Origin of the sequence: Arthrobacter globiformis (assembly GCF_030817195.1) — a bacterium.
In the GTDB taxonomy this organism is placed as follows: Bacteria; Actinomycetota; Actinomycetes; order Actinomycetales; family Micrococcaceae; genus Arthrobacter; species Arthrobacter globiformis_D.
In genome coordinates, this window is record NZ_JAUSYZ010000001.1 from 1,484,200 (window position 1) to 1,541,870 (window position 57,671).

Here is a 57,671-nt window from a genome sequence, read left to right on the forward strand (position 1 = left end):
CGCACTGGTGAATTACCACAAGCTGGACCGGGCGACGCTGGAGAAGCTGACGTACCGGACCCTTGGTTGGTGGATTGACAGGCAGAAGGCCGACGCTGCAGCCGGCGCGGCGGGGGCCGAAGCCCGGTTGGCTGCGGCGACCACTCTGCAGGAGAAGTTGAAGCTGATCCTTGCGGGTGAGCCCCCATATGACATCTATGTGCGGTGGAAGGCAGTGGCGGAGCAGCCGATCGGCTGGGAACCGGATCTGGATGACGGGGTGCGGTTGAACATCCGCCCGTTCGTTGAGGCCGGTGTGCTGCGTTCGAGGTTCACGATTCACTGGAAAAAGGACCGTGGCACGAATCCCGACGGTACCGAACGCCACAACGACCTCCACTACACAACGGTCCAGAAGAACGATGCACAAAGGACCCACAACTCATGACCGTGTCCGGTAAGTCCGTTTTGGACGCCATCGCAACTTCGCTCCTGGATGCAGGCCGGTACAACAGCGACGATAAAACCGGCCCTGTAGCGGTCCTATGGCCGGACCCGGAGCGTCATTGGGAACCGATCGTTACGAAACTTGGTGGAATTCTCCGTATTGCAGCGCTGGGCGACTTCGACGAATCCAAGTCCACCGGACCAGCAATCTGGATTCGCTTACTGCTGGCCAATTCTAATCAGTCCTCGGAGGTGCCCCTCGTGGTTTATCTTCCAGGTGTTTCCCGTGGCGACCTCCGGGCGGTTGAAAGCAGTTCAGCCGCTCTTCGACCGTTGGCAGAACTGCAGTTCCGCTCTGCCTGGTGGCTCCAGTCGAATCAATCGCCCTGGACTCCAGGTGCTTTTCTCCGAAGCCCCGACGGTCTCAAACTTGATGTTGCGAGGGACGACGAGACCACAAAAAACCTCGCCTTGGTGCTATCCGAACTCAGCGACTCGGCAGTTGACGATCTCCGCAACGTCGGTCGCTTGGACGCGTCGTTCTTCTCCTCACTGTTGGTGGCCGACGAGACGAAGGCATTGCTTTCCTGGCTTAACGAGCCCGAGGCCACAAAGTTGGCGCTGAGCGGCAACGAGTGGGCAGCATTTGTGTCCCGATCCAAGTCAACATTCGGCGTGGATCCGGGTGCTGTGGGCGCACTGACCATTGCAGCGAAGCTGGGGCAGAGGCAAGGTCCATGGAAGAAGGCCTGGGACAGGTTCGCTGAGGCTCCTCACAGCTACCCAAAGATACCGGACCAACTACGCAGGGCGAAACCTTCTGACCGACTCTTTTCCGATCTCCCCGACTCGTGGCCGCAGGACAATGAGGAGGCTGAACGGGAGGTCGAGGCCGCACTCGTTGCGACGGGCGGGGGTACGCCGGCAGAGGCACGGTCACGGGTCTTGGCACTCGAGCGAGAGCACGCCAAGCGAAGGCTGACTGTGTGGGCGGTACTCGGGGCTGCCCCGCTGGCCGTTGCGCTCCAGCATCTAAGCATTGTGGCCGGTAAGACCCGGAGCCATCCGAACGCAGACAACCCCGCGGGATATGCGAGTTGGTATGCGGATGAGGGATGGCAGGTGGATGCGGCCGCGGTGGCCGCCTTGGCTTCAGTCACAGACCAGTATTCCCGAGGTGCCGTGGGAGATGCTCTTAGGGCAATCTACCTGCCATGGCTTGACGAGGTCGCTCGAAAGTTCCAGCATGCCGTGACGCAGCACGGTCAGTTGGCCGACGTCGGGCTGGATCTCGAGAAGGGCGACTGTGTCGTTTTCGTCGACGGCCTTCGTTACGACGTTGCTGAGTCCGTGCGGCGCGCCCTTGCTGAGCGCGGCGCAAACGCCGACATTCGCACCAGATTCGCTGCTTTCCCCACCATGACAAGCTCGGGTAAACCTGCCGTTGCCCCTTTTGACCAAGGGCTGACTGGAGGGAACGAGCTGGCACCGAGCGCTGACGGACGCCCGGTGGACGCGGGAGTCTTGCGATCCTTGTTAGGCCAAGCGGCTGTGCAGGTCTTGGGGCGTGATGAGCTTGGAAACCCGCAAGGCTTCGGCTGGACGGAAACCGGAGACTTGGACGCGACCGGACACAAGCTTGAACTTAAACTGGTGGACCGCATACCCCAAGAAGTAGCTGACATCGCCAGCAGGGTCCGTCAGCTGCTGGACGGGGGATGGGGACGGGTGCACATCGTGACGGATCACGGATGGTTGCTCATGCCGGGCCAACTCCCCAAGATGGAACTCCCGCAGCATCTGACAGTCGTGCGCAAATCTCGTTGCGCGCGGTTGTCGGACGGGGCCGGGGCCGTGGACCAGCCAACTTTTCCCTGGACTTGGGATTCCGGTGTTCGGATAGCCATTCCGCATGGAATAGCGGCCTTCCAGGCCGGCTGCATCTATGAACACGGGGGCGTGAGCCCTCAGGAAAGTATCACGCCGCACATCATTGTCAGCCGGACTGCAGCAAAGTCTCCCGCACGAATCGAGGGAATTAAGTGGCTGGGCCTTAGATGCCGGGTTGACTACGTTGATGCTCCTATTGGTGCGGTTCTGGACGTGAGAAGAAGCCCGGGGGACTCGTCGTCGTCCGTGACGACAGCCAAGGTAATTTCTGGTTCGGGTGAGGATCGCGTGCTGGTGCCTGATGACTCCATCGAGGGCAGCATGGTTTTTGTCGTCCTGTTGTCCGAACAAGGGGAGATATTGGCCCAGGTATCGACAAGAGTCGGGGAGTAGCCGGTGGCCGAGCTCGACGAACTGGACCGGATCACGGCGGATGCATATGAGGGCTTTGTCGTACGCAAAGACCTGGCACAGAACTTCAAGGGAGCCTATCCAGTTCCAACTTACGTTGGGGAGTTCCTCCTAGGACGTTTCTGCGCAACAACAGACCCGGTCGAGATCCAGGAAGGGTTGGAAGTCGTCGAGCGGTTGCTGCGAGACCGGACGGTACGCGCTGGCGAAGAAGAGTTGTTCAAATCACGGGCTCGTGAACAGGGCACCATAAAGATCATTGATCTCATCCAAGCCAGGCTGGATTCCAAGGCGAATGTCTATCTGGCCACGCTGCCCAGTCTCCAGTTGAGTGATGTCCGGATCGAGGACACGCTGGTCGCCGCGAATGAGCGCATGCTTACCGGCGGCTTCTATGCTGAAATTGACTTGGAATACGACGCCGCAATCGCCGGCGAAAGCTCTGGGCGTCCATTCGGCGTGGCGAGCTTGCGTCCGATCCAACTTTCCACGCGGTCTGCATTGGATGATCTAGCGGAAAAGCGTGACAGTTTCACCACCGAACAGTGGAAGCACATGCTGCTGCGAAGCGTAGGTTTTGAACCCGGCCGATTGACTGAGCGCCAGCAAGATGTGCTTCTACTGCGGATGGTTCCGTTCGTTGTCCGGAATCACAACATGGTGGAGCTAGGTCCGCGAGGTACGGGCAAGTCACACCTATTCCAACAGGTTTCTCCCTATGCCCACCTCATCTCGGGTGGGAAGGCGACTGTGGCACGGATGTTCGTGAATAACGCCACAGGTCAGCGTGGACTCGTAGCGCAACATGACGTGGTTTGCTTCGATGAGGTATCCGGCGTTTCCTTCGATCAGAAGGACGGCGTAAATATCATGAAGGGCTACATGGAGTCGGGGGAATTCAGCCGGGGCCGCGAAAGTATCCGCGCCGACGGCTGCATTGTCCTGGTAGGCAATTTTGACGTTGATGTCCAGCACCAGCAGCGCGTCGGACACCTACTCTCTCCGCTGCCGCCCGAGATGCGAAATGATACCGCCTTTATGGACCGCATCCACGCTTTCCTACCTGGTTGGGACGTCCCAAAGCTCGATCCTTCATACTTCACGTCGCATTTCGGGCTGGTAAGTGACTTCCTGTCGGAGTGCTGGACACGACTGAGAGCCCAGAGCCGATTGGCCAACGTCCAGGGGCGGGTTCTTTATGGAGACGCACTGAGTGGGCGCGATCTGACTGCAGTCAACAAGACGACGGACGGACTGCTCAAGCTCCTCTATCCGGGCCCCGACGCAGATATCCCGGACGCTGATTTGGAATGGGCAGTAAAACTTGCACTAGAGTGCCGGCGACGCGTCAAAGAACAGCAGCGCCGTATCGGCGCAGCCGAATTCCGCAACACGCACTTCAGTTACCGCCTTGGCGAAGACGCTGTCGAACAATTCGTCTCGACTCCGGAACTACAAAGCCCCGACACGATCGGCTTGGACCCGTTGCCGCCAGGACAGATCTGGGCTGTGAGCCCGGGCGGTCCAGACGAGTATCCGGGTCTATACCGGGTTGACGTCACCGAAGCCCCGGGAACTGGCGTAAAGATCGTGAACCGTCCGACGCCCCCTGCACTTCGTGAGAGCGTCCAAGTGGCCGAGCAAAATCTGATTGGACACGCGCGTGAGCTGGTCGGGGACAAAGCGCCACGGGAGCACGAGTTTTCCATACAAGTACGAGCCATGGACAGCGCCAAATCCGGCGCGGCGCTCGGCTTGCCAACCCTGCTGTCCTTGTGCAGTTCGCTATTGCAGAAAAACATTAGGGGAGGCCTCATCGCAGTGGGCAACCTGACACTCGGCGGAGGCGTGGAAGCTGTCCCGAATGCGGTTGCGTTGGCCGAGCTGGCCATGGAAAAGGGAGCGGAAACTTTGTTGCTACCCGTTTCCGCCAGGAAACAGCTCTTCGACGTCAGCGATGACGTGGCGACTAAAATTTCGTTTCTCTTTTACTCTGATGGCAAGGACGCCTTGCTCAAAGCACTGGCCGATTGAGGACGGCAGACCACCGCGCGAGTCGAAAGTTGAAGCCCGGAGGGGTGGCCGACGCCCCTCCTGACTGCACTATTTGTCCGCTTTCACAGCTTTGAGAAAACAGGCGGGGGACTTTCTGGGATTGTCAGGGCGGCACACTAGGATTGTGCAAAATGCGTATAGAACCATTCAGTAGGGGGAACTCTTGACGGCGGAGCTGCAAGATCTTAGGCCGACTTTCGAAGCCGAAAAGGTTGTCGAGCAGGAGTACTTCGACCAAGCCAAAGAAGCACTGGATCAGGCGATTGCTTCCAGTGGGCCCCTTTCCTCTGGTAGCACCGCCTTTGAACGTAGGGCCCTCTCTGCAGCGGCTCAGCGTCGGCAACGTCTTGGTGCCGACGAAGCAGTTGCCTTTGGCCGTATCGATCTTGACGACGCTGAAACTCGTTATATCGGTAAAGTTGCCATCAGAAACGCGGACGGCGACATTTTGGTTTACCAATGGCAGTCCCCGGCGGCGGAGCTCTACAACCTTGCGTCCATCGACGATCCCCAAGGCGTAGCGCGTAAACGCGTCTATCATGCTCCAAAGAACCGCATCGAGTCGTTCCAAGACATACTCTTTCGGCAGCTATCGGAGGACTTGGAGCAGCTAGAACAGTTTTCTTCGTCAACGGATCCGTTGCTGGACGAGCTGAGCCGCCAGCGCGGCACCCACATGCAAGACATCGTGCGCACCATTGAAGCTGCACAAAGCAAGCTGGTGCGGGCTGATAAGGATCAGCTACTCGTAATTCAGGGTGGCCCTGGCACCGGCAAGACGGCGGTAGCGCTCCATCGCGTGTCCTGGCTTTTATTCAACTTCCAATCTGAGCTTGCGCCGCAAGATGTCTTGGTAGTCGGCCCAAACCCTACCTTCACCAAATACATTCAACGCGTTCTTCCGGACTTGGGTGACGAGAACGTGGTTCAGCAATCCCTAGACCAGCTGCTAGCAGGATCTACGGTCGTAAGGGGCTCTGACGACGCTCGGACCGCCCGGCTGAAGGGGTCGCTTACTATGGCGGGCATTGTAGCGAGGGCTCTCAATCAGCGAATCAGAGTACCTCTGGCGGGATTGAAGTTCCGGCTGCGTAATTCAGCAATGACCTCCTCGGTGGACAGCTCTGATATTGAGAGCGCACTCAAAGCATTGCGTTCTGGAACTTTCAGCGAACGCCGGGCTCAACTGCGTTCAGCCCTTTTGCAAGTTGCCCATAGCTCATCTTCATATCTTGGGTCTGTGGATCCGGAGAACTTGTACGATCCTGCGTCGATAGAAGCAGAAATTGAGAAGGTGTGGCCGCAGTTGTCGCCACACCAGTTCGTCAGAGAGCTTTATGGCTCAAAGGAGCGTCTGAAAGCGGCGGGGGCCAATAACTCACAGGCCGAGGCGCTGTATCGGCCCGCCCAGGCTAGGATCGGTGAGGAACTTTGGACGTCTGCAGATCTGGCCGTACTTGATCAAGCCATGCATGCCATCCAGGGCGTGACATCTAGCTACGGACATATCGTTGTGGACGAGGCGCAAGATCTTTCTGTAATGCAGCTGAAAGCGATTCGACGCCGCTCCCGTTCAGGATCCATGACTATAGTCGGCGATATTGCTCAGTCTACTTCGGCCTATGCGCGACAGAACTGGAGCCAGGTACTCAAGGAACTTGAATCCGACCTTCCGGCAAACTTAGAAATTCTCGAAATGGGATATCGAGTGCCGCGACAGGTCTTTGACGTAGCCACGAAGGTTCTTTCAGTCGCTGCTCCAGACATCCCTGCTCCCCGGATTCTGCGTGATGTCCCTGAGTTGCCGAGGTGGATTCTTTCGGCACCGGGAACTCTTAGTGATTCTGTCGTGGATGCCGTACAAGAACACAGCGCCAAGGGTCTATTCGTCGGCGTTATCGCCAACAAACAACTTTGGCCCGCCCTACAGAAGTCATTTCACGGCCGAGGAACAAGATGGAGTGAATCCGCCGACGGCGGCCTTTCTCAAGGCATCAACCTTGTTACGCCGGAAGATTCCAAGGGATTGGAATTTGATGCAGTTGTCGTAGTTGATCCGCTGCGGATCCTGAATGAGACTCAAGGAGCCCGACTGCTCTACGTCGCTTTGACTCGAACCGTGCATTATTTGGACGTCGTCATACCAGAAGGAAAAGTGCCCGACGTCCTTGCTGAGTTTGTGCCATCCCTATCTTCTGAGACCGATATCGAAACCCTGCCGGAAGCCGATCGCGATCTCATCTCAGAGGGCACCCCGGAAGACGAGGTAGTCAGTGATAACACGAAGGACGATAGACTGACGCCTGAAGTTGAGTATCATGCGGAACCGCCTCACACGGTCATTTCGGCGGCCACCAACGGTGTGGCCGTGCTTCGCCAGAGGGATGAAGCCTACGCACAGCTGACGGCTGATGAAATTTTTGCTGAACTTCAACAAACGGCGGGACCAACCGTTCAGCGGCGAGTATTGCAGCTTCTAACAGAGAAAGCCGGCCTCATCGGGCCCTAAACTGGGTCCCAGCAGAGGGACTTCCATGGGCTCAACCACGGAGGTTTCGACAGGCTCAACCAGCGGTCCAAGCCCGGAACGCGAAGTACCGCGCATCCCGCGTCCCACCAGCCGTCCCAGGGCTTTGACTGCCTCACAATCGGCAGCTCCCATATCGGTGAACAGCCAGCGGGTCAGCAGCCCTGCTTCCCGGCTGGACGGCAAGACCCCCCCGACGGCCAGGTCCAGCTGGTCCCGCAGCAGCTGCACCGCCAAAACATCGGACCGGCTGAGCAAGGGAGTCCTTCCTGGGGGAGGAGCGGCACTCCTCGCAGCACCCCGGTGGCGGGGACTGGACCGGAAGGGCGGGGACTGGACCGGAAGAAGGCCGTCGTGATCGGCTCCAACAACTCCGCACACGATATCTGCGCCGACCTGTGGGAGCACGGCGTCGATGTCACCATGGTGCAGCGCTCCTCCACCCACATCGCCTGGAGTGAGTCGCTGATGGATCTGGCGCTGGGGGACCTGTACTCGGAGAAGGCGCTCGCGAACGGCGTCGCCACGGAGAAGGCCGACCTGCTGTTCGCGTCCCTGACGTACCGGATCCTGACGGAGGCGCAGGTGCCGGTGCACCAGGAGTTGGCGAGGCAGGACGCGGAGTTCTACTCCCAGTTGGAGGCCGCCGGGTTCGACCTGGACTTCGGCGTGGACGGCTCCGGCCTGTTCCTAAAGTACCTGCGGCGCGGCTCCGGCTACTCCATCAACGTCGGCGCCTCCGAGCTGATCATCGACGGCCCAGTGAAGCTGAAGTCGGGGCAGGTCGCCAAGATCACCGGCAACGCCGTGGTGATGGACGACGGCACCGAGCTGGAGGCCGACCTGATCGTCCACGCCAGCGGGTACGGGCCGATGAACGGCTGGCTGGCGGACCTGGTCTCGCCCGAAATCGCGGACCGGGTGGGCAAGTGCTGGGGATATGGCTCAGACGGATCTGCGGCAGCGACCGGCACGAGTACCTGGAGGGGCCCATCTTCGTCCCTGCCCCGGGGCACCCGCACCCGCTCTCGCACGAGGAATCCCCGGTGACCCTGGGGCACGAATTCTCCGGGGCTGTCTCCGAGGTCGGGGAAGGGGTGACGGGCCTGGCGAAGGGGGACAACGTCGTCGTCGAACCCTATTTTGTGCACGCCGTCTGCGACATGTGCCAGGCGGGCAGCTACACCTGTGCCGGCAGATGGGCTTCATTGGGCTCTCCGGCGGCGGGGGAGGGCTGAGTGAGAAGATGGTGGTGGACGCGCGGTGGGTGCACCCCATTGGGGACATTCCGCTGGACGAGGCGGCGCTGATCGAGCCGCTGTCCGTGGCGCACCACACGGTGGAGATGTTCCTATAGACAAGAGAGTGTCGAAGATTGTTCTCAGTGGTCTGCAGGGGAAGATGGCTGTATGGAAATTGCCGATCACACCACGACATCGATCTCCTCAAGATTCTCACCCCGTTGAGTCTGAGATGATCTAGGCAGCCGCAGAAGCGGCCCGATCACCATTAATTCCCCGAGCGTCAAGCAAATTCGGGGCAGATCCCTACGAGGGAGGTCCGCGTCTGATGTCAATGGATGACCTGGTCTATCAGGGGATGCAATCTGGGCTTGCTTGGCTGAAAGAGATCGGAGCCGAGCGGGTCCTCGTTCGAGGTGAACTAACGGGGTTGGACCTCGAAGAGTTGGAGGCGCTCGACGCCGACATCCGTCAGCTTCCGCCCGGATATTCCGGCGGCAATCTCTTCAACGGTGTGTACGGGGTCCACCGCAAGGGTCGATGGGAGGCCCTCGTCATCCGTGGAGAGGGCCAAGAAAGGCCAGCTGCAACCGCCCGCCATCGATTCACTACGGACGGAGGGATGCGTCACCTTGGGGAGGCTCGAGAAGATCTGGTTGAGCAGTGGGAGGACGGTCTGCCCTTCATCGGCACTAGTTCGTTTGCGCCCGAGGATGTCGTGAAAGTGCTCGGGTGTGATCGCATTGGTCGGGTGCGGCGGGTTACTCGCATGGCGCGCTGGCTACGTGATTGAAGTGAGTGTCGACGGGGAGCTTCAGCACGTGGCGCCAGAGTCCCTCCAGAAGGTGGATGGAGACCCACGCGATCCAGCCTTCTGGGTAACCTCGGCACCCGCTTCGGCACGAGAGATCGCAATGACTCTGACGTGGACGAAGTTGCGCGAGCCGCTCTCGAACACCCTGTACTCCTACCGGGCGACAAAAACCGTCTTTCGTGCCTACCAGTTCATCCCTGCTCTCAAGATCCTCAACTCTCCCACCGGGCGGCTACTTCTGGCGGACGAGGTGGGTCTCGGAAAGACGATCGAGGCGGGACTGGTGTGGAGCGAGCTGGAGCAGAGGTCACCGCTTCGTCGCACGCTTGTGGTCACGCCTTCCTCCTTGACTCACAAATGGCGCATGGAGATGAGCCGGCGTTTCGACCGTGACCTCGAGGTCATTAAGCCTCGCAAGCTGGCTGACTTCGCCGAAGATCTCCTCGCCGGTCGAGACGCGGAACTCCACGCGATCATCTCGGTGGAGTCCCTCCGCAGTGCGAGCGACGTGCTCGAGCAGCTGACCCAGATCCGACCGCGATTTGATCTGGTCATCGTCGACGAGGCCCATGTGTTGCGCAATACCGGTACGAGGTCGAACCTGCTAGGCGGGTTGCTGTCCGATTGGGCCGATCACTTGTTGTTCCTGTCGGCCACCCCCATCAATCTGCGCTCTGACGACCTGTACAACCTGCTGACTCTGCTCGACGACGGCATGTACCAGGACTCCCAAATCTTCCATATGCAGCTCGAGCCGAATCAACACCTCAACGCGATCGAACGCGGCATCTCTCACGGCTCCTCCGGCTCAGCACTGCGCCACCACCTGCGGTCGATTAAGACACTGCCCTTCGGCCGCGCCGTCTCGAGCCGCCCTGACTACGCGCGCCTAGAGGAGCTTCTTGACACCGCTGCACCCCTGGAAGCTGGCCACCGGGCCGAAGTCAAACGCCTCGTTTCCGAGCTGAACACCTTGAGTGGCGTGCTCTCGAGGACCCGGAAGGTGGATGTACCTGACGCCAAGGCAGTGCGCGAACCGCATCAGGTACTCGTGAACTGGTCGCCGGATGAGAAGCGCTTCTACGACCGCGTCGTTGACCACTTCATGTCCCGGGCTCGCGCGCACGGAACGCCACCCGGCTTCGCCATGCAGATGCCGCTGCGACAGGTTGCGAGCTGCCTGCCGGCCATGCAGGCGCGACTCTCTGCCAACGCAGACCAGTTCGCGCGCTCAGTGGAGGATTACGACGAGGAGTACGACGAAGAGGACCTGGCGGACATGCGCGAGGACCGGACATCCTTCGAGTGGCATGGCGAGGACTCGAAGTTTGAAGCCCTGCTGGAGCAGCTCACGCACTTGCGCGAACAAGGCTTGCGTCAGGCACTGATCTTCTCCACCTTTCGCGGGACCATCGCGTACTTGGCAGAACGCCTGAGTTCAGACTTTCGGGTCCGGCAGCTCCACGGCGGTATCCACATGGTGGATCGCCAGCCCATCATCGATGCCTTTCGCGATGGGAAATTCGACTTCCTCATTGCGAGCGAGGTGGCATCAGAGGGTCTAGACTTCGAGTTCTGCAACGTACTGGTGAACTACGACCTGCCCTGGAACCCCATGCGAGTCGAGCAGCGAATCGGTCGTTTGGACCGATTCGGCCAAAAGCACGAGAAGGTCCTTATCCTCAACATGCATGTGCCGGGGACGATCGAGTCCGACATTTTGGAACGCCTATACACCCGAATCGGCGTCTTTCAGAACTCCATTGGAGACCTCGAGCCCATCCTCAGGGACGACTTCCGTGACCTGGCTAACCAAATCCTTGATCCGCGACTGAACGACTCCCAGCGAAGGCAGCGAGCGGAAGAAATCGCAACGGCCATCGAGACGAGGGCAGCGAACCTTCGGCGATTGAATGAGGAGCGCGCCACTCTGTCCACGATTGACGAGATGCAAGTGGAAGGTCTTTCAGAATCAGGGCCAGCGGACGGGCGGTATGTTGGAACGACAGAAGTGCGCACCCTAATTGAGCACATTCTGCGAGCCACTGGAGGCAAGCTCGAGAAGTCGGAGCATCCCGGAATCCTGCTACTACGGGGAAGCAATGAGCTCTCCGACCTCATCTATCGCTTTCGAGGCACCCAAGGCGCGAACCGTCGGTCAGCGATACTGTTCCAAGGCCGTATCAGCAACGGAGAACCAATCGAAGTGACCTTCGACGCCGACCTGGCAAGCACGCGAGACGTGGAACTCCTATCTCTCCGACATCCCATCGTTGACGTGGCACTGCACCAACTGGAACACGACAGGCTCGGGTTGCATCGTTATGGCATAGGCAGGCTTGCAACGTTGCCGTCCGGCACTCGCTATGCCGTCACGGTGGACTTGGTAGCGTCGACCGGAGTGAGGCCGACCAAGGAACTGTGGTCAACGGCGATCGATATCCAGACCGGGGCCGTTGCGCCAGACATCGGCGTTCAGTTGCTGGAGGCCGTGGCGAACGGATCACTGGAGGAAGCTACTGGAGCCACTCCAACGCCAATGGAGCCCTTCCTGGTATCGCTGAAGGAAGTCAGCTGGGCTCGGCACCGTGAGGAGGAGTCACGCAGACGTCTGGACAACGAGGCGTTGGTAAGGGCCCGCCTCGACGCGCGCAAGGAAAGTCTTCAGGTCAAGATCCATAAGGCGAAAGCCACGTTGGACGTCGTTATGGAGCGAGAACGCGATCCGCGAGTCATCCGGATGGCAGAAGGTCGCATCCGGAACCTCGGTCAAGACCTCGAGCAGCTTGAGGCCGAGCTGGAGAAGCATCGGGCCTTCTCGATGAGCCGCAGGACGGTCGCAGTGATTGAGCTCGTCGGTCCGGCTACTTGACGTCCCAGTCACGGCGTTCCATTGGCTTCCAGTCCGGTTCCTTGACAGGAAGGGCAAGGCGGGCGAAACCCCCTGTGAGCACAGGCCAGCGCGAGACGCGGAATGACTGACTCGTTCCGCGGCCATCGATGATGTTGACGCGCCCCTCCGTGGACAGGTCGAAGCGGACACCACCATAGCCGAAGGCAACCTTCAATCCGGGCACATCGGTCTCCTTATGCCGCAGATCGACCGGCGTTCCGTCCATCGCATAGACAGCCAGGCGGCCGTAGCCGGTTGCTGGCAATGATCGAGCTGAATCCCGATTGACCGCGGTGGCACCGTCTGGCCACTCGTACCTGAGCCGGTCCCGACTCAGTGCTTGCCACCATTCGTAGAGCTTCGTATGTGCTCGGTAGAGCGGCACACGGGTCAGGTCCCCGCCTCCCGCCGCGAACTCGAGCACGAAGTCGAAGGCGGGGCGATGCAGATTCACCTGCTCGTAGGAAGTGTTCTCGGCAAGACCCGCAACGATCGCCTCGCGCGGACCGTTCGTGCCGGGGAAGGTGTGGATCCTGGCGGTGGGTAGCTTTCTGCTAAGGAACTTTTCCACCGCGGAGGCGCGGCTCATGCCCCCGGCAAGGAGAACGTGATGGACGTTTGAGGTGAGGCTCTCTTCCGAAATCTGGCGCAGGGCAGATGTGACCGCACCTTCGGCGCGGGTCAGGTATGATCCGCGCAGGGTCGAGAGGATAAGGGACCAAGCGCGTTCCAGTTGCGGACGCATGGCATCCTCCAGCTGCTCGCGGGTGTAGTGCAGGCTGGGCAGGCTGCCGGCCTGATAGCCGACATGCACCTGCGTCTCCTGGTATGTCGAGAGGTCAACCTTCGCCTCAGCTGCTGCGCGCATCAGATAAGCCCTCGCGAGATCAGCGTCGGGCAACGCCTCGAGCTCGATCCCTTGGTCGCGGAGAACGATCTCCAGGTCAGCGACGATCGCTGCGTCGAGCACGTCACCGGCCTCGTTGAGGCCGTCTGAGGCGAGGACGTAAATTTCCGGGTCCCTGAGCGGGCCCGTCGTGACGTCAAGGACGGCGACGTCGAGCGTGCCTCCGCCCATGTCGAACACGAGCACGCGCTCTTCGTCGAAGTACTCCCTCTGTTGCGTTCGCTGGCCGATCCAGTTCAGTCCAGCGGCTATCGGCTCATCAATCAGAGTCGAGGGGCCGACGCTGAAGCCCGCCGTCTCGGCGAGGCCGAGCAACCGTTCACGCTGATCCGCGTCCCACATTGCAGGGCAACCGAGTCGAGTGACTCCTTTGTTGGAGATGGGGAGCCGATCAGCGCGGGCACGGTTCGCAATCTCGCGTAGTACCGCGCCGATGACCTCGTCGGCGTCGCGTTCGACGGAACCGTCGGCGCTTCGCGCGACTACCGCGCGTCCGGTGATGCAGCGCTTGACCGAAGTGATCAGAGCGGCGGGATTGTGCGTGAGGGCGTCCTCGCCGACCACCAAGGCGTCACCGCTGACCGCAGCAGCGGAGGGCATCCACGATTCGGCGTGACCGATTGGGACCACTGTCGGCCTGCCCGCCGGCAGGCTCTCCGCGATCAGTGTCGTGCTCGTGCCAAAGTCGACACCCAGAAACTGCTCTCGAGCCACTCCAACTCCTAATAAGTTCGTTCAACGAGCGCGCGCACGAGAACGATCTCGTCGGCGCCCTCGCCCCATGTATATCCGATGCCCGTGACAGTCACTGGTGTGTTGGGCAGTGGCGGCTCCCCGACGACATCGTGACGCTGTGGGTCATAGGGCTCCGTCCGCCCTGGGACACCAAACGGAGTTAGTCCCTCACGGGCGGCCATTCGCCGTACCCGCTCCCGGACGCGCTGAGCGGACTGACTGTCGGCAGCCCCATCGACGTACGCGCAGAGCTCCGCAAGGGCGCGCATGACATCGATCCTGATCTGGCGCGACTGAGACTCGCGAAGCTTGTTGGTGCTCGCGGCGGCCTCGCCAAGTCGTACCTCCATGCGGTGCAGTCGGTCATCACTCATCCGCACGGCTTCCTGGGCCTTCTCCAGCAGCTCTGTCATTTCCCTCGTCTGGCGAGTGAGGGCTTCTACTTGGTGAGCAAGCTCGGATATCCGTGTCTCATTCCTGAGGCCAACCAGCCAGGCCCGACCGATGTTGTCATCCCGCAGGACTCGGTCGAACGCTCGCTGAACGGCCGTTTCATCCATGAGGCGAGCAATTGCAGTGGGGGCGGCGAGGGACGTGAGCAGCTGACGCCTCGTCGTGGCTGACTCGAGCCTCTTGACCACCAAGGGCTTGACTACGGCGGACGCTATGGCATCGCTCTCGAGCGCGCTGGCTAGGGGCGTGGTGGCGACCGCAGCCAGATCGTCAAACTCCACGCCCCGCCACCACATGTCGTCCGCGAGATCTGCTGGATGATTGCGCAAGATCCACCCCAGCACGCGTGCCCTCGAGCCGGTCGCATTCAGCGGAACGGAGGTGAGCCGCCGGGCCACCGCCGACTTGTCCTGGAGCGAGAGATTCTTCCAAGAGTCCTGATCCATCGCGCCTATGACGGTCGCCAGAACCCCAGCAACCCACTCACCCTTCTTGGCAGCATCTTTCGGCGATTCCATCTCGCGGGTGGCACGAAGGACAGTGTCCAGGTTGAGGAGACCAACCGAGGGCGAGTTCAACAGCCTCCGAATCAGGAAGTCCTTGGCGTGCCGTAGCTCCTGCGCTCTGGCAGTCGCCGGCTCAAGACCGCGCAACTCGGCGTCTGCCGCATCTATTAGAGCGGCCGCAGCCTCGGGTCCCGCCAATTGCACCGCATCAATTGCCTTGATCGCCTTGCTGTCCCTCGGCAGGGCCTGCAGGATCAAAGCAGCTCGACCGAGCACCGGAACGGCCGCTTGAAGCGCATTATCGGACAGCGAGTCCACAGCGAGCCCAGCTGCCAAAGGATTACGCCGGGCAGTGTCCAGTAGCCGACCCCAGTTCTCAGGCAGTTGGCCTGAGACCGAAGCCGCATGGACGAGTTCGACAGCCGGGTGGATTTGCCCGCCCTCAGCGCTGTCTGCGCTGTCTCGGGCCTCGTTCCGGGTTTCTGAATCCATTGGCCTGCCGACAGCACCATCGGCGACCTGCGGAGCAGCCTCACCGCCTCGCTCGGCATTTCCGGCATCGAGTCCCACCGTCACCGTGTTCTCTTTCATGGCTGTCTGTCCGCGCATTTGGGCGGCTATGTCAGCCGAGACTGCATCGAGCGGAGCCTGCCCCACCCAGATGTACTTGAGGCTGGCACCCTTGCCCGATGCCTTGACATTCTCGTTCGCCTCGAAGGTCAGGCGAGCCCGCTTCCACAGGGCGCTGACATCCCCGGTGAAGACCTCCTCGACACGCGCGATGAGGTCTTTGCTCGACACCGGTTTCGATGAGTCGAGAAGGGCGAACGCGAAAGCCTGTGCAGGCGACGTGCGCACGAGCTCTGAGGTGCCAACCGGGTTGACGTGCTTTCGGTGGCGTAGCCCGCCAGCCGCGGTGGCAAGCAGTATGTGGTCCCCATCAACACCGAGTCGGACATCATCCGTTGACCCGTCATTCCAAAGAACTGTGACCTCAACACCCTTGCGGTCGACGAGGAGTCCCTCTCGAAGGACCACCCGAGATTTCCTATCGAGGTCCACGACCACCTGAGGCGCTTTCATCCGCGTATTCTATCCACAACACCGACTTCAACCCGACCTCAGTGATCAGTTCCACGAGCGCGTGCGCTGGAACGTTTCTCGTCGCGGAACGCAAACTGTGATCACTGCCCGACCCGCGTCGGCATAGCCCGATCATCGAACGTCCCGGCGCGCGTGCTGGAGCTGACCGGCGGGACCGGGGCGGACGAGGCGTTCGAGTGCGCCGGCGTGAACGCGGTGCTGGACACCATGCGCGACGCCGTCCGGCCCGGGGGAGTGGTGATGGTGCAGGAGGGCAAGGTGGAGCTCAAACCATTCATCACTGGCCGGATCGCACTGGAGGACCTGCTGGAGCAGGGCTTCGACACTCTGATCAACCACAAGGACATGGCGGTGAAGGTGCTGGTGCGCCCGTAGGTTCTGGTGGCCCGGGCCGTGCCTGCCTGCGGGGAAATCAGTCCAAGGTTTACACGGACCCAGCGATTCATTCTCAGCATTGACGCAGGAACGCGGAAGCATTGGATCAAGACCGGCTTTGCCAGTGCGTTCCCGTGAGACGATTTCACGCACTACGCGCACAATGCACGATTTGGGGGTCTCCAACAGTGAAGTACAAAAGGTTACTGCCGGCGCTTGCTCTTATAGCGCCTACTAAATTGGCCATCAGCCACGCGGAGCAACCTTGGCGCGCTAAGACTGGTGAAAGTCACAGCCGTGGAATCCGCAACGAACTCAAGGGACACTGATGACTTTCGACTTCCATTCAGATACTCCGTCCGGCAAGGACCCCGACTCCTTCAGCCCGGCGCTGCGGAAGTACCACCAGCAGCTGTGGAGCAAGGAGTTGCCCACCGGCCAGCACTTCCACCTGACTCTGGAACCCCGCGCGTACCTCGTGCACCGATCCTCGTCCGGTGTTTTCTTCCTCGCCAGCGACGCCATCACCACCAGGCTGCGAAAGAAGGCTTGGAACGTCATTCGTGACATACCGGAAGACGACCTACCCGAGTACCTTGGCTACACCCCCGGAAGCACGCTCGTGTTTCCGGGCAACAGGATCGGCAGAAAGCCGACGATCAATGGTGCACGCGGACTCCATCCCAGGATCGCCGATCGCTTCGATCTGACCCTGGAATGCATCCGCCGCCACTATATTGGTGAGCCGAGTCCCCTCGCAGAGGTCCTGCTCAGATATGCGGAATTCTTCGCACTGTTCGGGGATTTCGCCGGGTACGTCAAATTCTTCTTACTGGAAGACCTCGTGGAGGATGACGGCCAGACAATCCGGTTCTTCCACCCGTTCGCCGACTTCAGCACATCAGCCGTTCCGAAGGACCGTGACGAATACCTCGAGTATTTACGGCTCAGCAACGCTTTCATCTCCGCACGCAATCATAGGATCGACGAAGAACTTCAAGGGCGGATCGCACGGTAAGCCGGAAGTCGGAAGTCCACTTAGTCGCAGCCCACCGGCCCTGCGGAACGGCGGCGTCTGCGGTCAAAGCTCGCTACGTCGGCCGGACGGCTCTTTCTTCGTGTCCGTAGCCTCGGGAGGGCCGAAAGGGCCTCAAACGACGGGTTCAATTGGTCCGGGCCGTAACTTACCGGTTTTCCGGACCGCTGAGCGGCGCCAGCGCCAGCAGACACTCAGGATTGTCAGCGCCGGATGCCATGATTAGTTGCATTGATTGAATGACGGTACTGATGCCGGTGCCGTAGATGGGGGAATTTGATGAGTCTGTCCAACCGCGAGTATGTGGGCCGGGCCCTTGAGGCCTTGGCGGTTGGCCTTGAGCCCTACATCGCATCAGTGCTCTCTGAGGTAGCCCCCGGCGTGGCATGGACCAAGATCATTCAGCACAAGGATGAGAACGCTGGCCGCGCTGCGCAATCCTACGCACCCACGGATCTCAGCCTGCAGCTGCGCATCATGACTGAATCCATGGGCTCACTTGGCTACCCCTTCAACCTCCCGCATGACGCACGCAGCCACACCTCCGAGCTGCGCCAGGCACGGAACCGCTGGGCCCACAATGAGAGCTTCGACGACGCCGATACGTTCCGTGCCCTGGACACTGCAGGTCGGCTGGCCAAAGTGATCGGGCTGGACCAAACTCAGAACGAGTTGGTTGCGCTTCTCACCGAGTACCAGAACAGGTCCTCTCCGAACCGGGAACAATCGGAAGAAGACCAGCAGGCTCTGCCGGCCGCCGTCGCGCAGTCCGACCACCCGGAGGAAAGCCTTCCGGGTGAGCCCTTGGTCCATGGGCCGGCTGCATCCGCTCCTCAAGTTGTGGTCGACGTGACCACTGCAGATGCACTGAGCTACGCGATGGCGCACAACGGCTTCCGCTTCGTCAGGCAGGTCAAGATCACCAACATTGGCGCGGAAATCCGTGGTGCAGTGGTCCAGGTGGAGGCCTCCGCGCAGTCAGGCCGGATCTCCGGCGACTTCCAGCAGTATGTGGACCTTGCCGCAGGCCAAACCATCACGCTCGATGACCTCAACGTCCCGGTTCAGGCTGCCACCATGTATGAACTGGCTGACCGCCAGATGGGAAAGGTGCTGGTGACCGTCCATTCGGCGGGTGCCGATGCCGCCGTGGCGGAGCTGGGCCGCGCAGAGGCGGACCTGACGCTCCTGCCCGCCCAGTTGTGGATCGCCGGCCAGGGACTCGTCTCCTACGAGTTCCTGGCCGCGTACGTGCAGCCGCACCATCCCAGCATCGCCAAACTCATGTCCGAAGCCGCCGACATCCTCATGCAAACAACCGGCAGCGGCAGCTTCGACGGGTACCTGGAAGACGGGGACCGGGTTGATCAGATCGTGTTCGCCATCGCCCAGGCCATGAGCGCCCGTGACATCCGTTACAGCATGCCACCTGCCAGCTGGGGACTGGAGGGCCAGCAGGTCCGCACGCCCGCGCAGGTCCTCGACGACCGTCTGGGCACGTGCCTCGACACCACGCTGGTCCTGGCCGCCGCGCTGGAATTCTGCGGCATCCGGCCTCTGATCTGGCTGGTGGAGGGCCACGCCTTCCTCGGCTACTGGCGGGAAGAAGGCAGCCTCAGCACTGCGGCGTCCGACGACGTGCCCGAGCTGGTCAGCCTTGTACAGCGGGGCTTCATCGGCCTCGTGGAAACCACGCTCCTCACCGGCAGTCAGCCGATCTCGGCGGCCGCACTCCGCAGCAGCCCGCTGAACCGTTATGTGGAAAGCGGCAATGACGAGATCACCGCGGTGACTGACGTCAGGCGCGCCCGCCTCGATGGCATCTACCCACTGCCGGCCCGGACCACGTCCGACGCCGGAGGCTACACCGTGGTCAACTACGTCCCGGAAACCAAGACTGCGCCGGTGCTGCCGAAGAAAGCAGCCTCAAGCGGGGGAACGGCCAGGACCACAAGCGATGTTCCACCCCGGGTGGTCCAGTGGAAGAACGCCCTGCTGGACCTGAGCCTGCGGAACAGGCTCATCAACTTCACTGACACCGCCCGGTTCCCACTCGCAGTGCCTACCGCATGGATGGGCGCCTTCGAGGACCTCATCAGCAAGGGCACGTCCGTTAGCCTGCTTCCGTCAAACCAGATCAGTGCCATCCACCAGGAGCGCGGCATCCGCTTTGGCAACGACCTTCCCCAAGACGAACTCGCGGACCTGCTCAGCTCCAAAAAGTCCGTGTTTGCCGAGGTCAGCGAAGACGGCTACAACGCCAAGATGCGCGGGCTCGCCTACAAGGCCAAGACCCAGTTGGAGGAAACCGGAGCCAACAACCTCTACCTGGCCATCGGCAGCCTGATGTGGGAGCTGGACGGCCGGGCGCTTCGGTCCCCGCTGGTTCTGGTCCCGGTCAAACTGACCTCAGCAGGGAAAAACGGTTTATACCGGGTCACACTTGATGAGACCGGTCAGTCGACGCCCAACTACTGCCTCCTCGAGAAGCTGGCACAGTCTCACGACCTTCGGATTCCGGGCCTGGCCGAGCCGGAGGAAGACGGATATGGAATCGATCTGGACGCTGCGTTCGCTGCAGTCCGGGCCGCCGTTTCGGCTAAGGGACTGGCCTTCCGGGTGGAAAACACCGTGGACCTGTCCATGTTGCAGTTCGCCAAGTTCCGGCTGTGGAAGGACCTAGACGAGAACTGGAAGGAATTTACGGCCAACAGTCTGGTCAATCACCTGATCAGCACCCCCACAGAACTGTATTCAGACAGTGTTCCCGTTACGCCCGACGTCGAACTGGACGCCCTTGCTGCGCAGTGTCCGATACCAGCGGATTCGTCTCAGCTGGAGGCAGTGGCGTCTGCAGCCGCCGGCCAGACGTTCGTCCTGGAAGGCCCTCCGGGCACCGGAAAGTCACAGACCATCACCAACCTTCTGACCCGCGCCATTGTTGACGGCAAAAGGGTTTTGTTTGTTGCGGAGAAGCGGGCGGCACTCGACGTTGTTCAGAAGCGGCTCGACGACGTCGGGATGGGGCCGTTCTCCCTTGACCTCCATGACAAGGGCAGCAAGCCGGCGGTGGTCCGGGCGCAGATCAAACACGCCCTGGAGCTGCGCCTGTCTGCGAATGAACAGCAGCTTGAGACTGCCTCCACCGATCTTGCCTCGGCCCGCCGTGGACTGGTCCGGTATGCCCACAACGTCCATGAGGTGAATGGCGCCCAGCTTTCCCTCTACAGCGCGCGGACCAAGGCGCTGACCTATGAACTTGACCACGCGACGGTTCCGCTCAGCCCGGAACTGACAGCGTCCTTGAATGGCTCCACCCTGAACTCGATTCGGCAGGTGTTCCGGGAACTTCCGGAGTTCACCGACCCCGTCCGTCCTGGACCTGACCACCCATGGCGCTTCGTCTCTGTTGCCGGCGGCGAGCAGCACGAGCAGCAGCTGCTGGCTCTGGGACAGCGCCTCAACGAAGCGTTGAAGGCCCTGCGGCCGACTCCTGGGCTTTCTTTGGTTCTGGACGCAGCGCAAACGCCGGCCGACGTCGGAACTCTCGCTACTCTGCTGCAGGACCGGAACGTCCCAGTGGGAACACTGGATGTGGTCCGTTCCGGCGACTGGTCGGTTAACGCTGAACAGCTGGAGAAGCTGGTTACGGCCTTTGCCTCCGTTCAGCATCCGGGCCTTGAGCATGTAGCGCCGGTGGCTATGGATCTTCCTCTGCCAGAAATCCTCGGCCGTGCGCAGCAGGCCGCAGCATCCGGATTTTGGGGACGCAAGAAGCGGCTGCTGGCAGTGGCCGCCGAACTGTCTCCCGTGCTTGTATCTGGCGCTGAAGTCCGTCATAAGGAGCTTGTGCCGCTGCTGGAGAAACTGGTGGCTGTCCAGCAGGAGGTCTCCGGCCTGCGGGCAACGCGGGGCTCTTTGCCCGGGCTTCCTACGGATCAGCATTGGAACCCGCTGACGCCGGACGCACAAGCCGATCTCAGACACCGCATTTCCTGGCTTCGCTGGGCCGCGCAGGCGGTGCAGCCGTCCCCCGAACCTGACGTCGTGAGCTTCCAGACCGAGCTTCGTGCTTTCCTCCAGGATGCCCCAGACGTCCACCAGAACGTTGTGGGCTGGCTGCGGGAGCTTTCCCTAGCTTGGGAAGAGTTCCTGCAGATTCAATGTGTGGGTAGCGGTGACCTGCGTGTGTGGAGCGGTGAGCGGGGCTTCCTGGCTCGATGGTGGGAAACGTCCGTGCCGCGGCGACTGGACGCGGCGGGGTCGGTCCCGCTGACGCGGTGGTTTGAGCTCGTCCGTCATGTCGAGCCGCTGCGTGCCGCGGGGCTGGTGGACGCGCGTATTGCAATCCTCGACGGCGAGCTGGAGGCCGATGACGCAGCAGCAGCCTTTGAGCGCGGCCTAGCTGAAGGGTCGCTGGCCGAACGGCGCATCGCCACGGGGTTGAACGATTTTGACGCCACGGTTCACGAGCGCACTATCGAGCGGTTTACCACCCGTGCCGAAACGGTACGCGAGCTGCTCAAAACCAACCTCCCCGCCGAGGTTCTGAGCTCCCGGACGGTCTCGTCGTCGTCGACCTCCGGGCGCATGGGCGAGCTGCAACGGCAACTGACCAGGCAGCGGGGCGGCATGTCCGTCCGCAAACTGATGGAACAGTACGCAGACCTCATCACGGGGATCATGCCCTGCACGCTGGTCAGCCCGGATTCGGTGGCGCGCTTCTTCCCCGCCAAGGCAGGTCTGTTCGACATCGTGGTGTTCGACGAAGCCTCACAGATCCGGGTTGCCGACGCGGTAGGTGCCATGGGCCGCGGTGCGTCAGTGGTGGTCGTGGGTGACAGCAAGCAGATGCCGCCCACGTCGTTCGCGGAGATTTCCTCCGACGCCGGCAGCGACGGCGACGCCGAGATCTCCGTGGTGGAGGATATGGAGTCGATCCTTTCCGAATGCGTGGAAGCGCGGGTGCCGCGGCAGTGGCTGTCCTGGCACTACCGGAGCCAGGACGAATCGCTGATTGCTTTCAGTAACCAGCAGTACTACGACAGCAAGCTTTCCTCGTTCCCGGGCCCGTCCCATGGCGCTGCGAATGCGGGTGTTCGCGGGCACGGGGTGAACTTTGTCCGGGTCGACGGCCAGTTCCACCGTTCGGGACCATCCAAGGTCCTTCGTACCAATCCTGTGGAGGCCGCGGCGGTGGTGGCCGAGATCCGTCACAGGTTTGATGCTGATCCCGCGGACACTCCCTCCATCGGTGTGGTGACGTTCAACCTGCAGCAACGCGCACTGATCGAAGGTCTGCTGCGCGACACGGGGGAGCCGCGCATCCTCGCTGCTCTTGACGACGACTCAGAAGGGCTTTTCGTTAAAAACCTCGAGAACGTGCAAGGTGATGAGCGGGACGTCATCCTGTTCTCGACGGGGTTCAGCAAGAATGACAAGGGATACCTGCCGCTGAACTTTGGTCCCTTGAACCGGTCTGGTGGGGAACGGCGCCTCAACGTTGCTGTCACCCGTGCACGCCGACAAGTTATTGTTTTCTCCAGCTTCAACCCGGCCGACCTGCGCTCCGAGGAAACCAGCTCCGTTGGCATCAAGCACCTGCGGTCTTACCTTGACCTGGCAGAGCAGGGCACCGCGGCGCTGCCTTACGACGGGCGTCGCGCCGCCAGTGTCGACCTGCATCGCGAAGAAATAGCCGACGCGTTGCGGGACCGCGGCTTTGTTGTTTCGTCGGATGTGGGGTTGTCCGATTTCAAGGTGGACCTGAGTGTTGCGTCGGCGGAAGACCCGTCCCGCCAGCTGATGGCGATTCTGTTGGACGGTCCCGCGTGGGCTGCCCGCCGGACGGCGGGCGACCGGGACGGGCTGCCCCGGGATGTCCTGACGCGCATGATGCGCTGGCCCTCAGTGCAGCGGGTCTGGCTGCCGGCGTGGCTGGCCGACCGGGACGCGGTGCTGGACAAGCTTGAAGCTGCTCTGGAGGAAGCGTACGAGGCGGCAGCTCCCGATTCAGAACTTCAGGATGCGTTGACTGGCGGAACTCCCGCGGTGACGCGCTCCGGACGACGGGCGGCAGAGCCGGCCGCACCTGAGCAGGAGTTCGTTCTGGTCGCCGGCAAGTACACTTCGCCGCTGGGCCAGGGAACCCTCCTGGAGGCCGTTCAAGCGAACCCTAGGCCAGCCACGCTTGTTAGCGCATCCGCCCAGTCCAGCTACGAGCCTTGGACTGTCCGGCGCTTCGGCGGCCTTGAAGTACTGGACACGCTTCACTCCCGCCGCTCCTTAACAGCCGTACGCGAAGCTATCCAAGATGTGATCGCAGCAGAAGGACCTATCCACCAGGAGCGGCTCGCCAAGCTCGTCTGCGCTGCTTTTGAACTCAACAAGGTGAACTCGCAAAGGGCAAATTCCGTACTCGATGTTTTGGACGAATCACTCCACTATTGCGACGCCGACGGTTTTATCTGGGACGCTTCGGTTGACCGGGAGATGTGGGAGCAGTTCCGCCCTAACAGCGTTGACATCACGAGGAAACCTGAGCACATCAGCGTTGTCGAAATTCGGAACGCGATGGTCGACATCGTGCGGCTCTCCGGTGGCATCGCAGTGGACGAGCTCCACCGAGAGACCATCAGGACTTTCGGGGGCAAGCGTTTGACGGCAGGTGTGACAGCCCGCCTGAACGAAGGTCTGCAGTATGGCGTCGACACGAAGAGGCTTGAGCTTCGAGGTGCATTCGTGCAGCTGGCTAGCTAGGCGAATAGGGCATTTAGGCAATCATTGATTTTTCCCAGAAGGCATAGCAAGCGGGCCTGCAGATGCCGTTAGCTAGCTGGCGCTCGCACCCTAAACAAATTGATTCAAATTTTGATCGGAGTTCCCATGTCCCAAGAACCCACACTGCTCTTTCTGCACGGCGTCGGAGACGGAAACAGAGACCGTGCCTGGCTGACTGGCCTTGAGGCGGCGTTATCGCGCCTGGGGTATCCGCGCATAAACCCTGAACGCATACTTGCACCCAGGTATGCTCACGCACTCAGGGACTGTGATGAATCCTTCCCTCTTCCGAAGATCAACGTTAAGCAGCCTGCGAGGGACAAGGTCCGCCAGAATCGCCGGGATTTTGAGCGACGCACAGCTGCGCTGGAGTTTCGGTTAGGAAGACATGACCACGGGACCGGCTGGGGTGGCGCCGAACTAGTGGTTAACGGGGCGGCCAACCTTCCCGGTTTCGCGCAAGTCCGAAAGTACCTCGGTGACGCTGACGTCAGAGCACAGGTTCTGCGGCTCATCCTTCGCAAACTGCCCGCAGCCGGCCGGATAGTAATTGTTGGTCATAGCCTAGGGTCAGTAATTGCTGCAGACCTGATTCAGCGGTTACCGAAAGAGCTCGAGGTGGTCGGTTTGGTCACCATCGGCAGCCCACTGGCGAGCGGCAGATTCAATGTCGACAAACTGCGAGAAAATATGCAGGAGCCACCCACCAACTTGGCTTGGTGGGCAAATTTCTGGAACGTGCTGGACCCAGTAGCGGCCCACAGGGGCCTGTCGTCGGTGTTCAACTGGATGCTTGACTTCCGAATTGGAACTGGATTTAACCACCACGTACACGACGCCGAAACGTACCTCTCACACGATGCCGTCGCCGAAGCCGTGGGGTTTGGGCTCTTCGGATCCAAGTCCAAGGAAATTGTCCTCGCGGAGCGAGGTCTCGATATTCCACTGGATGCGTCTGAACTGACTGCCTTGGTGGCACTGCGTTATGCCCATCTGCTCAAGGAACGGCTTGACGGCGAACAGGGTATTCGATTTGCTGGAGCGTTGCGGCAAGTGCAGGCCACAGTCGTCGATGAAATCCGTCAAAGGAATAAGGAAGCGGGGAGGCCGCTGCCCTCTCAAGTTGCAAGGCTGGCCTTCGACGCATCAGACTCGAATGCGAACGTCCCTGAGCCCCTGCCGAGCCGTCATCTCACTAAAGAGGACGCGGTAACGCTACTGACAGTTCTGGCATCCGAAAATGTGATCCGGCCGTTTGATATCAACGTAGACCGCGGTAAATGGCTCGGCGCAATGCGGGAGCTTACCTCGGAGATGGGGTTGGGTAGCCAGTACGGTACTCACGTTTTTGAGGCTGCCAAAGAGGCCCAAGATGTGCTCAGTGGAGCGCTCGTAATTGATTGGAAGAAATGGGGAGCACTCGGCGCGGGTGCCGTCGCACTAGTCGTCGCCACCGGCGGCCTTGCCTTGGCAGCGGCACCTGGGGTGGTAGGTGCGGCAGTCATCACGAGTGCCCTGGCCGGATTCGGTCCTGGAGGAATGATTGGTGGACTTCTAACTGCGGGGACGCTGGTGGGTGCGGGTGGTGGTGGCATCGCCTTTAGCCTTGCCAGCCCCGGCACTTCAGCCGAAACCGTCGAAGCAGTGATTCAGCGCCGCTTGGCGGCCGCGATACTGCGCCAGCGGCAAAACCTTGAACCGGACTACACGTTGTGGAGCATCCTAACTTCAAATGAGATAACAGTCCGCCGCGAATATGAGCGGCTGGACGAGTTCTCCGATGAGTCCGCTCAGACACTGAAAGAGCTGAAGAAGAAGCTTGAGACAATTGGAAGGGCAATGAAGTACTTGTGCGAGAACGGCCTTGAGCCGAAGCTGGTTGAAGATCTAGCGGAAGATGCAGAGGACCTGGCGGAGAGCCAAGACCCTGCTGCGCGCCAGCCCTCACCACTTAGCTAGGCGTACTGTTCACCGAGGTTGGGACGCACGGCTCGCAGCCTTATGCCCAGGGTGGGTGGCGCGTCATAATCGGCCAGTTCTTGCTCTTACAAATGGTTTGAGGGTACTTGGCCCGGCGATCTGTTACGGCCGGCCGTTCCGTACTGTGACCACCCGAGGGCGTTTCGACGTCAAAATGAAAATGGAGACTCAATGCTCATAAAGTTGTTCAAAGCACGGGTTCTGCTTTGGCCTGTTCTGCTGATCATCGTGCTAGTTGTTGCGGGAACGGGCGCCGCATTCGCATCCGGTGCACTTAACGCGCTCGCACTCAGTTCGCTGTTCACCAGCAGCTCGAACGAACGCGATTCGCAGGTGGTTCAGGCTGTCACGCGCGTGCAAGAGGTCGCCTTGCTAAGTCTTCACATCGAGGGTGTCTCGAGGAACGAAAGCAGTGGAGAGATTTTCGGCGTGGCCGTACCCGGGAGCGAGAAGACGACGCTGATCCAGTACAAGTTCGACGCAAAATTAGGCATCGATGGGTCACGGGTGACGATCGAACCCACCGGCCCAGAGTCGTTTCGGGTGACTGTCCCTCAATTCATTGGCATCGGCTTTGACAAGCCCGCGTTCGAGGACCCCCTCGAAAGCAGCAACGCGCTTGGCTGGCTGGCAACGCCAGCCGTTCAAACTCGCATGGTGAACAACATCCTCAGTGACGAGAACAAGCAGAAGTACATCTCCCAAAACGAAGCAGCGCTGAAGGAGCAGGCCAAGGTTTTCTACTCCGGGGTCATCGCAAGCGTTGATCCCGAAATCACCGTCGACTTTGCGTTCGCAGGATAGATGCCGGCAGCGCTCCGTCCTCGCCGCATGAGCCCGAGAGTATGCTGCCGCAGTGACGCCTCCGGGTGCGCGCCCAGGGACTTGGCGCCGCCGTTGTTGCGGGCAATGCCCCTGCTCTTTGGGGTCCGGCAGGATCAACCACCGGCCGAGTCGTGCGCCGTATCGACAAGCTCGACCACCGCCAACTCCAACCGGAACACCCACAGCAGCACATCCTCATCCGGCACGTACCAGTCGCGGGCCGGGACCCTCCGGAAGCCCAGGGATTCGTAAAGAGCATGCGCCCGTTCCATGAACGTCGCGCTCGTTATGCTGATCGCCCTGATATTCGGCAACGACTCCGCGTGTTCGATGACCCGCCGGACAAGGGCACGCCCAACGCCGCCGCCTTGAACGGCAGGATCAACCGCGAGCATCCGGAACTCGAGCTCATTTTCCATTGCAATCTCGCTGTACGGTTGTCCTGCGAAGGTGAGCGTCACTGCTGCCACGACTGCGCCCGATGATTCGGCGACCCACACCTCGGCATGCTTCGCCCGGTGTTCCACGTCATCCAGCGCACTCATGTATGGGTGGTCGGCAGCGAAGTGCCCGGCGTGGAGGTACGCCTCTCGCGTGATTCTCTGGACCTCTGAATAGTCGGCGGCCGTTGCCAGCCTGAAAACCACAGTCACGGCGCAGCAACCCCGGCCCCAGCCACTCGCTCAACGTACTCCTCGAGTCTCGCCAGCGCCGGCTGCGAGGACGAATCGCCCACCGCATCCGCCCCCACAGCGTTCGCCACGGCCAGCGCCGTGGAGTAGTCCGTTCCGCTCCGGAGCGCCAGCACCAGCGCCGCACAAAACGCGTCGCCCGCCCCGATGGTGTTGGCCACCGCCACGGAGACAGCAGGCGCCTCGGCCACCTTCCGACCGTGCTCGAACATCGCCGACCCGTCCTTCCCGTACGTCACGGCCACCAGCTTCGCGTCAGCCAGTGCCGGAATCAGCTCGTATTCGGACTCATTGACGATCACCAGGTCGCACCGGTCCAGCAGCTCCGCGGGCAGGTCCATTGCCGGGGCCGCGTTGATGACGAAGAAGCCGGTGGAACGCCGCGCCGCCTCCATCACCACGGGCAGGCCGACCTCGAGCTGGCACAGCACGGTCTCGTCGGACCCAAACTCGACGCCCTCCAGCGAAAATGCTGAGTTCGCCCCAGGGCACACCACGATCTGGTTCTCGCCGTCGCGGTCCACCACGATCAGTGCGGTGCCGGTCGCGTCGCCGTCGAGCACCGCCACGTCGGCGGTGTCCACACCGGCGCCGGACAGAGCTTCGAGCATCAGGCGGCCCTGGCCGTCGTCGCCCACCGCGCCGATCATCCTCGCGCTGCCGGCCAGGCGCGCGGCGGCCGCGGCCTGGTTGGCTCCCTTGCCGCCGGGCTGCTGCTGCAGCACGCCGCCGCCGATGGTCTCCCCGGCGGTGGGGAGCCGGTCCGTGGTGGCGATGATGTCCAGATTGATGCTGCCGACAACAGTGACGGCAGGAAGTCGAGTGCTCATGAGAAAGTCCTATCAGGTCGAGCCAGGGGCGGCTGAATTAGGAAATAGTGTACGGCACGGTTGTACTTGTTCGTCATACATGGTTGTATAACAACTCACATCCCACGGCAGAACCAGCCTGCAGAACAAAGGAGTTTGATGTGAACACACCAACCGCCGGCACCGCCTCGCCGCCATCCGCCGTCGAAAATGAAGACGTGCACCAGACCAAACTGAGCGGCCGCCGCGCCGCCCTCCTCATCTCCACCCTGCTCCTCGGCGTGCTGTCCTTCCAGCTCAACGCCAGCATGGTCACCCCGGCGCTGCCGCAGATCGCCGCCAGCTTCGGTCTGGGCGCCGACGCGGCCGCCCCCGTGCAGTCCATGTTCTTCCTCGCCGGCGCCATCGCCGGGCCCGTGATCGGCAGGTGGAGCGACTTCATCGGCCGGCGCACCGCCCTCCTGCTGGTGCTGGCCATCATGGGCGCCGGAACCATCCTGTGCATCGCCGCGCCGACGCTGCCGATCCTCATCACCGGCCGCTTCCTGCAGGGCGTGTCCAGCGCGGTCTTCGCACTCTCCTACATCGTGCTCAGCGAGAACCTGCAGCCGCGCGTCTTCGGCACCTCCGTGGGCATCATCGCTGCCATTAACGGCGGCATCGGGGGAGTGGACGGCTACGTCGGCGGCCTGATGTCCGAGACCCTCGGCTTCCGGTCCATCTTCGCCGTCGTGCTGGTGCTCACCGCCGTCGCCGCCGGCTGCATCCTCAGGACCGTCCCGAAGGGACGGCCGCACGGCGTCCGCGGCGCCATGGACTGGTGGGGGGCGGGCTCACTCTCGGTTTTCCTGGTGTTCATCACATACTTCGTCTCCGGCGGATCGGCCGCCGGCTGGACCGCCCCGGGCACGCTGGCCCTGCTGGCCGGAACCGTTGCCTCTTTCGCCGCCTTCTGGATGATCGAGAAACGGCGCAGCCACCCGCTCTTCGCCGTCCACCACCTGCGCTCCCGGCAGGTGTGGCCCGTCATCGCGACCACCGTGCTGACCCTCGCCGGCATCTTCGCCGTCATGAACTTCACCGTGGTGCTGCTCAGCCAGGATCACGACGCCGGGTTCGGGCTTTCCGCTTCTGTCTCCGCCCTGCTGTTCCTCACCCCGGCCGCGCTCATCGGCGTCTTTGCGGCGCCTTTGGCCGGGTGGCTGGCCGGCCGCCGCGGCTGGATCAAGACCCTCCGCGCCGGCACCGCGCTCAGCCTGGCCTGTGCCGTGGCCGCCGCCTTGTTTTCCGACAACCAGATCGCGGTGATGGTCGCCGTCGCGGCCCTCGGCATCTTCTACAACGGCCTCTTCCTCACGGCGATCAACGGGCTCTCCGTCCTGCTCTCGCCCAAGGAAGCCCCCGCCGCTCTGCCGGGCATCAACGGTGCCTCTTTCGGCATCGGGGCGAGCCTCGGCGTCGTGATTGTGGCGCCGTTCGCCGCCCAGACCACCTCGGCCGGTTACGCCACCGCCCTCTGGATCTCGGTGGGCATCACGGCCGCGGCGTTCATCGTCAGCCTCTTCGTCGCCGCCCCCAAGGGCGAAACCCTCTAACTTCCCCCTATCTGAAAGAAGGACCACTCCCATGACCAGCCACCCGTTCTACCTGGACTGCGACACCGGCATCGACGACGCCCTCGCCCTGGCCTACCTGCTCGCTTCGCCCCAGGCGGACGTGCGGGGGATCGGCGCCGTCAGCGGCAACGTCAGTGCCGCCGTCGGCGCCCGCAACACCCTGGACCTGCTCCAGCTCGCCGGGCACGCACATATTCCTGTTGCCCTCGGCGCGCACGATCCCCTTGCCGGTTCCTTTGGCGGGGGAGCGCCGTGGGTGCACGGCGCCAACGGCATCGGCGAGGTGTCGCTTTCGACGGCGGCTGCCGAACTTACGTCGGAGAGCGCAGCGGAGATGCTGGTGCGGCTCGCACACGAGCACCCCGGCACGCTGCGGGTCCTGGCCATCGGCCCGCTCACCAACATCGCCGAGGCCCTGCGGCTGGAGCCCGAGCTGCCTCAGTTGGTTTCGAAGATCACGATCATGGGCGGCGCGGCCCTCGCCCCGGGGAACCTCACGCCCGTGGCGGAGGCGAACATCGCCAACGACCCCGAGGCCGCCGCCCTGGTGCTGTCCGCCGGCTGGAACGTGACCCTGGTGCCGCTGGACGTGACCATGACCAACGTGCTGGAGGAGAACCACCGGCAGGAACTGCTTGCCTCTTCCGGTTCTGTGCCGCGGGCGCTGGGGGAGATGCTGGGCTACTACTTCCGGTTCTACGAGGGAATCTTTGGCCGGGCCTGCTCCGCCATGCACGATCCCCTCGCCGCCGCGCTCGCGGTTGGTGCTGTGACCGCTGCCGTCGCCCCGATAGTGCATGTGGACGTCGACACCACTTCCGGGCCGGGCCGCGGGCAGACCGTCTGCGACCTCCGGGGACTGTACCTGGACTATCCCGAGCAGCCCGGTGCCCGCTGCCGGGTGGTGCTGTCGCTGGATGATGACTTCGCGCCGCATTTGGTGGAGACGCTGCTGTCGTTCGGGGCTCCAGCGGCTGCGGGTGATGCGGTGGGTGCGGCTGTGGCCTTGGGTGCGGCCGTCGTCTAGCGTTGTGGATTCGATGGCTTGCGTGGAGATTACTGTCTGTCTGAGGAATCCGGCACACCGCTCGTGTATTTGTGGGCGCCAGAGCCGTTCCAGGAGATGAAAGACAGCTCTGGCGCCAGTGGGTCCAGCAGTCGTGGACCCTCAGCGCTGCCGCAGATGCTGCAGGCCGCTGAGGCCGGTGTTGGTCCTAGGAGAGAACCTTGCACACGTCGATGATGCTGCCCGGGCCGGTAGTAGAGAATTCCGTGACAACGCTCCCCGCCGCGTCAAAGCTGAATGAGACATTGCCCGAGGTGAGGAAGATTCCGTCGCTGCGGGTCAGGATATTCCTTCCCCTCGCCTTGAAAGTGATGTTGTCTGCTTCGTCTGTTGTTATGAAGAAGACTCCGGTGATGACAAAGTCAGCGGTTTTCCCGGTCTTCTCGTTCGTTACGGTGGCCGTCTGGTTCGGGGCGGTGACGATCAGTCCGCCGCTGGGAAGAGTGATCTCCTTAGTCTTCCCAGTGATATCTGCCGTCACCTTGAAGTCGCACCCCGTCAGCTCTACGTCGTCGAAGCTGATGGTTGTGGGCGGTCCCGACGGCGCGGTGGAAGGCGGCGCGGCGACAGCCGGGGCGGCCAAAGCTGCAATGCTTGCGGCCAGTGCTGCGGAAGTTAGCCATTTTTTCATTTCCAAGCCCCTTTGCTCTTGTGTTGCTTCTTAGATCTCTTGGCCCCCTAGGCATCGACTGATCCACCAAGGCCTCCAAGTCTTTGAATGCCACCTTGGAGAAATCTTGGAAGAACCTTGGGGTAACCGGCTTGCCGCAACCGGCGCACCCCCGGTCTTAGGGGGAGTGCATGGCTTCCGCCATGGTGGTGACCTGCCCGGACGGGCGCGATTGCAGCTGGTTGACCTGCGGGAACGCTGCCTGCCCTGCCTGCTGCCCGAGCTGGGGCTGCGTGATCTCAAAGTGCTGGAAAACGTGCCGGTCCCGGTCGAGGGTCGGCGCGTCACATTGAAGGTCCACAGCGCCTCCGGCGAATGCTGCACGGGAATCGCTCCCGCACCAATAGCCGTCAATGCTCGCTAAGCTACGGGCGACGCTCCCCTCAAAGAAGGGGTTTAGTCCATTGAAGAGTCACGTGACCACAGGTTTTTGACAGGGTAGCGCCGATAGAAAATAAGGCGCCGACGGGCCTGACGCAACCAGCGCACCTCGTCGACCTGCAGTCGGTCTGCTTGGGGGAACCAGTCCGTCATCCTGATCATCGGGTGACGTCCCGCATCGAGAGAGGCTGGCGAAGCCAGTCGGCTTCGGAGCACACGGACCGCGTAAGCCGATCCCGGTATTCCGGTCATTAATGCCTTCGGCATCGAGGCCGAGGGCATCTGCAGAAAGTCTGAAAAATGAAGCCATCACTCCGCCGCGTCCTGACTCTGTTCGCGGCAATGCTGTTCGCCCTCGCAGCGGACGCGATCTCGCGGCAATGAATGGAATGGCCAGAACGGTGCCAACCAGGCGATCCGGGAGTAAACGGCAACTCGGAGCGGTAAGCCGGGCTGCGCCCCCACCGTGCACGTTATGCCTCGCTTAGTGGGTCTCTGGAGTTCCAGCCGACGCTCGCCACGGCGTTGCGAGATAGCTCGGCCAAGGCTTTGATGTGTTTTAGCGATGTGTATCTGCCGGTCCTCCTCCACGTGTTCGAGTCAAGCCATGCTGGCAATTTCTTGGCTGGATTCGGTCGCTGGACCGGATCCCGTTACTGGTGCCAACCTTGAGCATTCCAATCAGCAGCATCAGGAAATTGTCGACGCAATTCTCCGTGGCGATGCGGATGGCGCCTACCAGGTTGCCCTCGATCATCTCCAGGGAACTGCCTCCCTGCCTCATGGATTCCTGGTCTCGCCGGAGGATTCCTCACCGGCAGCCTCCGGCGACTCCTGACGTGCAGCGAAAGCGTGCCGTCAGGCCACCTTCCGAGGCCTGATGACCAGCCCGACGACGGCTGCCAGCGCCAGGGCGGAGAGGATGGTCGCCGACCAGAACCCGGCCCGTCCGCCGGTCAGGAAGTCGCCGGGGACAGCGAAGGCCGCGTAGGTTGAAGCCACGATGGCCAGTCCGACGGCGCCGCCAAGTTGCTGCATGGTCTGGAAAAGCCCGGAGGCGGACCCTGCGTGCTCGGGTTCGACGTTGCGAAGCGCGAGCGTCGTGAGCGGCATGAACGTCATGCCGGCTGAGATTCCCGTCAAGAGAAGGGCAACCATGACGATGGCGAAGGGGGTGTCCGGACTCAGTTGCGTGAGTGGCAGGAAGGCGACGACGCGAAGGGCGGCGCCGAGCATGACGAGGCGGACGGCCCCGAAGCGCTCGACCAGCCGCGGGACGATCCGCGACATCGCGAAGATGCTCAGGGGCATCGGCAGGAACGCCAGCCCCGTCAACAGCGGTGTGAGGTGCAGATCGTTTTCGAGGTACTGGACCATGAGGAAGAACATCGCCAGCATCCCGCCGTAGGTGGCCGCCATCGCCGCCAGCGCGGCCACCCGGCTCGGGCTGCGGAGCAGCTGCGGGCGGAGCAGGGGGTGGGCCACTCTCCGCTCGGTGAAGGCGAGCACGGTGATCAGCGCTGCGCCGACCACGAACCCGCCGATCGTGCGGGGACTGGACCAGCCGTCGTCGCCCGCCTGGATGAGAGCCCACACGATGGCGACGGCGCCGCCCGTTGCGGTCACTGCTCCGAGAATGTCGAAGCGCCCGGGTCTGCGGGGAGTTTCGGCGACGAGGCGCGGTACGGCAACGAGGACGACGACGCCGATCGGCACGTTGATGAAGAGGGTCCACCGCCAGTTGGCCATGTCGGTGAGCAGGCCGCCAAGAATGAGCCCGAGCGCGCCGCCCATCGAGGCGACGGCGGAGAACAATGCAAGCGCCCGGTTCCGTGCGCCGTCGTCCCGTGCGCTCGTAGTGATGAGCGCGAGCACGCTCGGGGCGGCGAATGCGGCACCGAGGCCTTGCAGTGCGCGTGCGATGACGAGCAGAAGGGGTGAGGTGGCCAGGCCGCCGAGCAGCGAGAAGACCGTGAAGACTGCGACGCCCACCAGGAACGTCCGGCGACGGCCGAAGACGTCTCCGATCCGTCCGCCGAGCAGCAGGAGGCCGCCGAAGGCTACGGCGTAGCCGTTCAAGACCCAGCTGAGCTGGGCCCGGGTGAAATGGAGGTCGGTGGCGATGTGGGGGAGCGAGACGTTAACGACTGTTGCGTCGAGGACAAGCATGAGTTGGGCCAGCATGACCAGCCAGAGGCCCATGCTGCCGGCGCGGCGGCCGGATGGCGCGATCCCGGCGGACGCACGTGTGGCGATTGTGGATGTCATGGGGTGGTGTCCTGTTCTAGCCGAAGGGCTGACGTACACTAAGAGGAGAGATGCTCCGCTTAGAACTATACGGAGACACTCTCCGCTTTGCAACCATCTTTTGAGAGGTGTTTCTGTGCGCGCTGACGCTCAACGCAATCGCGACCGCATTGTGGAGGTTGCGCGTGCGCTTTTCCGCGCCAAAGGCTTCGATGCCGTCTCGATGGACGAGGTCGGCAAAGGGGCCGGGGTGGGCACCGGAACGCTGTACCGGCACTTCCCGACCAAAGAGTCCCTGTACGACGCGGTTCTTGAGGCTTGGGCAGAGAAGGTCAATGAGGCAGTCGACAGGGCGCTCTCGCTCGATGCATCGGCGCGGGAGCAGCTGTTGACCTGGCTGAGCGACTACGCAGCGATGCTGACAGAACACAAGGGTGCAGCCGCGCGGATCACTGCTGCGCTGGGCGACCCTGAGTCTCCATTCGCGGCGAAATGCACGACTTACATCAACGCGAATCAGCGCGTGATTGAGGCGTTGGACTCGGCCCTGCGCCCCGGGGTCGAGGCAATCCAAATCAGTCGGCTTGTTGGCGGGGCGGCTGCAGTCGCAGACAACAGCGAGCTTCCCGCCGACGCAGTGGCATCGATGCTTGCGATCGTCGCTGACGGACTGCTCGCTCCCTGACGGGTTCAGCGGGCGCATTCGAAGGCCGCGGGTCCGCCTTATGCTGACGCCCGGACGTACTGCGTCAGCATGAGGACCGGGTCAGAGGCGCGTGTCCGGCACCTTGGCACGGCTCGGACCCATGTGGCTGAGGCCGATCTGACCATCAACTACCGGGTTCGACAGGCTCAACCACCGGTGCGAAGCCGCTCGAGGGCCCAGTCCCAGTTGACCAGCTCCTGCTCGCGCCCGTCGTCCGTCTTTTCAGGCCGGCGGCGCCTAAGCCCTGGCCCACCCCGAGTTTTTGTCCAGCTGTCGTCGTCTTGGCACGGTTCAAACCGCGACAGCCGTACAAAAACTCGGGGTAATCTTCCGGCAGACACTAGGTAGCTGCGGCGGATTGAAGCAAGATGCTCGGTATGAAAAACGTCGTTATAGCCAGCCTCGCCTCAGCAGCCGTAGGTTTTGGCGCACTCACCGTAACTGTCCCGAGCAACGCGGCAACGGAGCCGCAGCAGATCTCTGGTCAGATCATCGTCAAGTTCCGCGACAGCGGCGCAGCGCTTGGCCTGCTGCGCCAGAATGGTCTCAGCGACGGCGTTGGCATCGGCAGCACTGGCGCCCACCTCATCAAGGTGCCGGCCGGCAAGGAATCTCAGCTCGTCGAATCCCTGAGCCGGAACCCGGCCGTTGAATACGCCGAGCCGGACCAGCTGGTAACCGCCGCCGTCGACGGACCCGACCCGGACTACTTCCCCCGCCAGTACGCTCTGCACAACGAGGGTCAGTCATTCACTAACACCAACGACACGGTTACTGTGGCCAGGGGCAAGGCCGACGCCGATGTGGACGCCGTCGAAGCATGGGAGGTCACTACCGGCGAGGGCATCAAGGTTGCCGTGCTCGACACCGGTGTCGCCACGGACAACGACGACATTGCAGCGAATGTCGCTCTGCACGCCAACTTCAGCACCGCGGCAACAGGCGAAGACAACTACGGCCACGGCACCCACGTGGCCGGCATTATTGCCGCCACCAGGGACGCGGAGGGTGTGTCCGGTGTATGCCCGGATTGCTCCATTCTGGACGGCAAAGTCCTGAACGACAGCGGTTCCGGCTCCACATCATCGATTGTCAATGGCATCAACTGGGCCGTTGAAAACGGTGCCAATGTGATCAACATGAGCCTCGGACAGCGCGTTTCATCGCGGGCACTCGAGGCTGCCGTCAACAATGCGTGGAACAAAGGGGTGGTGATAGTAGCCGCGGCCGGCAATGCCGGTACCCAGGCGCCGATCTACCCGGGCGCTTACCCCAACGTCATTGCCGTCGCCGCGACCGACAACAACGATGCCAAAGCCTCCTTCTCAACCTATGGCAAGTGGGTGGATGTGGCAGCGCCCGGGGTCAATGTCTACTCCACCTTCCCGAAGCACCCCTTCGAGATCGGCCGGCAGAACGGCCGCGAGATGGGCTACGACATCGCCAGTGGTACCTCAATGGCCTCACCTGTCGTTGCAGGCGTTGCCGCGCTTGTCTGGAGCACACCTGCAGGCACTGAAAACAAGACAGTCCGCGCAAAAGTCCAATCCACCGCCGACTCCGCGGTTTCCGGCACTGGCTCCTACTGGGTGCATGGCCGTGTGAACGCGTGCAAGGCTGTGGCTGGTGACTGCGACCAGCCCTGAGGTTTAGGACTGGAGCGACTGCATCACGGAGAGGTGACCGGCGCGGTCGGCGATGAGGCACTTGGCCAGGTACAACGGCCGGTTCGCGTGCCGGACGTACTGCGTCAGCACGAGGACCGGGTCCGAAGGGCGTAGGTCCAGCAGCTTGGCGCGGCTCGGGCCGACCTGGCTGAGGCTGATCTGGCACTCGCCCGGACCGAGTCCCCGGCCAGCCGCCTTGTTGAGGGCCGAGAGCAGGGTGGTGCCGCCGTCGTCCTTGACATCCAAGGGCGCGGCGGCGCCGCCGGCAAAACTGACAGGCTGGGCGGAAATGTTCTCCTGCAGGTGCGCAATGGGCTCGCCGTCGCGGATCAGGACAGACTCCCAGAGCCAGACGTCGCTGCCGGGGTCGACGCCGACGCCGGGGGCGACGAATTCGGAGGCCGGCTGTTTCTCGACCTGGATGCGCTTGATCTCGACCTGGTGGCCGGGGCCGCCGAGTACTTCCTCGAAGGGCCGGATGCGTTCGATGCCGATGCGGGGGAGGGTGTCGGAAACGAACCGGCCGACGCCCCGGCGGGCCCGGATGAGGCCGTCCTCCTCGAGCAGCATCAGGGCCTCGCGGACCACGGTGCGGCTGACCTTCATGTCGGCGCCGAGTTCGGTCTCGGTGGGGAGCATGGAGCCGGGTTGCAGCAGGTTGTTGCGGATGGCTTCGGCGATCCGGGAGTACACGGCAACCCGGAGCGGTGAGCCGGGGTGGGCCTCCACCGGCTGGGACAGGAACCGGACGGCTTCCTCGTGCACGTTATGCCTCGTTTGTGTGTTTTGTTCGGAGAGTCCCAGCGTAGCAAGTGGTACGTGCTTGTTGGACAAGGTGCGCGGTGCACCCGCATTGGATTCAGCTAGCAGACGGGGCACGACGCACCGCCGAGCAGTTAAGTAGACGTCGCTCTGATGTAGCATTTCCGAGTTCGGCCAAAGGCCAGTGGCCCCAACGGCCATCGGTTGATCAGCTCGAGGTCAGCTTGAGATGCGAAGAATTGACGACCTGCAGTCTGCGACCGTCGCTCACCATTCCAAGTGACGAGCGGGGACGAACGGCCATTCAGCTGTTTCGCGAGAAACGTCCCGACGAAATAACAGTTCCATCGCTGAGCAGGACATTTGTCACTCGTTCAGAAGTCTTGGTGCGGATCAAAGCTCGATGTCCTCGTGTCCCGTGTCGAAAGCGTCCACCACGTGGGCCCTTTCGCCGCAACGCCCGGCAGTCACTCGGCAAAGTACTGGGCCACGTCGTGCCTGAAGTCCCTAGACCAGCTCAAGAAACCTTCATCCGAAAAGCACATCTTCGGATGAACAAGGGAATGCAATTAGTCGGTACGCGCCCAGCTGGCGGCTATGAGTTTCTGCGACTCTGGGTCAAGATTTAGAGGGGCCAATTCATTCTGCCGCTCCCCATACAAGGGATGGAAGAAGCGATAACCAGTACTGCTTAGGTCCTTTAAAAACCAACTGGCGGGACGACGGCCAATGACCCACTCCTGCAAACGTGGATGGATCTTGGTCACCTCTGTACGTAGGAGGTGATCGTTATACTCATCGGTCAGATCACGCTGGTCCATGCGCATATAGAAACCGTGAATGCGAGTACGTAGCCACAAATCAATGATCAGCCCATCGGCTGTCGGCTGAAGCACGCACCGCTTTAACTTGGCATCGCGCAATCCTGGAACCCAACTGATCCCGGTCGTAATATTCCAAGTCTTGTCGAAGGTGGTAGAAGACGGCAGTTGTTTTCGCATGATGTGCCGGTCCAGGTCGGAGGTCAGCGAGTTCACCTTGGAAAACAGCTTGTGCATTGCCGTCAGATTTGCTTCTAGAATCGAATCACGTTGCCTCCGACGCTCTGCACCCCGTCCGATGAAGTACGCGGCCGCAACAGAAATGACCGAGACGAAAGCTCCTATGGCTGGAGGCAAAATTACCTGCCAACCGCTCACAGGCATGTTCCAATCAAGCATCAGTACCCCTTTTCACTGCCAGCAATCCTAACCGGCACAGTTAGCTGCGCCCGCCCTTAATGTCGGCTGCTGCCGAGCCGCGGTCTCGACCGGCTCAACTGGCGGGGGAGCCGAGCCGTTCGAGCGCCCAGTCCCAGTTGATTAGCTCCTGTTCGAGGCGGACCCCTGAACCGTAGGCGGCGTTGCCCAAAGATACGTAGAGTTCCGACTCCTCCGGTGTGAGCCTTGTCAGGGCAGCCCTCGACGGTGACGGCTCCTGGCCCCACGCATCCCTGTGCGCGAGCAGGGTCTCTTCGTCCATCAGCACGCTCTCCACCAAAGGGTGTACCGCGCGGAGCTGGTCAAGGATGTGGAAGCCATGCGTATCGATGTCGCCCCAATACAGGATTTTGCAGTTACGAAGCCACGCCGCATCCCGCAGCGACGAGAAACCATACCCGGCGCCATACAGGGCAAGCGTTCCGGGACGCTCCGGCAGTGCAAGGAAATTGACCTGGTTCTCGGTCGCAATCACCTTGTGTACGGGCAGCTGCAGCGTGCTGAACGCCTCTGCGGTCACGGTGATGTCCCGGGCGCCGCCAAGGGCAGGAATCGCGGGGTCGAGGATGCGGAACCGGACGAGCTCGGGCGGATGCAGGAACCCATGGCGACGGGCAAAGCGTGCCGCCGCAGTACGACCGACACCGTTTTCCAATGTTGCGTCGGCGCCAGTCACATCCGGTTCGACCTCTTCTACGGCACGTTCGGCGTCGACCTCCGTCCTGCCGCTATCTGGGCAGGGGGTGAGCGCAGCCAGCAGCTGATTTATATCCTGCCGGTGACCCTCGATGAATTTCGTGTGGACCCCGGGCAGTCCGAGCTGCCTAACATAGATGCCCGGCTCGGGATTATCTCTAAGCCACAGCGCTACCCGCGCCGCGGCCAGGACGTCGGGTCCCAGCGCCAAAACTCTCAGCGGCCGCCGCGCCGCCCAAGCGTGCAGCAGCGGATCCAGCCCACGAAGACTCGCTGCCAGCTCCCGGAACCGCGTCGCCTCCCGGGTTTTGCCGACAAACCCGATCTCGTCCTTCACGGTCGCGAACACTGCAGCCGCCGGAATCCGGTTGGAGCCGATGGTGTTGCGTCCCACCTCTGTCGTTTCCAAGTTGAATTGACCGGCCGCAGCAAAGAGCTCAGCGGCCCAACTGCGGGCAGCACCGTAATCACTCAACAGTTCGCCCGCCGTCGGACGCTTCAATGTACGACGGCGCGGATACGCGCCGGACGGTTCCAGGAGCTCCCGCAGCAAAGCACCGCTGTTCCAAGCCTTCAGCGACTGGGCGCGCAGCCCCGAAACTGTGGTCCAGGAATCAACCGGCACGCCGGTCCCGTTCGTCCCGGTATTCCTGGATGGTCATGTTGCGCAGCTGCGAGTCGTCGCCGTTGGTGTTCGCCACGAATCCCACGTGCGAGACGAAGGGTTCGATCACATGAATTTTCTGCAGTGGCGTGACGATCAGCAGCTGAAGTCTCATCCGCTGGAACAGCTGCAACCCGTACCGTGCGGACTCGTCGGAACCTCGGCCGAATGCCTCGTCGATCACCACGAACCGGAAGCTTCGGCCGGACTTCTTCCCGGCTTCCGCGCTCGCTGAACCAGCCCCGGACCCCAGCCCGAACTGGAACGAAAGTGCCGCCGCGAGGATCGTGTACGCAAGCTTCTCCTTCTGGCCGCCCGACTTGCCGCCCGAATCCGTGAAGTGCTCGAACTCCTCGCCGGTCTCGGTCCACTTTTCCGACGCCGAGAACGTGAACCAGTTCCGCACATCCGTGACCTTGTCCGTCCACCGTTCATCCAGCGTGGTCAGTCCCTCGCGTCCCCGGAAGCGCTCGATCAGGCGCTCCACCTGCAGGTACTTCTGCTCCGAGTACTGGTCCTCGTCGCCGATGGTCCCCTCCGAGCATGCCCGCAGATCCACGCCGAACTCGCGCACGTCCTGGTCCGACGTATTCTGGTGCTCCAGCTGGATGTGCCGGCCCGGGTTGTACTCAATCCCGGCCAACGACTGGTTGATCTCGCCGATCCGGTTCACAATGTCCTGCCGCCGGCCGTCCAGGAACGCGTTGAACGCCACCACCTCGTGGATGGTGTTCTGGTTGAGGGATTCCTTGAAGTGCGCCTCGAACCGCGGAAGGTCGTTGCTGACCAGCTGCTCCAGCAGCCGGTTATAGTCCGGCACGGCCTCAAGGGCGGCATCGATGTCCGTGGTCTCGTTCGGGTACTTGTTGCGGAAATCCGCCATCAGCCGGACGGTGCCTTCCGCCGCCCGGGCGATCCGCTTGGACAGCGCGTCGATGGTGTCCGTCAGCCCGGCGCGGACGGTGCTCTCCGCCGTGCCGGTGTTCTTGTACGTCAGCGTTTTGTCCCCAAGCGCCGCTTTGGTGAGATGTTCGACGGCGGCCAGCACCCCGCCGTCGTTCGTCAGCGGGGTTTCCGCGAGAATGCCGCGGCATTCCTCAATCGCTTCCGCGATGTCCCTCGCGTCCTTCTCGTTCGCGCCGAGACGCTCGCGCAGCTTGCCGGCGCGTTCTTCCAGCCGCTCCAGCTCGGCGGCCACTGCGGACTCCTTGGCCGTCAGCTGCTTCAGCACGTCGCTGGCGGTCTCCAGCTCGAGCTTCTCCGCCTTCAGTTCCTCGATCCGCCGGGCGGTGAGCTGCCAGCTGATCTCGCCGAAGTCCGCCACCGAGCGCACGGCGCCGAGCTGCTGGTTCTGCGTTCGCAGGGCATCCAGGGCCGCGTCGACCTTCTTCAGCTGCGCCTGCGTGACCCCGAGCTGGCCCCTGACCTCGTCCTGCTCGACGAGGAAGCGGCTGATCTTGTCGTGGTTGTCCCAGCCGAGCACAAAGTTGCGCCGGTCCGTGAGTTCCCGCCGGTCGTCCTTTTCGTGCCTGCCGCGGCCGCCCTTGAGCTGCCCGTTGACCGTCAGCGCCTTGGGATAGCGGCGGAAGTCCTCGAGGGTGTCGCAGCAGACATGGTCGAACCGGGTGGCGAGCTCATCCAGCAGGAAGTTGCGGAACGGGGTGCCCGGCTTGATGGCGATCTTCGCGGCCAGCGTTCCCGGCTCGGCGGCCCGGGCCGCCGGAGATTCGCCGATCCGCAGGTAGACCAGCCGGCCTCGCAGGTTGTTGGCATCCACCCAGCTGCTCACGGCCGCATAGTGTTCGGCCGGCACCAGCAGGGACAGCGCGAAGCCGTGCAGCGTGCGCTCGGCCGCGCCCTCCCAGGCGCCCTCGCCGTCACGGACGCGGAGCAGTTCGCCGGCGTACGGCAGCGCCGCTTCCGGGATGCCCGTTCCGTCGCACAGCCGACGGCGGAGTTCCAGCTGGGGGAGCGGCAGCAGGTTGGGGCGGGACTGCAGGCTGCGCAGTTCCGCGCCGAGTTCGGCCAACCGTGCGTTGAGCTCGGTGCGGGTGATGGTGAGCTTTGTCCGGTCGTCCTGCAGCTCACCGGACTGTTCGCCGAGCTGTTTCTCCACATCGCCGAGCCGGGCACGGTTGGCGTCGAAGAGCACCCGGTCCTCGGGCGGCCGCAGTCCCAGGTCTTTCGCGGCCGCGCCGTAGGTGTCGAAGCGCTGCCGCTGGGTCATCGATTCCACGGAGAGCCGCGCAATGTCGGCGTCGATGGCTGCCAGCCGGCCGCCGCCGTTGGTGCGGATGTCCTCCTGGACGGCCTGCAGCTCGTGCTTCTTGCCGGTGATCTCATTGCGCAGCTTGGTGCTGTCCTCCTGCAGCCGCTCGCCGGTGCGTTCCAGCTCCGCCTGGTGCTCCAGGCTGAGCTGCAGCTTCCGGTCCGTGAACCAGGGATGAAGCTGATCCCGTTGCTGGCGCGCCAGCTCATCCTCGTGGCTCAGCTCGGCGTGCTGGGCGGCGCCCTCCCTGATCGGCGTCAGTAGGGCGATCTGGTCCTTGGCCCGCAGCACGGCGTCGTGGGCCTTCTTCAGGTCGTCGAAGTGGTGGATGAGGTTGCCGATGCGCTCGGCAACGTTGTCCTCCTCCAGCATGTTGGTCCGGACGAACGAGGTGATGTTCTCCACCTGCTTCATGGACACCGTGCGGTGGAACAGCTCCATGGCCTGGTTGCCGCTGATGCCGAACTGGCGCTTGAAGGCCGCGGCGTAGGGGTCGAAGGTGTCGTGCACGGAGGCGCCGGCGGCACGGAGCTTCTTCTTCAGCTTGGCCGGGTCCTGGCCGAAGTTGGAGAAGTCGGCCGCAATCGACTGGTCCGCCTCGGCAAGCGAGTAAAAGCGGCTGGGCGTGCCTGCCTCCTGGGTGGCCCAGAGCGTGATGGCCAGGGTGACCGACTTGCCCAGTACGGCATTCCGGAAGACTCCAAGCACCACGGTCAGGGAGCCGGTGCTCCGCAGCGCCACGGGCTTGGAGTACTCGCCGCCGATGCTCCGCGTGCTCTTGTGGAAGCCGCGGACATACGACATCAGCGAGCGTTCCTTCTTCTGCGCGCCCGCCGCCTTGTTGTACTCGATCCGGTTGGCCGGCAGCAGCAGCGTGGTGATGGCGTCCACCACTGTCGACTTCCCCGATCCGATGTCGCCGGTCAGCAGACTGTTGGCACCGTCCAGCCGGAACGTCCGCACGCCCTGGTGGAACGTGCCCCAGTTGAGCAGCTCCAGACGGTGCAGCCGGAAGCCCGGGGGAGTGCCGCCGTCGTCCGTCTTTTCTTCCAGGCTGAACAGGGTGTCCTGCAGTTCAGTGCTCACTTGCTATCCTCCTCAGAGGCGCCTGCGCCCAGCGGTCCGGCGAGCGTCGCACGGTAGTCCGCCAGCCGCGAGTCGAACTCCTCCAGCCATTGGGCGTCCACGAATGCTTTGAGAATGCGGGCCACCTCGTACGTGTCCGCCTGACCCTTGAGCTTCCGAAGAAAACCGAGCTCTACGACTTTCTTGATGTCGGCCCGGAGCCGGTCCAGAGTCCGGGCCTCGTTGCTGGATTCCGGCCGGAACAGCGCAACCATGTCCACGATCTCCTGCTCAGTCATGATGAGCCTGACCTCGCTGCTGTTGATATCGAACTCCATTATGCGGCGGCGGAGGAGCACCAGCAGGAGGCTGACGTTGAAGGTGAGGGTGCGGCGCGCGATGAGCCGGGGAAGCGTACTGTCGGGATTCTCTCGCGACTTCAGGAATGCGTAGCCCTCGGACTCGTCCAGGATCAGGTCCAGCCCCAGCACGGACACGTAGTCGCGGACCTGGGAGGTCAGGCCCAGCAGCGACTGCCAGAGCTTCTCGTCCCCTTCGGCGTACAGCACGCCTTTGAAGAGCCGGGTGACGACGCTGGGAAGTTCCTCGGGCGTCCGGGTTTCCGTTTCCGCGGTGCTTGCGGAATCTGCTGCCGGGTTCATGCGGGCCTTCCGAAGATGATCTGTTCGAGGGTGGCTTCGCGGATGCTGCCGTCCTCCAGCTGCCAGGAAATCTGCTGCTCGGCCTCCGGGTTGATACTGGCCCAGTCCGACTCCGTGGCCAGCTGGTAGTAAGCCACGATCTCCGCGAGCCCCTGTTCGATGGGGTGGGCCGCGGTGATCTCCGCGAGGGTGGCCTGTTCCGCCTCGGCCAGCACGGCATCGATATTCGACTTCAGGCGCTCCTTGTCCACGTGGAACTGGCTGAACAGGGCGCCGGCGTCCACGTCCGCGTCATCGGCGGTTTCGACGACGTCGTCCACCATGACCCGCCGGCTCGGCTCGTAGAGCGGGCGTTCGAACGGCAGGATGATGTCCACTGACGGCGCGGCGATCGTCATAAAGTCCCCTGGCGGCGGCTGCTCCCGGGCGGCAAGGGCACCGGACTCGACGCTCCGGATGAGCTGCATGATGCGCTTGTTCTCCAGGAACACCTTGTCATCGAGCAGCCGGCGCATCTGCTGGGACAGCTGGCGGACGGTGCCCTGGGTCTGTTCGACAGCGGGCAGCCAGTCCTGGTGCAGGTTGGTGACGGCGTGCAGGTTATCCATCTTGGCAAGGGCTTCGATCTGTGTGGCCCGCTGGAGGAGCTCCTGCAGTTTTCTCCGGGACTCCGGCGACATGAGGTAGTCCCAGCAACCCTGGAAGGTCCGGCCCTGCAGGGAGCTGCTGATGTCCTGCTGGTTGGCGAAGATCGACTCCAGTAGCTCGCCTTGGGTGCCGTCCCAGGTGGCGATCTGCTCGCGGACCTGGCGGTCCAGCTTCCGGAAGTTCTGCTCGACCTCGCGGAAGTCCGAGAGGAGGTCCTTGGCCAGGGCGGTTAGCTGTTGGAAATGGTCGAGTGCCTCCGGGGCCGTCATGACCCGGATGTTCCCATCGCGGATGCGCTGCATCTCGGCGTCGATGGCGTCTCGCTGGTTTTGGAGTTCTTTGAGGCGTACATCAGGGTCCGTCTCGGACTGCTGGACCAGCCGCTCGAGGACGGCGAAGATGCTGGTGAGCCGCGACTGGGTGGCCACGAAGTCGCGGCCGCGCAGGCTTTCCACCCAGCGGACCACATCCTCCGCGGCGGCGGTGAGATCGTAGCGCGGCTCGTCCTGGCCCTGGATGTAGTACTTCCGCAGCCAGGCCCTTTCGGGGGCGGCCCAGTCGTCGAGGTATTCCGACGCCTGGCGCGGGAACTTGTCCTCGCCGTAGGCATCGCGGAGGCCGAAAAGAACGTCGTCCAGGCTGTCGATGAGCTGCTGCCTGCCGAGGTTCCGCTGGTTCGGCCCGGTGAAGGCCGCCATGAAAAACGAGATGGCGAGCGGGGCGTTCTGGGCACGCAGCAACGACCAGCCTGCATGGTTCTCACGCAGGGCGTTGATTGCGTAGTAGTCCATCGCGTCCCGTGGTGTTTGATGCGTCACGTCCTGTGTTCACTCTAAAGGGCACCGCGGACATCCGCGTTGCGGTTTGCCTACGGGAGGGGCTGGCGCTCGCCGACTGCAACCGCGCCGTCGAGCGTGACGTACGACCGCCGTCGTCCTTCCAGCCTTTCCTGCTGCGCGGGCGACGGAATCTGCGCCCCTTTCGCGCGGTTGCATCTGCTGCACGCCGCGACGAAGTTCTGCAGGCTGGTGGATCCGCCCTTGGACCACGGATAGAAGTGGTCGCCATGCTCTGCCGGACGTGAACACCGACGGCGGAAGCCGGCCTCCATCTCGCACTGGCCGCCGGCCCGGGCCATCCCTTCGCGGCGCTGCTGGCGCGTGAAGCGGCGAACGGGATCGCGGCGGCGCACGTCGCGGGAGCGGATGATGAGCACTGTGATGATCAGGGCAACAATGACGAGCCCCGGGGCTGTGATCGCCGCCAGGACGCCGTCGAACATCTCGCGCATGATGCTGGCGACCGAGGAGCCGGTCTTGCCGAGCGTTACGTGGGTTGTGTTCGGCTGGAAGGAAAGGATGACCGCGGCGATGAGCCAAACAATGGCCGCGAGGTATGCCATCCGAAGGGCCACCCGTGTCCAGTAGATGCGCTTCAGTTCCAACATTCGGTCTCTCCCCAACAAGACTCCGGCAAAGTGATTCAGGCGATGTCCTGTTCACTGAGGGAGATCGTACTTTGGTTTCTGTGGGCTCGGTTTCGACAAGCTCAACCAGCGGAGTAATTTCAACAGGCCCGCGCTGGCAGGCCCAGTTAGTTATCTGGGCGATGGTAGCGACAGAATGTTCTGGAGCGGATCTGCCCCTGGGTTGGCTTCGTCAAAACCGGCTATCCGCCTTTTCATGACGTGCCGAATTAAGGAATTCCCGTTGCAGATCAACAAACAGACGCTGAAAGAAGACGGGTTCTCCGGATTCCGGTCGTTCAAAGAGCTGGACATCAACCGGGTTCCCCAGGCCCCCGGTATCTATGCAGTGCTCAAACCTGAGGGATTCGAGCGGTTGTTCCTTGCGAAGAGCGTTGGGGGCCGGTTCAAGAAGCGGAACCCGTCCTTGCTCCAAGCGGCGTTGGAGGCAGAGTGGATCGAGGACGCGGATGTCCTCTACATCGGGAAAGCAGGTCCCGGAAGCACCGGCAATCGCGGACTCCGAAAGCGCATTCAAGAGTTCGCTGACTTCGGCCGGGGGAAGCCTGTTGGCCACTGGGACGGGCGGCTCATTTGGCAGCTCAGCGACTCCCAATCACTGGTCATCGCGTGGAAGGAGTTGCCAGCAGCCGAGGTGAATGCTGCAGAAGCCGCCTATCACGCGAAATTCATCGGCACGTACGGGAAGCTGCCCTTCGCCAACCTGGTTCAGGCCAGGGCGTAGGGACACGCATGCCCCAGGCATGATTTTGGTGGGTTCTGGTTCCGGGCAAACTGCTCTACCTTTTTGCTATGGCCATGGGCAAGCAACGTTGCTCTGACCCTTTATAGGAATTTCTACTCAGTGAGGAGTGGGAAAGGTCATGCCTCTCCGGACCAAAATTTTTCTTGGAGTCCTCGTTCTGTTGCTGGTTGTCGGCGGCGGAGTGTTTTTGTACAACGACAACATCAAAAGGAGCCGGGCAAGCGAGTACCACCCCGAGATCACTCCGGCAGATTTCACCACCAACATCACCAATAAATACTTTGCACTCCCCGTCGGCAAGAAAATGACGTATGAGACCGCTGACCAAGGAGGGGTCACCGAAAGGATCGAGATTGAGATCCTGCCGGAGAAGATGCAGATCGAGGGCTTTGAGACGGTCGTCTATCTGGACAAAGAATACAAGAACGGGCAGCTGGTAGAGGAAACACGGGACTACTTGGCACAGCATAAGAACGGTGACGTGTGGTACTTCGGGGAGGACGTGAACAACTACTGGAATGGGATGCTGATCCACCACGCGGGCAGCTTCCTCCACGGAAAAGATGGAGCAAAAGCCGGGATTTGGATGAAGGCCGAGCAGCGAGTTGGTGACTCCTATCGGCAGGAATTCTACATTGGCAATGCGGAGGACATGCGGGATACCATCGCCACCGGCCAGACCGTATCCACGAAAACCGCCAAGTACACCGACTGCGTCAAGGTCTACGACTGGACGCCGCTTGAGAAGAACTCACGGGAGCATAAATACTACTGCCCCGAAGTCAAGTCATTGGTCCTTACCGAGGACCTGGAGACGGGCAGCCGGTCAGAACTCGTTAACGTTGTGCAGCCGTAGGGTCGATTAGCGCTGGCTTAGTTAGGACAGTCTCAGCCACGGGGCTTGGTTTCGACAGCCTCAGCCACGGGGCTTGGTTTCGACAGCCTCAGCCACGGGGCTTGGTTTCGACAGCTTCAACCAGCGGGGCCTGTCTTCGGCAGGCTCAAGCAGAAGCAGCGGCGCTCACACGCCGTAGAAGCTCTCGCGGGCCTCGGCATACCGTTCCCGGACGCCGAAGCCCCAGTCGCCTTCGGGTTCGTAGGCGGCTTCGACGCATGGCCGATGACCAGGGCGGCGATGGCCAGGCCGCGACCGCCAAAAGCTCGCGCTGACGTCTTGTTCGGTCGTGCCAAAGCTGCCGCCGGCAAGACCTTCGCCGATCTTGCCTGAAACTTTCGCCGATCTTGCCGGAACAGGGTGACCATCATTTCATAGCTTGAAGGGGTGGACACCATGGCGGACGACAATGAAGTGCTGGACCGGGTTTCCCCGCGACAACAGCAGGAAGTCGACAACCAGGCGGCATTCCCTCGATATCTGCCGAAGGGTGAAAATGCGCAAGGGGGTGAGAATCTTGAACGACTACGTTCCCCGTCCTGCTGCACCATATGACGCGCACTGGGTCATCAAGCACGACCTAGCGAACATCATCGCCAAATACACCGATAGGGGCGACCAGATAACCGCCGCTGTCTACATCGAAGCAATTGCCCGTTACGACGGCGACTGAATCTGGCAACCAGCGGGCTTGGGTTCAAGGTGCGCCGCAGACATCTGCTGTCTGCCTACGGGAGGGGCTGGCGCTCGCCGACCGCAACCGCATCCTTGAGCGTGACGTACGTCCGCCGTCGTCCTTCCAGCCTTTCCTGCTGCACAGGCGAGGGGATCTGCGCGCCTTTCGCGCGGTTGCACCTGCCGCACGCCGCGACGAAGTTCTGCAGGCTGGTGGATTCGCCCTTGGGCCACGGATAGAAGTGGACGCCGGAACGGCCGGCGCCATCGTCCAGAGCAACTTTCGGCGCCACTTCCATGTTCCGCCAACTCACCGAACTGCGCCGCCTCCTGGGACTTGCCCAGCACTCTGGCCATCTGCCGGAAAGGGGGGCGGGCAACGGGCTGCGCCGACGTCGTTAGAAGTTGCCGCGAGGAGTGCCCATATCAGGCGCGTCCGAAAAGCTCTGGACTATCAACCTTTAAAGAACCTGGGGTGCAGACGAAGAAGTGGGGCTGTGCTACGGGGGCAAACGGAACGATCAGCCATTTGTTGCCGTAAAGCTCCACATAGGAGTCGGAGGGGCAACGTGCAAAGGCTTCTTCGCGGGTCATGTCTTCGTTCCCTTCCATATACTGAGGATTTTGGCGATAAACATTGATCAGGTCAGCTCCGACGCATAGTCCCCCGGCCTGCATTGAGGCTTCGTATGTAAAGGGTAGGCATCGGTTTCGTTACAGTCAAGTATTGTAACGTTACCGTTCTATCCGGCCGAACGACGCCGGTAACGCCCATCGGCCTGATGCCGCACGGCTGCCAACGGACACATGCCGGGCAACTTGCACGTCTTCGTCGAGAACCAACCGGTCACCTCGATCGTCAACACAGTCAAGGATCTGTTTGCACAACGGCCGGTCGGCAGCGGCATGCGGATCGCCCTCACGTGGTGCCTCGGCATCCTGGCCCCGCCTACGTCGTCGCCATGGCCGCTGACCGGCCAGGATCAGCTAAGGGCGGCGCTCCGGTTCATGCCGGGGCCAGGGATCCTTACCGAGTGGACGTTGCGGCGAAATCGCTGGCTAAGGCTCACTTGCCCGGGGCTACCTTGTAGGAGCTGCTGATGGCGACGCGGTTAAAAGTGTTGATCGACATGGTCACCCAGGTGAGGGCCGACAACTGCCCCGGAGTCAGGTGCTGCGCGGCGGACTCATACTCGCCCACGTTGGAGTGAGAGTCATTGATCCTGGTGACGTACTCGGCCAAGGCCAGGGCCGACCGCTCCTGCTCATTAAAGTATCCCGTCTCCCTCCAGGCCGGTAACACACTGAGCCGTTCCGGACTCTCTCCCTTGGCAATGGCGTCAGCTGTGTGCATCCGAAGGCAGTATGCACACCCATTGATCTGGGACACCCGTATCTTTACCAGTTCAATGAGAAGAGGATGGAGGTTCTCGGCGAGTGCCGCCTGGTCTGACATCCCAGCCAGCCTGATGAGTATTCCGTACAGCTCCTGATGCCTGCTGCCGATATTGGTGCGCGCCGCAGTTGTTGTGCTGGTCATGGCGTCCGGTCCTTTTCTGTCGTTGGAGATTTTGCATTCCGGGGGAGATTCAATGTCATTTCCGTGGTGCTCCTGATCTTGAGAAGCGCAGATCCTGCGAGCGTCAGGCGGGGATGTCCTTCGGCGGCCGATAGCAGGCTGCAAGGAGTCCCACTCCGGCAACCCCGCCAACTCCTACGGAGATGAGAAGCCCCGGCAGTCCTTCGAGCAAGGGCGAACCGAATATCAGCCAGTCCAGACTCAGATGTCCTGGCCCCGTGATTGCTATGGAAATCGCCGCGACGGCAAGCATAAAGGTGTACTCCCACCCTCCGGAGGTTATGAGGAAGCCCTTTTTACGATGGACGGTCCACGCTGCTACCAGCATGAGTGCCACAAATGCAGCTGAGGCGAGAGAGGTCAGGAGGCCGGCGGCAAGGGCAAGACCTGCGGCAATTTCAGTGCCGGCTGCCAACCAGGCATGGAAGGCAGCCGGGCGCATGCCAAGGCTTGTGAACCATTTGCTTGTGCCGGATATTCTCCCGCCCAGGAAGAGTTTGGCGTATCCGTGAACTGCCATGGTGATGCCGATGCCGAGCCTGAGCACTAAGAGCGCTATGTCGAAACTGGTCAATGGGTTCCTCGATCAATGGGTTGGAATGGATTAGGTCGCAACTCGGTCTAGTTAAGTTACGAGTATTGACTGTAACTTAACTCTAGCCTACTTTGGTGTTGTCCCTATCACATGTGCTGTTTGTGAGCGCATCGATGTACCCGTTGGATCTGCCGTGCGGATCGAACGGGCGGACCTCCGACTAGAAACCAAAGAAAGGCGTGCGATATCCGTGAATGTCCCGCCCCTGCATCCTCAGCTACAGAACGAAGAAGTTCGCCTGACGGACGTAATCGACAACAGACCCCTCGGCCGCTTCCACTACCTCATTCTCTTCTTGTCCGGTGCCGTCATGTTCCTGGACGGCTTTGATACCCAGTCGATTAGTTTTGCCGCTCCGGTAATCGCAAAGGAGTGGGGCCTGCCGGTCGTTGCATTGGGACCCATTCTTTCTGCCGCAATCGTCGGTCTCATGATTGGGTATCTTGTGCTCTCGCCTTTGGCGAACAGGGTTGGCAACCGACGGGTTGTCATCGTGTGCACTGCCATGTTCGGCTCGCTTACGTTAGCGTCGGCCCTGGCAATGGAGCCGAACCATCTCATTGCCTTAAGGTTCCTGACCGGTGCCGGCCTTGGGGCAGTGATCCCGAGCGTTGTGTCCCTGACCAGTGAGTTCGCCCCTAAGCGGCGGCGTTCGAGCTTCGTGATGTTCATCTACTGTTGGCTTGCTTTAGGATTTGTGGCTGCCGGCATCTCATCAGGTTTCATCATTCCGCTGCTGGGGTGGCGCATGATGTTCGTTATCGGGGGCCTGGTGCCGCTTGTTCTGCTTGGGTTCCTCATCCGGTACCTTCCGGAGTCGCCGCGCTTCCTCTTGAGGGAAGTGGACGGGCAAGCGAGGGTTCGCGCGATCCTGCAGCGGCTTCAGCCGGATCTTCCGGCGGCAGCGAATATCGTCAACGACGGCGAAAACCATGCATCGAAAAGGGCCAAGACGCAGGTTGCCGAGCTCTTTCGCCGCAAGTGGCTAATCAGCACAATCCTGCTGTGGCTGGCCTTCGTAGCAAATCTTGCCGCATTCTATTCAATTCAAAGCTGGCTGCCCACCATCGTGGGCTCCCTCGGCCGGGCTCCGGAAATCGTCATCGCCGCGACCGTGCTGACGACCATAGGGGGAATCGTCGCGGCCGCAGCCATTGGCCCCGCAATGGACCGCATCAGCCCCTTCGGCACACTCGGAACCGTGTACCTTCTCGGTGCCGTGTTTGTTGTGGCGCTAGGTGCCGTTCTGGGCGCGGGAACCGAAATGCTGCTCGTGACGGCGTTCTTCACAGGAGCCTGCGTCACGGGTGGGCAAATGAGCGTGATAGCGCTCGCTACTGTTCTCTACCCGCCCCACATGCGATCGGCAGGAGTCGGATGGGCCTTGGGCATGGGACGCCTGGGTGGAATTGCTGGCCCGCTGCTGGTGGGTGTTGCCCTCGGCGGTGGAATCGCCCCTCAGCAGGTTTTCCTGGTGATGGCGGGGGCCCTGGTGGTCGCAGGAGTCAGTGTCCTGATTCTGGGGCGCATGCACCGCTAAGCGCTGGCGTGGGAGGGGCCTGTTCTCTGAGGCAGGGAACCGGCCCCAAGTCATGTGTCGGTAGCGAGAAATGGGCGTCCTGGAGTGCTTTTGGTGCTGGCATTCGGTTCTGTGTCAGCGCTAAGGGCCCCTAGTCGGGGTTGGCAGCGATGGCTGGCCAAATGACCTGCACGACCTTCTCGGCCAGGCCGGCCCTATCCGTATCCGCGCGCAGGAACGCGGCAAAATAGCTGCCGAAGCACATTGAGGCAATGGTGCTTTTGTCAATTCCCTGCTTGACCGCTCCCCGATCCTGAAGGCTGGCCAGCGTGCGCTCCAGGAGGTTCACCCGCGGTTCAACGGCGTGCTCGGTGAGAATTGACATCAGCCCGGGGGTGCGATTGGTCTCGCCCATGAAGTTTCCCATGAGGATCATCGCATCGGGATTGAAATAGGTGGGATCCAGCCGGCGAACAGCCTCAGTCAAGGCCTCCAGGGGCGGAAGTTCATCCAGATTCAGGTTCGGGTAAGTGTTCCGTTGCTCGCGAAAGCCGTAGTCCAAGGCATCGACCACCAGTTCGAACTTCCCAGGCCACCGCCTGTACAAGGTGGGGCGGGTCACGCCGGCATCTGCCGCAACGTCGCCAAGGGTCATCTTGGAGTATCCGTCGAGAACAAGCCGACGGCGGGTCGCCTTGATAATGACCTCGTCAACGGCAGGATCTCTGGGCCTGCCGCCTTTGGAAACCTCAGTCTCGGCACTTTCATCCGGGGTCCGGTCCGCTGGCTTCGTGGCCACCCACAACCTCCAATATTAGGTTACGTTACGATCTCTCAACGTAACAGAAGACGCCGCTGTCCGATAGTGACGACCGGCAGGCCAAGTAGAAATTTAGAGGTTAGGTTACAGCTATTGACTGTAACTTAACCTCGGGTTAGTGTTATTGCATCGCAGCACAAGCTGGCGATTACGAATCAGGAGACCAATCATGAACGCACTTCAGGAGCTCATCGACCGGAGCATCCCTTTCCTTGACGAAGTCAAGAACCGCACTGCCGGCGGTGAACTCGAAACCTGGCTGAACGAAAACTATGGTCCCGGCACCCCCTTGTTTGAGGATCTTTCCCGGATGATTACTGAGGGTGTCCGCGACGGCTGGGCGGCCAACATCGAAGTTGATGGTCCGAACTACAGGCGGAGCCGGCTCGCTGATCCCAGCGATGTGCTCAACTACTTCAGCATCACGGCGGTGTACATGAACAGTGTGGAGCCCTACCGCGGCGATTACCACCAGCACCCTTACGGGGAGCTGAACCTCGTGGTGCCCCTCGATCCCGAAGCCAAGCTCGCCGGACCCAACGGCTGGTCAGGACCGGGATGGACAGCTCCAGGGCCCGGCAGCCACCACTATCCGGAAGTTAAGGGCGGAGCGCTGATCGCACTCTTCTTCCTGCCCGCCGGCCGCATCTCCTACGACATCACGCCCAGCTACTAAGCGGGGGAAACAATGTGCCAATGCAAGTGCGGGGGCGTATGCAGCACGGTGACCCGCCCCGCCCTACAGCGGATGAGTGTCGAGGAAGCCCTGCTTAGCAGGCGCAGCGTACGTGCTTTCTTGCCGAGGCCGGTTTCCAGAAGCACCGTTGAGAGGATCTTGGAGCTTGCCTCCCGCTCAGCCAGCAATTCGAATGGGCAACCGTGGCAGGTCCACATTCTTTCCGGTACCGCAAAGGATCGCCTAACAGCAGCTCTCCTGCAGGCCCATGACGCCGGAGAACGCGTCCAGAGGTGCGAGTTCGACTATCAGCCACGCCCGGACGAATGGGTGGAACCCTTCCAGTCCCGGCGGAGCGATTTCGGCCAGGGCCTCTACGGCGAAACGCTGGGGATAGACTTCACGGACCTTGCTGCCAGGGACGCCCATCACCGACGCAACTATGAGTTCTTCGGAGCTCCAATCGGCATCTTCCTCACGGTCAGCCGTCACCAGTTGGACAGTGCGCTCATCGACGCCGGTTTGTTCCTGCAGGCTACGATGCTTGCTGCGCGTGCGTCAGGACTCGACACCTGCCCCCAAGCCTCGTTCCTGGATTACTACCCGGTCATTAGAAGCCACCTGGAAATCCCAGACGATCACAGGATCATCTGCGGACTGTCCCTGGGATATGCGGACACATCACACCGGTTGCACAGTTTCACCACCCCGCGGCAACGCGTGACGGACTTTGCAACCTTTTACGAAGACAGGGCTGAGGGCACAATGACAACGGGCGGCCTTACCTCAGGCACAGCGTCATCTCCGCAATGGCCGGATCACGAGATCTGTGCTGGCGGCCAAACCCGCATTGCTCACGCGGCTTGGGCCGGCTGGATGCAGGACTCCCCGGAGCATTCCGTTGGAGAACCCGGCAGCTCAGTCTGACCGGCCAGGCATTTCACACCTTCACCGAACGCATTCCCGAGGGCAGCTGATGGGGCAAATCAGGCAAGGGTACTTTGAGGGAAACTTCAGGCACTTTCTGGTCGACGAAAGCTTGGGCACGTTCCTCCTTGGAGAGGTCATTGAGGACTGGGCCGAAATCCCAGTCAACGTGACAGTCGTCCTGACCAGCCCGTTCCTACCTCCCAAAGTGGGGAGGACAGACGGCGCCATGGAGAATGGAGCGGCCATCTGGCTGATTAGTGACTGGACCAGACGGCTGATCCTCAGAGACGACGGTTACGACGTCCGTCCGGTTACCGCGCGTCGGGGCGGCGGCATGGTGCCGCTGTAACTCAATAACGACCGCGGGAGAGACCGACGACTGCCGGTCTCTCCCGCCATAAGAGTAGGAAACAAACTAGTTCTGGAAGGCCCTCGTGGAAAACCAAATTGATTCACCGGCCCGGAAGTCTTCGGGCGGGACCTTACGCAGTCCCTGCAATGCCCCGTTGTTGGCGCTCGGGCTCGCCGTCGGGCCGGTCATTGCACTTGGGTTTATGCGGTTCGCCTATGCATTGCTGCTTCCCGCCATGAAGTCTGATCTGGACTGGTCGTACGCGACTGCAGGAGGAATCAACACCGCCAACGCCGCGGGATACATTCTTGGATCGGCAAGCGGGGCCTGGTGGGCCCGTAAGTTCGGCAGCCGGCGGACCTATATGTGGGGGATTGCCATCAGTGCGCTGACTCTTGTCGCGTCAGCGATGAGTGGAGAATTCACATATCTTGCCATCGTCAGGTTTATCGGAGGCGTGGCTACCGCTGTCCTCTTCGTCGTTGGAGCGGCCCTCGCGTCGCGAATTCCTACGTCTACGCCAGGACAGTCCGTAAAGATGGTAGGGATCTTCATGTCCGGGGTGGGGATCGGCATAGTACTCTCCGGAATCCTGGTTCCGGTTGTGCTGACCTGGCTAGGGAGCCCGGGTTGGCGAGTAGGCTGGCTCGTCATGGGCGCATCAGCCGCATTGGCTCTGGTTCCAGCCGGCATGGCGTCGGGCCGAATTCACCCGACCGGACAGCGAACGGGGCGGACGGTGTCTCTCGCTTTTCTAGTGCCGGCGTTCATGTGGAATCTGCTCTACGGTGCAGGCTACGTCTCGTACATGACCTTCATCATCGCGCTCCTTAATGCTCAGGGCCTCTCAGGGTGGCCGGCAACCGTTTTTTTCATCACCCTTGGCCTCGCCTCCGCCGCTTCCACTCTGTTCCTGTGGGCTAAAATCATCGACCGCCTTTCGTCTGCACGGGCGCTGGCGCTGGTCTCACTCGTTGTTCTGCTCGGAGTCCTGCCAGTCCTCGTCGGGTCGGGACTGACGGCAGCGCTGATCTCGGCAGTGATCTTCGGAGGCGCGTTTATGGCTGGCCCGACCGCTGCTGCCGTTCTCGCCAAACGCAGTTTGCCTCCAGAAGCACGTACATCCGGAATTGCTGCCCAGACCGTTGCGTTCAGCGTGGGCCAGGGCATTGGCCCTGTGGTCTCGGGAGCCATGTCCGATGGTTCATGGGGGATAGCAGGCGGCCTGTGGTTGTCGGTCGTCCTGATCCTCGGGGCAGGAACCGCTGCGCTGTTCCAAAGGCAATCACATGGTTAATCAGGATGCCGATCACCTGTGTGGTTCGCCTTTTCCGCCAGATCGGACGCCCAGGGGCGGATTCCATGGTGGAAGAGCATGCCTTTGGGCAGCCCCTGAACGTTCGCGACGGAACCGGAAATGTCGATGGTGATCCGGCTGTCGGCCATGGGGGCGTTGGTGATGTGCAGGTCGCCGTAGGATTCGGGGAGTACCGGATCCATCCAGAGGCCGCCGCGGGCAACGTCGGCGTAGTAGCCCATCAGGCTCTTCACGAGCTGGATCGGCGTGGCGGCGGCCCAGGCCTGGGGAGAGCAGGCCGTGGGATAGGGGACTGGTTCGTCGAAGTGCTCCCGGCTGAAGCCGCAGAACAGTTCCGGCAACCGGCCTTCCGAGTATTCGGCCGCCTCAAAGAGGGCTGTGGAGATCCGCTGTGCCTGCTCGACAAAGCCGTAGCGCAGAAGACCGGCCGCGATGATCGCATTGTCGTGGGGCCAGACGGATCCGTTGTGGTAGCTGGCGGGGTTGTAGGCACCCATATTGGTGGCCAGGGTCCGCACGCCCCAGCCGCTGAACATCTCCGGGGACATGAGCCGTTCTGCCACCAGCGGGGCCTTGTCCTGGTCGACGATGCCGAACAGCAGGCATTGCCCCATGTTGGACGCGCACGCGTCCACCGGCCGCTTGCGGCCGTCCAAGGCGACGGCATAATAGCCGCGGTCGGGCAGCCAGAACTGCTCGTTGAACTGCCTTTTTAGCTGCGCCCCGCGCTCCCGGTACTCGGCCGACAAAGCCACGTCGCCGGCGTCGTAAGCTATCCAGGACCGCGCCATGTAGGCGCTGTAAACGTAGGCCTGCACCTCGCACAGCGCGATCGGGGGCTCGGCCAGAGTCCCGTCGGCAAAGTTGATGCCGTCCCACGAATCCTTCCAGCCCTGGTTGATCAGACCCGTGTCGTTGAGCCGTTCGTACTCGACGAAGCCGTCGCCGTCCTTGTCGCCGTAGTCGCGGATCCAGTCCAGCGCCCGGTCCACGTGCGGCAGCAGGGCGGCGGTGGTTTCGGCGGCGAATCCCCAGCGGCTGACTTCCCCGAACAGGGCCACGAACAGAGGCGTGGCGTCGACGCTGCCGTAGTAGGCGGACTTGCCACCCAGGGCCAGGCCGCTGGAGACATCAAGCCGGACCTCGTGCAGGATCTTCCCCGGTTCCTCCTCGCTCATCACATCCACCACGGTGCCCTGGCGCTCGGCGAGGGTCTGGATGGTGCCGAAGGCCAGGGACGGATC

45 protein-coding genes and 3 pseudogenes (2 of these 48 only partly in view) are annotated in these 57,671 nt (G+C 62.0%); 27 read left to right on the top strand and 21 right to left on the bottom strand.

Features of this window, described 5'->3' with window-relative positions; genetic code table 11:
* From QF036_RS06760 to QF036_RS06795, 8 genes and pseudogenes are all read left to right on the top strand, one after another.
* Positions 1-427, top strand: partial view of an Eco57I restriction-modification methylase domain-containing protein gene (locus tag QF036_RS06760; RefSeq protein WP_307100347.1) — the 3' portion only. 2,753 nt of this gene lie to the left of the window's left edge; 427 of the gene's 3,180 nt are visible here — the last part of the coding sequence; its start codon lies off the left edge, out of view; its stop codon occupies positions 425-427.
* Positions 424-2,709 carry a BREX-1 system phosphatase PglZ type B gene (gene pglZ / locus QF036_RS06765; protein WP_307100349.1) on the top strand — a complete coding sequence of 762 codons (2,286 nt, stop codon included), beginning with the start codon at positions 424-426 and terminating at the stop codon, positions 2,707-2,709. Before QF036_RS06760 ends, pglZ begins: the two co-directional genes overlap by 4 nt.
* Positions 2,710-2,712: 3 nt before the next feature.
* Positions 2,713-4,761: a BREX system Lon protease-like protein BrxL gene (gene brxL / locus QF036_RS06770; RefSeq protein WP_307100351.1), complete on the top strand. Its 2,049-nt coding sequence runs from the start codon at positions 2,713-2,715 to the stop codon at positions 4,759-4,761.
* Positions 4,762-4,945: 184 nt separating this feature from the next.
* Entirely contained in the window at positions 4,946-7,291 is a 2,346-nt protein-coding gene (locus tag QF036_RS06775) for a HelD family protein (RefSeq protein ID WP_307100353.1), read from the top strand.
* 278 nt (positions 7,292-7,569) lie between these two features.
* Positions 7,570-8,260 (top strand): annotated as a pseudogene (locus QF036_RS06780) (NAD(P)-binding domain-containing protein); the annotation flags it as partial.
* Positions 8,260-8,651 (top strand): annotated as a pseudogene (locus tag QF036_RS06785) (alcohol dehydrogenase catalytic domain-containing protein); the annotation flags it as partial. The pseudogenes QF036_RS06780 and QF036_RS06785, both read left to right, overlap by 1 nt.
* Positions 8,652-8,878: 227 nt before the next feature.
* Entirely contained in the window at positions 8,879-9,343 is a 465-nt protein-coding gene (locus QF036_RS06790; RefSeq protein ID WP_307100355.1) for a hypothetical protein, read from the top strand.
* A complete protein-coding gene (locus tag QF036_RS06795) occupies positions 9,336-12,236 on the top strand; it encodes a DEAD/DEAH box helicase (protein ID WP_307100357.1) in 2,901 nt (966 codons plus the stop codon). Before QF036_RS06790 ends, QF036_RS06795 begins: the two co-directional genes overlap by 8 nt.
* Here QF036_RS06795 and QF036_RS06800 read toward each other — a convergent pair.
* Both QF036_RS06800 and QF036_RS06805 read right to left on the bottom strand, forming a co-directional pair.
* Positions 12,229-13,878: an Hsp70 family protein gene (locus QF036_RS06800; protein WP_307100358.1), complete on the bottom strand. Its 1,650-nt coding sequence runs from the start codon at positions 13,876-13,878 to the stop codon at positions 12,229-12,231. The genes QF036_RS06795 and QF036_RS06800 overlap by 8 nt on opposite strands.
* 8 nt (positions 13,879-13,886) lie before the next feature.
* The gene (locus QF036_RS06805) at positions 13,887-15,941 is read right to left on the bottom strand and encodes a hypothetical protein (RefSeq protein ID WP_307100360.1); all 2,055 of its coding nucleotides are present in this window, start codon (positions 15,939-15,941) and stop codon (positions 13,887-13,889) included.
* Positions 15,942-16,094: 153 nt separating this feature from the next.
* On the opposite strand from QF036_RS06805, the gene QF036_RS06810 reads away from it, so the two are divergent.
* The 3 genes from QF036_RS06810 (at position 16,095) to QF036_RS06820 (ending at position 24,132) form a co-directional block, all read left to right on the top strand.
* Positions 16,095-16,337, top strand: coding sequence for a hypothetical protein (locus tag QF036_RS06810; protein ID WP_373460105.1), 243 nt, complete (start codon positions 16,095-16,097; stop codon positions 16,335-16,337).
* A gap of 328 nt (positions 16,338-16,665) precedes the next feature.
* Positions 16,666-17,355, top strand: coding sequence for a DUF6994 family protein (locus QF036_RS06815; RefSeq protein ID WP_307100362.1), 690 nt, complete (start codon positions 16,666-16,668; stop codon positions 17,353-17,355).
* A gap of 297 nt (positions 17,356-17,652) precedes the next feature.
* Positions 17,653-24,132 (top strand): DUF3320 domain-containing protein, encoded by a 6,480-nt coding sequence (locus QF036_RS06820; RefSeq protein ID WP_307100364.1) that lies wholly within the window; start codon positions 17,653-17,655, stop codon positions 24,130-24,132.
* A gap of 441 nt (positions 24,133-24,573) precedes the next feature.
* On the opposite strand, the gene QF036_RS06825 is transcribed toward QF036_RS06820, so the two are convergent.
* On the bottom strand, positions 24,574-24,714 hold the full coding sequence (locus QF036_RS06825; protein WP_307100366.1) for a hypothetical protein: 141 nt from the start codon (positions 24,712-24,714) through the stop codon (positions 24,574-24,576).
* Between the two features lie 66 nt (positions 24,715-24,780).
* On the opposite strand from QF036_RS06825, the gene QF036_RS06830 reads away from it, so the two are divergent.
* The gene (locus QF036_RS06830) at positions 24,781-26,112 is read left to right on the top strand and encodes a hypothetical protein (protein ID WP_307100368.1); all 1,332 of its coding nucleotides are present in this window, start codon (positions 24,781-24,783) and stop codon (positions 26,110-26,112) included.
* A gap of 192 nt (positions 26,113-26,304) precedes the next feature.
* Positions 26,305-26,937, top strand: a complete 633-nt coding sequence (locus tag QF036_RS06835; RefSeq protein WP_307100370.1) for a hypothetical protein — start codon at positions 26,305-26,307, stop codon at positions 26,935-26,937.
* 134 nt (positions 26,938-27,071) lie between these two features.
* On the opposite strand, the gene QF036_RS06840 is transcribed toward QF036_RS06835, so the two are convergent.
* Both QF036_RS06840 and QF036_RS06845 read right to left on the bottom strand, forming a co-directional pair.
* Positions 27,072-27,611: a GNAT family N-acetyltransferase gene (locus QF036_RS06840; protein WP_307100372.1), complete on the bottom strand. Its 540-nt coding sequence runs from the start codon at positions 27,609-27,611 to the stop codon at positions 27,072-27,074.
* Entirely contained in the window at positions 27,608-28,480 is an 873-nt protein-coding gene (locus QF036_RS06845) for a PfkB family carbohydrate kinase (protein ID WP_307100375.1), read from the bottom strand. Before QF036_RS06845 ends, QF036_RS06840 begins: the two co-directional genes overlap by 4 nt.
* A gap of 140 nt (positions 28,481-28,620) precedes the next feature.
* On the opposite strand from QF036_RS06845, the gene QF036_RS06850 reads away from it, so the two are divergent.
* Together QF036_RS06850 and QF036_RS06855 are read left to right on the top strand one after the other, a co-directional pair.
* A complete protein-coding gene (locus tag QF036_RS06850; protein WP_373460106.1) occupies positions 28,621-30,054 on the top strand; it encodes an MFS transporter in 1,434 nt (477 codons plus the stop codon).
* Between the two features lie 31 nt (positions 30,055-30,085).
* On the top strand, positions 30,086-31,102 hold the full coding sequence (locus tag QF036_RS06855) for a nucleoside hydrolase (protein ID WP_307100377.1): 1,017 nt from the start codon (positions 30,086-30,088) through the stop codon (positions 31,100-31,102).
* Between the two features lie 187 nt (positions 31,103-31,289).
* Here the strand turns inward: QF036_RS06855 and QF036_RS06860 are convergent, their stop codons facing one another.
* Entirely contained in the window at positions 31,290-31,724 is a 435-nt protein-coding gene (locus tag QF036_RS06860) for a hypothetical protein (RefSeq protein WP_307100379.1), read from the bottom strand.
* Between the two features lie 205 nt (positions 31,725-31,929).
* Positions 31,930-32,112 (bottom strand): hypothetical protein, encoded by a 183-nt coding sequence (locus QF036_RS06865; RefSeq protein WP_307100381.1) that lies wholly within the window; start codon positions 32,110-32,112, stop codon positions 31,930-31,932.
* 687 nt (positions 32,113-32,799) lie between these two features.
* Between QF036_RS06865 and QF036_RS06870 the strand changes: the two genes are divergently transcribed.
* Positions 32,800-33,030, top strand: a complete 231-nt coding sequence (locus QF036_RS06870) for an FCD domain-containing protein (RefSeq protein WP_307100382.1) — start codon at positions 32,800-32,802, stop codon at positions 33,028-33,030.
* Between the two features lie 20 nt (positions 33,031-33,050).
* Here the strand turns inward: QF036_RS06870 and QF036_RS06875 are convergent, their stop codons facing one another.
* On the bottom strand, positions 33,051-34,460 hold the full coding sequence (locus QF036_RS06875) for an MFS transporter (protein WP_307100384.1): 1,410 nt from the start codon (positions 34,458-34,460) through the stop codon (positions 33,051-33,053).
* 115 nt (positions 34,461-34,575) lie between these two features.
* Between QF036_RS06875 and QF036_RS06880 the strand changes: the two genes are divergently transcribed.
* Positions 34,576-35,124: a TetR/AcrR family transcriptional regulator gene (locus tag QF036_RS06880; RefSeq protein ID WP_307100386.1), complete on the top strand. Its 549-nt coding sequence runs from the start codon at positions 34,576-34,578 to the stop codon at positions 35,122-35,124.
* A 398-nt stretch (positions 35,125-35,522) separates the two neighbouring features.
* Positions 35,523-36,791 (top strand): S8 family serine peptidase, encoded by a 1,269-nt coding sequence (locus QF036_RS06885; RefSeq protein ID WP_307100388.1) that lies wholly within the window; start codon positions 35,523-35,525, stop codon positions 36,789-36,791.
* Between the two features lie 3 nt (positions 36,792-36,794).
* Here the strand turns inward: QF036_RS06885 and QF036_RS06890 are convergent, their stop codons facing one another.
* The 7 genes from QF036_RS06890 to QF036_RS06920 form a co-directional block, all read right to left on the bottom strand.
* Positions 36,795-37,577, bottom strand: coding sequence for a GntR family transcriptional regulator (locus QF036_RS06890; RefSeq protein WP_307100390.1), 783 nt, complete (start codon positions 37,575-37,577; stop codon positions 36,795-36,797).
* A 566-nt stretch (positions 37,578-38,143) separates the two neighbouring features.
* Positions 38,144-38,794, bottom strand: a complete 651-nt coding sequence (locus tag QF036_RS06895) for a hypothetical protein (protein ID WP_307100392.1) — start codon at positions 38,792-38,794, stop codon at positions 38,144-38,146.
* A gap of 94 nt (positions 38,795-38,888) precedes the next feature.
* Positions 38,889-40,154, bottom strand: coding sequence for a Wadjet anti-phage system protein JetD domain-containing protein (locus tag QF036_RS06900; protein ID WP_307100394.1), 1,266 nt, complete (start codon positions 40,152-40,154; stop codon positions 38,889-38,891).
* A complete protein-coding gene (locus QF036_RS06905; RefSeq protein WP_307100396.1) occupies positions 40,144-43,548 on the bottom strand; it encodes an ATP-binding protein in 3,405 nt (1,134 codons plus the stop codon). Before QF036_RS06905 ends, QF036_RS06900 begins: the two co-directional genes overlap by 11 nt.
* Positions 43,545-44,189 (bottom strand): DUF4194 domain-containing protein, encoded by a 645-nt coding sequence (locus tag QF036_RS06910; RefSeq protein ID WP_307100398.1) that lies wholly within the window; start codon positions 44,187-44,189, stop codon positions 43,545-43,547. The genes QF036_RS06905 and QF036_RS06910 overlap by 4 nt, the downstream gene beginning before the upstream one ends.
* Positions 44,186-45,655, bottom strand: a complete 1,470-nt coding sequence (locus QF036_RS06915) for a DUF3375 domain-containing protein (RefSeq protein ID WP_307100399.1) — start codon at positions 45,653-45,655, stop codon at positions 44,186-44,188. The genes QF036_RS06910 and QF036_RS06915 overlap by 4 nt, the downstream gene beginning before the upstream one ends.
* A 50-nt stretch (positions 45,656-45,705) precedes the next feature.
* The gene (locus QF036_RS06920) at positions 45,706-46,284 is read right to left on the bottom strand and encodes an HNH endonuclease (RefSeq protein ID WP_307100401.1); all 579 of its coding nucleotides are present in this window, start codon (positions 46,282-46,284) and stop codon (positions 45,706-45,708) included.
* 235 nt (positions 46,285-46,519) lie between these two features.
* Between QF036_RS06920 and QF036_RS06925 the strand changes: the two genes are divergently transcribed.
* The 3 genes from QF036_RS06925 (at position 46,520) to QF036_RS06935 (ending at position 48,636) form a co-directional block, all read left to right on the top strand.
* Positions 46,520-47,047: a hypothetical protein gene (locus QF036_RS06925; RefSeq protein WP_373460270.1), complete on the top strand. Its 528-nt coding sequence runs from the start codon at positions 46,520-46,522 to the stop codon at positions 47,045-47,047.
* A gap of 139 nt (positions 47,048-47,186) precedes the next feature.
* Positions 47,187-47,924, top strand: coding sequence for a hypothetical protein (locus tag QF036_RS06930; RefSeq protein ID WP_307100404.1), 738 nt, complete (start codon positions 47,187-47,189; stop codon positions 47,922-47,924).
* Between the two features lie 547 nt (positions 47,925-48,471).
* Positions 48,472-48,636: a hypothetical protein gene (locus tag QF036_RS06935; RefSeq protein ID WP_307100407.1), complete on the top strand. Its 165-nt coding sequence runs from the start codon at positions 48,472-48,474 to the stop codon at positions 48,634-48,636.
* A gap of 55 nt (positions 48,637-48,691) precedes the next feature.
* Here the strand turns inward: QF036_RS06935 and QF036_RS06940 are convergent, their stop codons facing one another.
* Entirely contained in the window at positions 48,692-48,931 is a 240-nt protein-coding gene (locus tag QF036_RS06940; protein ID WP_307100409.1) for an HNH endonuclease, read from the bottom strand.
* A gap of 133 nt (positions 48,932-49,064) precedes the next feature.
* Positions 49,065-49,232 carry a hypothetical protein gene (locus QF036_RS06945; protein WP_307100411.1) on the bottom strand — a complete coding sequence of 56 codons (168 nt, stop codon included), beginning with the start codon at positions 49,230-49,232 and terminating at the stop codon, positions 49,065-49,067.
* A gap of 234 nt (positions 49,233-49,466) precedes the next feature.
* Here QF036_RS06945 and QF036_RS06950 point away from each other — a divergent pair.
* Positions 49,467-49,580: pseudogene (locus QF036_RS06950) on the top strand (ABC transporter permease); the annotation flags it as partial.
* A gap of 124 nt (positions 49,581-49,704) precedes the next feature.
* On the opposite strand, the gene QF036_RS06955 reads toward QF036_RS06950, so the two are convergent.
* Both QF036_RS06955 and QF036_RS06960 read right to left on the bottom strand, forming a co-directional pair.
* Entirely contained in the window at positions 49,705-50,178 is a 474-nt protein-coding gene (locus tag QF036_RS06955) for a carboxymuconolactone decarboxylase family protein (protein ID WP_307100413.1), read from the bottom strand.
* A 103-nt stretch (positions 50,179-50,281) separates the two neighbouring features.
* Entirely contained in the window at positions 50,282-50,791 is a 510-nt protein-coding gene (locus QF036_RS06960; protein WP_307100415.1) for a DoxX family protein, read from the bottom strand.
* 211 nt (positions 50,792-51,002) lie between these two features.
* Here QF036_RS06960 and QF036_RS06965 point away from each other — a divergent pair, with 211 nt between their 5' ends.
* Positions 51,003-52,352, top strand: a complete 1,350-nt coding sequence (locus QF036_RS06965; protein WP_307100416.1) for an MFS transporter — start codon at positions 51,003-51,005, stop codon at positions 52,350-52,352.
* A gap of 130 nt (positions 52,353-52,482) precedes the next feature.
* On the opposite strand, the gene QF036_RS06970 is transcribed toward QF036_RS06965, so the two are convergent.
* Positions 52,483-53,130: a TetR/AcrR family transcriptional regulator gene (locus QF036_RS06970; protein WP_307100418.1), complete on the bottom strand. Its 648-nt coding sequence runs from the start codon at positions 53,128-53,130 to the stop codon at positions 52,483-52,485.
* A gap of 190 nt (positions 53,131-53,320) precedes the next feature.
* On the opposite strand from QF036_RS06970, the gene QF036_RS06975 reads away from it, so the two are divergent.
* The 4 genes from QF036_RS06975 to QF036_RS06990 all read left to right on the top strand — a co-directional run bounded on the left by QF036_RS06975 (position 53,321) and on the right by QF036_RS06990 (position 56,406).
* Positions 53,321-53,827 carry a DUF4863 family protein gene (locus tag QF036_RS06975; RefSeq protein ID WP_307100420.1) on the top strand — a complete coding sequence of 169 codons (507 nt, stop codon included), beginning with the start codon at positions 53,321-53,323 and terminating at the stop codon, positions 53,825-53,827.
* A gap of 72 nt (positions 53,828-53,899) precedes the next feature.
* Positions 53,900-54,754: a nitroreductase gene (locus QF036_RS25235; RefSeq protein ID WP_373460107.1), complete on the top strand. Its 855-nt coding sequence runs from the start codon at positions 53,900-53,902 to the stop codon at positions 54,752-54,754.
* A gap of 229 nt (positions 54,755-54,983) precedes the next feature.
* Positions 54,984-55,106, top strand: a complete 123-nt coding sequence (locus QF036_RS06985) for a hypothetical protein (protein ID WP_307100424.1) — start codon at positions 54,984-54,986, stop codon at positions 55,104-55,106.
* An 85-nt stretch (positions 55,107-55,191) separates the two neighbouring features.
* Positions 55,192-56,406 carry a YbfB/YjiJ family MFS transporter gene (locus QF036_RS06990; RefSeq protein ID WP_307100426.1) on the top strand — a complete coding sequence of 405 codons (1,215 nt, stop codon included), beginning with the start codon at positions 55,192-55,194 and terminating at the stop codon, positions 56,404-56,406.
* On the opposite strand, the gene QF036_RS06995 is transcribed toward QF036_RS06990, so the two are convergent.
* Positions 56,403-57,671 carry the 3' portion of an amylo-alpha-1,6-glucosidase gene (locus QF036_RS06995; protein ID WP_307100429.1) on the bottom strand. Its footprint extends 897 nt past the window's final position, so only the last 1,269 of its 2,166 coding nucleotides appear in the window; its start codon lies beyond the right edge, outside the window; it ends in the stop codon at positions 56,403-56,405. The two genes, QF036_RS06990 and QF036_RS06995, sit on opposite strands and share 4 nt — an antisense overlap.

Excerpts from the sequence above, each read along its gene's own strand:
- pglZ (WP_307100349.1), top strand. The coding sequence starts at position 424 with ATGACCGTGTCCGGTAAGTCCGTTTTGGACGCCATCGCAACTTCGCTC.
- QF036_RS06790 (WP_307100355.1), top strand. The coding sequence starts at position 8,879 with ATGTCAATGGATGACCTGGTCTATCAGGGGATGCAATCTGGGCTTGCT.
- QF036_RS06805 (WP_307100360.1), bottom strand. The coding sequence starts at position 15,941 with ATGAAAGCGCCTCAGGTGGTCGTGGACCTCGATAGGAAATCTCGGGTG.
- QF036_RS06815 (WP_307100362.1), top strand. The coding sequence starts at position 16,666 with ATGACTTTCGACTTCCATTCAGATACTCCGTCCGGCAAGGACCCCGAC.
- QF036_RS06820 (WP_307100364.1), top strand. The coding sequence starts at position 17,653 with ATGAGTCTGTCCAACCGCGAGTATGTGGGCCGGGCCCTTGAGGCCTTG.
- QF036_RS06825 (WP_307100366.1), bottom strand. The coding sequence starts at position 24,714 with ATGACCAACAATTACTATCCGGCCGGCTGCGGGCAGTTTGCGAAGGAT.
- QF036_RS06835 (WP_307100370.1), top strand. The coding sequence starts at position 26,305 with ATGCTCATAAAGTTGTTCAAAGCACGGGTTCTGCTTTGGCCTGTTCTG.
- QF036_RS06845 (WP_307100375.1), bottom strand. The coding sequence starts at position 28,480 with ATGAGCACTCGACTTCCTGCCGTCACTGTTGTCGGCAGCATCAATCTG.
- QF036_RS06855 (WP_307100377.1), top strand. The coding sequence starts at position 30,086 with ATGACCAGCCACCCGTTCTACCTGGACTGCGACACCGGCATCGACGAC.
- QF036_RS06870 (WP_307100382.1), top strand. The coding sequence starts at position 32,800 with ATGCTGGCAATTTCTTGGCTGGATTCGGTCGCTGGACCGGATCCCGTT.
- QF036_RS06875 (WP_307100384.1), bottom strand. The coding sequence starts at position 34,460 with ATGACATCCACAATCGCCACACGTGCGTCCGCCGGGATCGCGCCATCC.
- QF036_RS06885 (WP_307100388.1), top strand. The coding sequence starts at position 35,523 with ATGAAAAACGTCGTTATAGCCAGCCTCGCCTCAGCAGCCGTAGGTTTT.
- QF036_RS06895 (WP_307100392.1), bottom strand. The coding sequence starts at position 38,794 with ATGCTTGATTGGAACATGCCTGTGAGCGGTTGGCAGGTAATTTTGCCT.
- QF036_RS06910 (WP_307100398.1), bottom strand. The coding sequence starts at position 44,189 with ATGAACCCGGCAGCAGATTCCGCAAGCACCGCGGAAACGGAAACCCGG.
- QF036_RS06920 (WP_307100401.1), bottom strand. The coding sequence starts at position 46,284 with ATGTTGGAACTGAAGCGCATCTACTGGACACGGGTGGCCCTTCGGATG.
- QF036_RS06925 (WP_373460270.1), top strand. The coding sequence starts at position 46,520 with ATGACGTGCCGAATTAAGGAATTCCCGTTGCAGATCAACAAACAGACG.
- QF036_RS06930 (WP_307100404.1), top strand. The coding sequence starts at position 47,187 with ATGCCTCTCCGGACCAAAATTTTTCTTGGAGTCCTCGTTCTGTTGCTG.
- QF036_RS06945 (WP_307100411.1), bottom strand. The coding sequence starts at position 49,232 with ATGACCCGCGAAGAAGCCTTTGCACGTTGCCCCTCCGACTCCTATGTG.
- QF036_RS06955 (WP_307100413.1), bottom strand. The coding sequence starts at position 50,178 with ATGACCAGCACAACAACTGCGGCGCGCACCAATATCGGCAGCAGGCAT.
- QF036_RS06975 (WP_307100420.1), top strand. The coding sequence starts at position 53,321 with ATGAACGCACTTCAGGAGCTCATCGACCGGAGCATCCCTTTCCTTGAC.
- QF036_RS25235 (WP_373460107.1), top strand. The coding sequence starts at position 53,900 with ATGAGTGTCGAGGAAGCCCTGCTTAGCAGGCGCAGCGTACGTGCTTTC.
- QF036_RS06985 (WP_307100424.1), top strand. The coding sequence starts at position 54,984 with ATGGAGAATGGAGCGGCCATCTGGCTGATTAGTGACTGGACCAGACGG.